The sequence below is a fragment of the Aquimarina addita genome, assembly GCF_039539305.1.
Lineage (GTDB): Bacteria > Bacteroidota > Bacteroidia > Flavobacteriales > Flavobacteriaceae > Aquimarina > Aquimarina addita.
In genome coordinates this window covers 1-57671 of record NZ_BAABCW010000013.1, presented here as the reverse complement: position 1 = coordinate 57671, position 57671 = coordinate 1, and the positions used below count along the sequence as shown (strand labels likewise).

The 57671-nt window shown below is 31.7% G+C and carries 56 protein-coding genes (1 of these 56 running past the window's edge); 13 read left to right on the top strand and 43 right to left on the bottom strand.

Annotation, left to right across the window (positions count from 1 at the left end; all coding sequences use genetic code 11):
• The 3 genes from ABD816_RS15265 to ABD816_RS15255 all read right to left on the bottom strand — a co-directional run.
• On the bottom strand, positions 1-1409 hold the 5' portion of the coding sequence (locus ABD816_RS15265; protein ID WP_344928853.1) for an ABC transporter permease. Its footprint begins 979 nt before the window's first position; the window shows 1409 of its 2388 coding nt (coding positions 1-1409); its start codon is at positions 1407-1409; its stop codon lies off the left edge, out of view.
• 86 nt (positions 1410-1495) lie between these two features.
• Positions 1496-2173 (bottom strand): ABC transporter ATP-binding protein, encoded by a 678-nt coding sequence (locus ABD816_RS15260; protein ID WP_344928851.1) that lies wholly within the window; start codon positions 2171-2173, stop codon positions 1496-1498.
• A 5-nt stretch (positions 2174-2178) separates the two neighbouring features.
• A complete protein-coding gene (locus ABD816_RS15255) occupies positions 2179-3429 on the bottom strand; it encodes an efflux RND transporter periplasmic adaptor subunit (protein ID WP_344928849.1) in 1251 nt (416 codons plus the stop codon).
• A 204-nt stretch (positions 3430-3633) separates the two neighbouring features.
• Here ABD816_RS15255 and ABD816_RS15250 point away from each other — a divergent pair, with 204 nt between their 5' ends.
• Positions 3634-4980, top strand: a complete 1347-nt coding sequence (locus ABD816_RS15250; RefSeq protein ID WP_344928960.1) for a sigma-54-dependent transcriptional regulator — start codon at positions 3634-3636, stop codon at positions 4978-4980.
• Positions 4970-6310 carry a sensor histidine kinase gene (locus tag ABD816_RS15245; RefSeq protein ID WP_344928847.1) on the top strand — a complete coding sequence of 447 codons (1341 nt, stop codon included), beginning with the start codon at positions 4970-4972 and terminating at the stop codon, positions 6308-6310. Before ABD816_RS15250 ends, ABD816_RS15245 begins: the two co-directional genes overlap by 11 nt.
• A gap of 106 nt (positions 6311-6416) precedes the next feature.
• On the opposite strand, the gene ABD816_RS15240 is transcribed toward ABD816_RS15245, so the two are convergent.
• Both ABD816_RS15240 and ABD816_RS15235 read right to left on the bottom strand, forming a co-directional pair.
• Positions 6417-7235, bottom strand: a complete 819-nt coding sequence (locus tag ABD816_RS15240; RefSeq protein ID WP_344928845.1) for an OmpA/MotB family protein — start codon at positions 7233-7235, stop codon at positions 6417-6419.
• Positions 7236-7408: 173 nt separating this feature from the next.
• A complete protein-coding gene (locus tag ABD816_RS15235) occupies positions 7409-7846 on the bottom strand; it encodes a hypothetical protein (protein ID WP_344928844.1) in 438 nt (145 codons plus the stop codon).
• A gap of 227 nt (positions 7847-8073) precedes the next feature.
• Here ABD816_RS15235 and ABD816_RS15230 point away from each other — a divergent pair, with 227 nt between their 5' ends.
• Complete coding sequence (locus ABD816_RS15230; RefSeq protein ID WP_344928842.1) at positions 8074-8430, top strand: hypothetical protein; 357 nt, start codon at positions 8074-8076, stop codon at positions 8428-8430.
• Positions 8431-8487: 57 nt separating this feature from the next.
• Entirely contained in the window at positions 8488-9267 is a 780-nt protein-coding gene (locus ABD816_RS15225) for an SDR family NAD(P)-dependent oxidoreductase (RefSeq protein ID WP_344928841.1), read from the top strand.
• 292 nt (positions 9268-9559) lie between these two features.
• Here the strand turns inward: ABD816_RS15225 and ABD816_RS15220 are convergent, their stop codons facing one another.
• From ABD816_RS15220 to ABD816_RS15180, 9 genes are all read right to left on the bottom strand, one after another.
• Entirely contained in the window at positions 9560-10816 is a 1257-nt protein-coding gene (locus ABD816_RS15220) for a PepSY-associated TM helix domain-containing protein (protein ID WP_344928840.1), read from the bottom strand.
• Between the two features lie 143 nt (positions 10817-10959).
• Positions 10960-13329 carry a TonB-dependent receptor gene (locus ABD816_RS15215; protein ID WP_344928839.1) on the bottom strand — a complete coding sequence of 790 codons (2370 nt, stop codon included), beginning with the start codon at positions 13327-13329 and terminating at the stop codon, positions 10960-10962.
• A gap of 26 nt (positions 13330-13355) precedes the next feature.
• Positions 13356-14408, bottom strand: coding sequence for a transporter family protein (locus tag ABD816_RS15210; RefSeq protein WP_344928838.1), 1053 nt, complete (start codon positions 14406-14408; stop codon positions 13356-13358).
• A 249-nt stretch (positions 14409-14657) separates the two neighbouring features.
• Positions 14658-15053: a hypothetical protein gene (locus ABD816_RS15205; protein ID WP_344928836.1), complete on the bottom strand. Its 396-nt coding sequence runs from the start codon at positions 15051-15053 to the stop codon at positions 14658-14660.
• Positions 15054-15323: 270 nt separating this feature from the next.
• Positions 15324-15929: a SanA/YdcF family protein gene (locus tag ABD816_RS15200; protein ID WP_344928833.1), complete on the bottom strand. Its 606-nt coding sequence runs from the start codon at positions 15927-15929 to the stop codon at positions 15324-15326.
• Positions 15930-16119: 190 nt separating this feature from the next.
• A complete protein-coding gene (locus ABD816_RS15195) occupies positions 16120-16533 on the bottom strand; it encodes a VOC family protein (RefSeq protein WP_344928832.1) in 414 nt (137 codons plus the stop codon).
• A 135-nt stretch (positions 16534-16668) separates the two neighbouring features.
• Positions 16669-17340 (bottom strand): hypothetical protein, encoded by a 672-nt coding sequence (locus ABD816_RS15190; RefSeq protein ID WP_344928831.1) that lies wholly within the window; start codon positions 17338-17340, stop codon positions 16669-16671.
• A 66-nt stretch (positions 17341-17406) separates the two neighbouring features.
• Positions 17407-18597 (bottom strand): enoyl-ACP reductase FabV, encoded by a 1191-nt coding sequence (fabV, locus tag ABD816_RS15185; RefSeq protein WP_344928830.1) that lies wholly within the window; start codon positions 18595-18597, stop codon positions 17407-17409.
• Between the two features lie 210 nt (positions 18598-18807).
• A complete protein-coding gene (locus ABD816_RS15180; RefSeq protein WP_344928827.1) occupies positions 18808-19467 on the bottom strand; it encodes a trimeric intracellular cation channel family protein in 660 nt (219 codons plus the stop codon).
• A 252-nt stretch (positions 19468-19719) separates the two neighbouring features.
• On the opposite strand from ABD816_RS15180, the gene trxB reads away from it, so the two are divergent.
• Positions 19720-20688 (top strand): thioredoxin-disulfide reductase, encoded by a 969-nt coding sequence (trxB, locus tag ABD816_RS15175; protein WP_344928826.1) that lies wholly within the window; start codon positions 19720-19722, stop codon positions 20686-20688.
• A gap of 88 nt (positions 20689-20776) precedes the next feature.
• On the opposite strand, the gene ABD816_RS15170 is transcribed toward trxB, so the two are convergent.
• The 5 genes from ABD816_RS15170 to ABD816_RS15150 form a co-directional block, all read right to left on the bottom strand.
• Positions 20777-21634: a GIN domain-containing protein gene (locus ABD816_RS15170; RefSeq protein WP_344928825.1), complete on the bottom strand. Its 858-nt coding sequence runs from the start codon at positions 21632-21634 to the stop codon at positions 20777-20779.
• A 354-nt stretch (positions 21635-21988) separates the two neighbouring features.
• Positions 21989-22708, bottom strand: coding sequence for a head GIN domain-containing protein (locus tag ABD816_RS15165; protein ID WP_344928823.1), 720 nt, complete (start codon positions 22706-22708; stop codon positions 21989-21991).
• A 95-nt stretch (positions 22709-22803) separates the two neighbouring features.
• Entirely contained in the window at positions 22804-24552 is a 1749-nt protein-coding gene (locus ABD816_RS15160; protein WP_344928821.1) for a PspC domain-containing protein, read from the bottom strand.
• Positions 24536-24889, bottom strand: a complete 354-nt coding sequence (locus ABD816_RS15155; RefSeq protein ID WP_344928819.1) for a PadR family transcriptional regulator — start codon at positions 24887-24889, stop codon at positions 24536-24538. Before ABD816_RS15155 ends, ABD816_RS15160 begins: the two co-directional genes overlap by 17 nt.
• 106 nt (positions 24890-24995) lie before the next feature.
• Complete coding sequence (locus ABD816_RS15150) at positions 24996-25448, bottom strand: DUF4870 domain-containing protein (protein WP_344928817.1); 453 nt, start codon at positions 25446-25448, stop codon at positions 24996-24998.
• A 156-nt stretch (positions 25449-25604) separates the two neighbouring features.
• Here ABD816_RS15150 and ABD816_RS15145 point away from each other — a divergent pair, with 156 nt between their 5' ends.
• Entirely contained in the window at positions 25605-26060 is a 456-nt protein-coding gene (locus ABD816_RS15145) for a DUF4442 domain-containing protein (RefSeq protein ID WP_344928815.1), read from the top strand.
• Positions 26061-26600: 540 nt separating this feature from the next.
• Complete coding sequence (locus ABD816_RS15140; protein WP_344928813.1) at positions 26601-26798, top strand: hypothetical protein; 198 nt, start codon at positions 26601-26603, stop codon at positions 26796-26798.
• A 17-nt stretch (positions 26799-26815) separates the two neighbouring features.
• On the opposite strand, the gene ABD816_RS15135 is transcribed toward ABD816_RS15140, so the two are convergent.
• From ABD816_RS15135 to ABD816_RS15095, 9 genes are all read right to left on the bottom strand, one after another.
• On the bottom strand, positions 26816-27766 hold the full coding sequence (locus ABD816_RS15135; protein ID WP_344928812.1) for a LysR family transcriptional regulator: 951 nt from the start codon (positions 27764-27766) through the stop codon (positions 26816-26818).
• 329 nt (positions 27767-28095) lie between these two features.
• The gene (locus ABD816_RS15130) at positions 28096-28515 is read right to left on the bottom strand and encodes a DUF2141 domain-containing protein (protein ID WP_344928810.1); all 420 of its coding nucleotides are present in this window, start codon (positions 28513-28515) and stop codon (positions 28096-28098) included.
• A gap of 300 nt (positions 28516-28815) precedes the next feature.
• The gene (locus ABD816_RS15125) at positions 28816-29241 is read right to left on the bottom strand and encodes a DUF2141 domain-containing protein (protein WP_344928808.1); all 426 of its coding nucleotides are present in this window, start codon (positions 29239-29241) and stop codon (positions 28816-28818) included.
• A gap of 209 nt (positions 29242-29450) precedes the next feature.
• On the bottom strand, positions 29451-30773 hold the full coding sequence (locus tag ABD816_RS15120) for a DUF58 domain-containing protein (protein WP_344928805.1): 1323 nt from the start codon (positions 30771-30773) through the stop codon (positions 29451-29453).
• An 11-nt stretch (positions 30774-30784) separates the two neighbouring features.
• Entirely contained in the window at positions 30785-31777 is a 993-nt protein-coding gene (locus ABD816_RS15115) for an AAA family ATPase (protein ID WP_344928802.1), read from the bottom strand.
• A 9-nt stretch (positions 31778-31786) separates the two neighbouring features.
• Positions 31787-32971, bottom strand: a complete 1185-nt coding sequence (locus tag ABD816_RS15110) for a DUF4350 domain-containing protein (RefSeq protein WP_344928800.1) — start codon at positions 32969-32971, stop codon at positions 31787-31789.
• Positions 32964-33677, bottom strand: a complete 714-nt coding sequence (locus ABD816_RS15105) for a hypothetical protein (RefSeq protein ID WP_344928798.1) — start codon at positions 33675-33677, stop codon at positions 32964-32966. The genes ABD816_RS15110 and ABD816_RS15105 overlap by 8 nt, the downstream gene beginning before the upstream one ends.
• Positions 33678-33690: 13 nt before the next feature.
• The gene (locus ABD816_RS15100; RefSeq protein ID WP_344928796.1) at positions 33691-34614 is read right to left on the bottom strand and encodes a hypothetical protein; all 924 of its coding nucleotides are present in this window, start codon (positions 34612-34614) and stop codon (positions 33691-33693) included.
• A complete protein-coding gene (locus ABD816_RS15095) occupies positions 34604-35563 on the bottom strand; it encodes a stage II sporulation protein M (protein ID WP_344928795.1) in 960 nt (319 codons plus the stop codon). Before ABD816_RS15095 ends, ABD816_RS15100 begins: the two co-directional genes overlap by 11 nt.
• A gap of 39 nt (positions 35564-35602) precedes the next feature.
• Between ABD816_RS15095 and ABD816_RS15090 the strand changes: the two genes are divergently transcribed.
• Positions 35603-36328, top strand: coding sequence for an RDD family protein (locus ABD816_RS15090; protein WP_344928794.1), 726 nt, complete (start codon positions 35603-35605; stop codon positions 36326-36328).
• A gap of 119 nt (positions 36329-36447) precedes the next feature.
• On the opposite strand, the gene ABD816_RS15085 is transcribed toward ABD816_RS15090, so the two are convergent.
• On the bottom strand, positions 36448-37206 hold the full coding sequence (locus tag ABD816_RS15085; protein ID WP_344928793.1) for a peptidylprolyl isomerase: 759 nt from the start codon (positions 37204-37206) through the stop codon (positions 36448-36450).
• Between the two features lie 38 nt (positions 37207-37244).
• Here ABD816_RS15085 and ABD816_RS15080 point away from each other — a divergent pair, with 38 nt between their 5' ends.
• The 3 genes from ABD816_RS15080 to ABD816_RS15070 all read left to right on the top strand — a co-directional run bounded on the left by ABD816_RS15080 (position 37245) and on the right by ABD816_RS15070 (position 40767).
• Positions 37245-37844, top strand: coding sequence for an NUDIX hydrolase (locus ABD816_RS15080; protein ID WP_344928792.1), 600 nt, complete (start codon positions 37245-37247; stop codon positions 37842-37844).
• Positions 37845-38014: 170 nt separating this feature from the next.
• Positions 38015-38818 (top strand): lysophospholipid acyltransferase family protein, encoded by an 804-nt coding sequence (locus ABD816_RS15075; RefSeq protein ID WP_344928790.1) that lies wholly within the window; start codon positions 38015-38017, stop codon positions 38816-38818.
• A gap of 71 nt (positions 38819-38889) precedes the next feature.
• Positions 38890-40767, top strand: coding sequence for a T9SS type B sorting domain-containing protein (locus tag ABD816_RS15070; RefSeq protein ID WP_344928789.1), 1878 nt, complete (start codon positions 38890-38892; stop codon positions 40765-40767).
• 103 nt (positions 40768-40870) lie between these two features.
• Here ABD816_RS15070 and ABD816_RS15065 read toward each other — a convergent pair whose 3' ends face one another.
• From ABD816_RS15065 to ABD816_RS15005, 13 genes are all read right to left on the bottom strand, one after another.
• Positions 40871-41602, bottom strand: a complete 732-nt coding sequence (locus ABD816_RS15065) for a toxin-antitoxin system YwqK family antitoxin (protein WP_344928787.1) — start codon at positions 41600-41602, stop codon at positions 40871-40873.
• A 104-nt stretch (positions 41603-41706) separates the two neighbouring features.
• A complete protein-coding gene (locus tag ABD816_RS15060) occupies positions 41707-42597 on the bottom strand; it encodes a YHYH protein (protein ID WP_344928785.1) in 891 nt (296 codons plus the stop codon).
• A 205-nt stretch (positions 42598-42802) separates the two neighbouring features.
• Positions 42803-43930 carry a nuclear transport factor 2 family protein gene (locus ABD816_RS15055; protein WP_344928784.1) on the bottom strand — a complete coding sequence of 376 codons (1128 nt, stop codon included), beginning with the start codon at positions 43928-43930 and terminating at the stop codon, positions 42803-42805.
• A 127-nt stretch (positions 43931-44057) separates the two neighbouring features.
• The gene (locus ABD816_RS15050; protein WP_344928782.1) at positions 44058-45095 is read right to left on the bottom strand and encodes a helix-turn-helix domain-containing protein; all 1038 of its coding nucleotides are present in this window, start codon (positions 45093-45095) and stop codon (positions 44058-44060) included.
• A 201-nt stretch (positions 45096-45296) separates the two neighbouring features.
• Positions 45297-45560: a hypothetical protein gene (locus tag ABD816_RS15045; RefSeq protein WP_344928780.1), complete on the bottom strand. Its 264-nt coding sequence runs from the start codon at positions 45558-45560 to the stop codon at positions 45297-45299.
• Between the two features lie 428 nt (positions 45561-45988).
• A complete protein-coding gene (locus tag ABD816_RS15040; protein WP_344928778.1) occupies positions 45989-46744 on the bottom strand; it encodes a LytR/AlgR family response regulator transcription factor in 756 nt (251 codons plus the stop codon).
• 74 nt (positions 46745-46818) lie between these two features.
• Positions 46819-47151 carry a 2TM domain-containing protein gene (locus tag ABD816_RS15035; RefSeq protein ID WP_344928777.1) on the bottom strand — a complete coding sequence of 111 codons (333 nt, stop codon included), beginning with the start codon at positions 47149-47151 and terminating at the stop codon, positions 46819-46821.
• A complete protein-coding gene (locus ABD816_RS15030) occupies positions 47141-47494 on the bottom strand; it encodes a 2TM domain-containing protein (protein WP_344928776.1) in 354 nt (117 codons plus the stop codon). Before ABD816_RS15030 ends, ABD816_RS15035 begins: the two co-directional genes overlap by 11 nt.
• A complete protein-coding gene (locus ABD816_RS15025) occupies positions 47487-48845 on the bottom strand; it encodes a 2TM domain-containing protein (protein WP_344928773.1) in 1359 nt (452 codons plus the stop codon). The genes ABD816_RS15030 and ABD816_RS15025 overlap by 8 nt, the downstream gene beginning before the upstream one ends.
• A gap of 34 nt (positions 48846-48879) precedes the next feature.
• Positions 48880-49500: a hypothetical protein gene (locus ABD816_RS15020; RefSeq protein WP_344928772.1), complete on the bottom strand. Its 621-nt coding sequence runs from the start codon at positions 49498-49500 to the stop codon at positions 48880-48882.
• A gap of 99 nt (positions 49501-49599) precedes the next feature.
• Complete coding sequence (locus tag ABD816_RS15015) at positions 49600-51753, bottom strand: TonB-dependent receptor (RefSeq protein WP_344928771.1); 2154 nt, start codon at positions 51751-51753, stop codon at positions 49600-49602.
• 114 nt (positions 51754-51867) lie between these two features.
• The gene (locus ABD816_RS15010) at positions 51868-52389 is read right to left on the bottom strand and encodes a hypothetical protein (RefSeq protein WP_344928769.1); all 522 of its coding nucleotides are present in this window, start codon (positions 52387-52389) and stop codon (positions 51868-51870) included.
• A gap of 35 nt (positions 52390-52424) precedes the next feature.
• Positions 52425-53354: a DUF7825 domain-containing protein gene (locus ABD816_RS15005; RefSeq protein ID WP_344928767.1), complete on the bottom strand. Its 930-nt coding sequence runs from the start codon at positions 53352-53354 to the stop codon at positions 52425-52427.
• Positions 53355-53938: 584 nt separating this feature from the next.
• Between ABD816_RS15005 and ABD816_RS15000 the strand changes: the two genes are divergently transcribed.
• Together ABD816_RS15000 and ABD816_RS14995 are read left to right on the top strand one after the other, a co-directional pair.
• A complete protein-coding gene (locus tag ABD816_RS15000) occupies positions 53939-54952 on the top strand; it encodes a hypothetical protein (RefSeq protein ID WP_344928764.1) in 1014 nt (337 codons plus the stop codon).
• Between the two features lies 1 nt (position 54953).
• A complete protein-coding gene (locus tag ABD816_RS14995; protein WP_344928763.1) occupies positions 54954-57311 on the top strand; it encodes a hypothetical protein in 2358 nt (785 codons plus the stop codon).
• Positions 57312-57411: 100 nt separating this feature from the next.
• On the opposite strand, the gene ABD816_RS14990 is transcribed toward ABD816_RS14995, so the two are convergent.
• Positions 57412-57561 carry a hypothetical protein gene (locus ABD816_RS14990; protein WP_344928762.1) on the bottom strand — a complete coding sequence of 50 codons (150 nt, stop codon included), beginning with the start codon at positions 57559-57561 and terminating at the stop codon, positions 57412-57414.
• Positions 57562-57671: the final 110 nt, after the last annotated feature.

Genomic DNA, 57671 nt, shown 5'->3' with positions numbered 1-57671 from the left:
TCTAAAATTAGAAGTTGCTCTTTATTAAAACCTAACTCTTGATTACGCATATAATTCATCTGATTATAAATAATAATAGTGCCAATAATTAATGCTATAGATATTGTAAATTGAGTAATAACTAAACTTTTACGTAATAAAACACCTTTAGTTCCTGTAGAGAAATTACCTTTTAATACATTGATAGGTTTAAAAGAAGAGAGAACAAAAGAAGGATATAAACCTGCTACAATTCCTATGGTTAGAGAAAGAAGTAACAGTGTGAAAATATGGAACGGGGTTGAAAAAATACCAGGACTTACTATTTTACCAGCCATGTCATTAAAGAATGGTAACAGGAGGGTGGTTAGTAAGATGGAAACTAAAAAAGCGATCAGACATATAATTATAGACTCACCGATAAATTGTACAGCTAATTGTTGTTTTTCTGCACCTACTACTTTACGTATTCCTACCTCTTTAGCTCGTTCTACAGATCGAGCTGTTGTTAGATTGATAAAATTAATAGAAGCAATGAGTAAAATAAATATAGCAATAATAGAAAAGATATATATATTGGTAATACTTCCACTACCATTTCCTCCTCTGGTTGAGTATAAATAGACATCTTTAAAAGGTTCAATAAACAGGGTAACAAACATTTTATATTCTCTCATTTCATCTCCACTGTTTTTCTCTAAAAAATCTGGAAATTTAGCTTGTAGAAGGTCAGGGTTGGTATTTTCATTCACAAGAATATAAGATGCAGGATCATAATTACCCCAGGCATTATCTAAATCACTATCCTTCTCAAGAACTTGCGTATAGGTAGTTAGAGAAAATATAATATCTGCATTAATATGTGAATTTTCAGGCATATCTTCCATAACTCCAGTCACTGTTGCAATATGACCTTCTTCCATTATTTTTAGTGATTTCCCTATAGGATTTTGATCGCCAAAATATTTCTTTGCAGCGGTTTCTGATAGTACAATACTAAACGGACTCTTTACTACTGTTTTAGGATCACCTTGTATTAGTTTAAAATCAAAAACCCTAAAGAAAGCAGAGTCTACGGCAAATGTAGTAGTCTCTTTAAATTTGATATCATCCTTACGAACTAGCATGCTGACATTCATTATTCTTACAGCAGCTTCAACTTCTGGGAACTGTTTTTCTAAAGTAGGAGCAACAGCCCAAGCAGCTAATGAGGTATCAAAACTATCAGACGGAGTTTTTATATCAGATACGATTCTATAGATTCGATCTTTTTTAGTATGAAATTGATCATAACTGCGCTCAAAATTAACATATAACAGGATCAAAAATCCAGCAGTCATTCCGATCGCTAATCCGATAATATTAATCAAAGAAAACCCTCTGCGTCTCCAAAGATTTCTTAGTGCTATTTTGATATAATTTTTAAACATAATAATTGTTTTTGTGACCCGTCTAATTACTAGATAAATGGTGAGTAGGTGATATTGTTACTTTTTAATTAATTATTGCTATTAGGTTACACTAAAATGTTTTCTGTAACTTTTTTTCCATCAAGCATTCGGATAATACGATGTCCATACTTAGCGTCGTGTTCACTATGAGTTACCATAATGATTGTGGTGCCCTGATCATTTAATTCTGTAAGCATCTGCATTACTTCATTACCATTACTACTATCCAGATTACCGGTAGGTTCATCTGCCAGAATCAATTTTGGTTCATTGATAACAGCTCTTGCTACTGCTACACGCTGCTGTTGTCCACCCGAGAGTTGTTGTGGAAAATGATTACGTCTATGCATTATCTGCATCTTTTCCAGTACAATATCAACTCGTTTTTTTCTTTCAGCTGCTTTAACTCCTGTATAGATAAGGGGTAATTCAACATTTTCAAAAACAGTTAATTCATCAATGAGGTTAAAACTCTGAAAAATAAAACCAATATTATGTTTACGCAGGTTTGCTCTTTTACGCTCATTAAAATCAGTCACATCGATATCATTAAAAATGAAACTACCACCATCAGGATCATCTAATAGCCCTAAAATGTTTAATAATGTTGATTTTCCACAACCAGAGGGTCCCATAATAGCAACAAATTCGCCTTCTTTGATATCAAAAGAAAGTTTGTTTAAGGCAATAGTTTGCACTTCTTCTGTCGCGTAATATTTTTCTAATTCTGTAATCTGTATCATAAGTATTATTCTAAAATTAGTTCTTGTATCTCTTTATAATTATCATAGCTAGAAGTGATTACTTTATCACCAGGTGCTACTCCTTGAAGCACTTCATAATATTCTGTGTTTTGACTTCCTAGCTGAACATCTACTTTATATGCAGATGTTCCGTCTTCACTTACTTTAAAAATCCAATTGCCACCCGTTTGCTGAAAAAATCCTCCTTTTGGTACCAGAATACTCTGTTTCTCATCACTTAATGCAATTCTCATCTGTAAAGATTGCCCTCGCCTGATTCCATCTGGTACTTCTTTTTCAAATTCCATATCCACCTGAAAACGACCGTTGGCAACCTGGGTATACACTTTTTTAATTAGTAACTTATATTCTTTTCCAGCAAGTGTATACATTCCGTACTGGCCTGTATAAATTCTGGAAATATAATATTCATCAATATCTACTCGTACTTTAAAACCACTCAGTACATCAATTTGTCCTAATCGATCTCCTTTATTTTTAGACTCCCCAAATTCTGCATTAAGAGAGGTTAATTGTCCATCAACCGGAGCTCTTACAATAAGGTCTCCTACCTTTTTTCGCATTAATTCTAAAGCACTTTGCGTTCTTGCATACGAGTTTTTTGCCTGACCTAATTCTTGCTTTACCGCGATGGCATCCTCTGTTACTACTTGATTTGCTAATTCGATTCGTTGCTTTTGGTAAGTATAATTATTTTCAGATTCCTCAAACTCCATTCGGGCGATGACTCCTTTTTCGAATAGTTTTTTATTGAGCTTGTATACGCGTTCTGCTTCTATATACGCATTCTCAACGTCCGTTTTTTGATTTAATCGATTAATCGTGTTTTGACGTGCAGCATTTTGTGTCATTTGCATCTGGGTTAATAAGTTATAAACAGATGTCTCCTGATTAATAAGGCTTAGTTCCAGATCTGTATTAGACAAACGAAGAATTGGATCTCCTTTTTTCATGATCGCACCATCTTCTACGAATTTTTCTTCTACTCTACCACCCTCTAGTGCATCCAGATAAATAGTAGTAATTGGAAGTACAACTCCATTAACTGGAATATTTTCCTGAAACGTCCCCTTTTTTATTTCGCTAATAGTAATACGTTCCGAATTTACCTTTAACTTAGAATTTCCGGTTGAGGAAATAAATACAAAGATTAATAATAGTAAAAAGAGTGTGATCCCTATAATAATAGCGATACGTGATGTATTGAATCTCTTTTTCTTAATGGGTACGTCCATAATTATTTTTAGTTTGATAGTTGTATTGTCATTATTGTGCCAAAATCGTAAATGTTTAATAATCAGATTTTTGTGTTTATTGTTGTTTTCTAAAGTGTTCGGTTTTGATACAATTGATGTGCGGTATTGAGACACTTTAGGATGCTATTAAATTAGTATATGATATTTTTTGATCAAGAGGATACTTTTGGTATTATTGTATGGATGCGACTAAAAAATGCCAATATATTAGTAATAGATGATGATACAGATGTGCTAACTGCCATGCGATTATTACTGAAGTCTTCTGTAAAACAAGTAGTTACAGAAAAAAATCCTAACCAAATCCTGTCTTTATTAGGTAGACATTCTTTTGATGTAGTTATTTTGGACATGAATTTTAATGGACTTATCAATACAGGTAATGAAGGAATTTATTGGTTAAAAAAGATAAAAGAGTTGAATGCTAAAGTAGATGTCATCTTAATTACTGCTTATGGAGATATGGATTTAGCAATTAGATCACTTAAGGATGGAGCTTCTGATTTTCTGGTAAAACCTTGGAAAAATGAAAGATTACTTCAGGCGATTCAGGATATACTGGATAAAAAAAGACCTGATATTTCTAAAAAATGGAACCCAAACATTGATGGTACGACCATGGTAGGGGAGAGTACCATTATGGAAGATGTATTTCTTAAAATTAAGAAGGTAGCACCTACAGATGCTAATATTTTAATTCTGGGAGAAAATGGTACAGGAAAGGATTTGATCGCAAGAGCTATTCACGATCATTCATTAAGGAAGAATAAACCTTTTGTAAAGGTGGATGTAGGCGCACTAACAGAGAGTTTATTTGAAAGTGAGTTATTTGGATATAAAAAAGGAGCTTTTACAGGAGCCAGAGAAGACCGTCAGGGTAGATTCGAGGTAGCAGAAGGTGGTACTTTATTTTTAGATGAGATTGGAAATATTAGCTTGCAGCAACAGGCACGATTATTAACGGTACTTCAGAATAGACAAGTAACGCCTCTAGGTGCTAATCAGCCGATCCCTATTGATATTCGTTTAATTTGTGCCACTAATGTTGGTATTTCATCACTTGCAGATGAACGGACTTTTCGTAAAGATTTAATTTATAGAATTAATACTGTAGAAATTATGGTTCCCGCATTAAAGGATCGTGGAGGAGATGTAGTTTTATTAGCAAAACATTTTGTAGAAGTGTATGCAGAAAAGTATATGAAATCAGGGTTAATACTAAACGATGATTTTATAAGTAAATTAAAAACGTATCATTTTCCGGGTAATGTTAGAGAACTTCAATATGCATTAGAGAGAGCAGTTATTATGACAGATGGAGCTACTTTATCAGCAACTGATCTTGTTTTTTCGCCAATTGAAAGAAAAGAAACCACAGTAGAACCCAAAAACCTTAATCTCGAAGCGGTAGAGAAAAATACAATATTAAAAGTAATAGAGAAAAATGGAGGAAATATTTCTAAATCTGCAAAGGAATTAGGAATTACCAGAACTGCCTTATATCGAAGATTGAATAAATATGACCTATAGAAAATATAAAATAGCACTTTTTATTAGGGTCACTGTACTGTTTTTTTGTTTAGTCGCTTTAGCATCTGCCTTTAGTTCCATGTATATATATGGAATCATAGCTGCTGGGGTTGCGACTATTTTTGCATTGAATTATCTCTATACTTACATTATAAAAAGGTTTACCGAAATGGATGACTTTTTTGAGGCGGTAAAATACAGAGATTTTTCACGTTGGTTTAATGAAAAATCAGGCCCTGAAGATTTAAGACAATTGCATAAAGGCTTTAATGAAGTTAATAAAACGATTCAGGAAATTAATTCAAAAAAGGAGACTCAATATATTTATCTTCAGAAAATAGTGGAGATGATCCATACGGGTATTGTAGCTTTTAATATAGAAACAGGAGCTGTTTTATGGATTAATGATACTTTTCAGAAAATATTAAATATACCTACACTACAGAATATTAGCTTTATAAAAAGTAGAAAACCAAAGTTGTATACAGCAATCTTTCAAACTAATCATGTAGAGGGTAATACAATCACCATAGATGTAGATCAAAATAAAATCCAGATACTGATTTCTAGTTCTGTCTTTAAAATTGAAAAAGATGCTTTTAAATTAATTGTACTACAAAATATAGATTCTACACTTAATAAAAATGAATCTGAAGCCTGGAAAAAATTATTGAGTGTAATGACTCATGAGATTATGAATTCTATTGCACCGATTTCATCACTTGCTGAAACGCTTCAATCTAATATACGATTATCTATAGAAAACGGAGAAGAGTATCCTTTAGAAATTAATGACCTCCATACAGGTATAGAAAGTATAAAGCATCGAAGCGAAGGGTTAATGAAATTTGCCAAAACTTATAGAAGCCTTAGTAAAATAACACACCTTAATCTAGGTACAGTAAGTGTAAAAGAACTTTTTGAAAACATTCGACATTTAATGCAACCTTCTTTAGATCGTAAAGATATTTTATTTAATGTAGTAGTTGATGCTTCTTTGGAAATAGAAATTGATAGACATCTTATTGAGCAGGTATTAATTAATTTATTATTGAATGCAATAGAGGCTTGTCAATCTAATACCGAGCCTAAGATTGTATTGTCAGCTCATAAAAGTGTAGAAGGTGATATTTTTATTAAGGTTGCGGATAATGGGAAAGGAATTCCGGATGAAATTGCAGATAAAATTTTTATACCATTTTTTACCACAAAGAAAAATGGTAGTGGTATCGGTTTAAGCCTTAGTAAACAGATTATGTTACTTCACAATGGAACGATTCAAATTCATAGTATTGAAGGTGAAGGAAGTGTACTAAGCTTGGTTTTTTAAAAAACAAACTTGATATTTTATCAATAGTTAAATCAAACAATTGATGTAAAACAAAAAAATCCGATTATTACAATCGGATTTTTTTGTTTTTTAAAGAAGACAGTTTCTAATTTTCTGCATTTTTTTTCATGTTATCTTTTGCCATACTATAGAATTCATCAAAATTAGGATCAATGATAATTCGTGTAGCTGTCTCTATACTTTCAGAACCATATTCACTCTTGCCCACTGCTTCCATATTCTTAGGAGCAACTTGAAAATCATTTTGTAAGACTCTAACTACAGAAGCAGCCTGTCGTGCACTTAGATCCCAATTATCAATAATATTCTTACCATCAAATTTTAGGGCATTGCTATTTCCTTCTACAACAATTTTTAAATGAGGGTTAGCATTTAAGGTAGCTGCAATTTTTCCTAATGTTGCTTTAGCATTATCATTTACCTCATACGTTTTATCGTCTCCAAATAGTGTTGTGTTAGATAATATAATATGTATGGTGCTATTACTAATCTTAATATTATCACCACCAATAGCATTTTTGAAAGCACTAAATACAGCCAGATTAAGAGAATCTGTTTTAGTTATTGCATCATTAATTGCGTTTAATTGTTTGTCTTTGTCCTTTATAATCTCCTGTGTTTTCTGAAGATTGGAAGCTTTTTTATTAGATAACTCTGTAAAATTAGTCATATTAGCCAAAAGTGAAGCATTTGATTCTTTAAGATCATTTACCTGAGCCTCCATAGTGGCAACTTTTGTTTCACTCGACTTTTCATTTTTACGTGAACTTGCTAATTCTCCTTGTGTAGTTTTTAATTCAGATCTAAGTTTATCGATTTCATCTAATAAATCTTTTTTCTTCTGTGCGTGTACCATTGTATTTGTTAAAAATAAAATGGATGCAAATAAAATAATTCTTCTCATTGTTGTAAGCGATTTGTTGCGGTTGCTAAAATAAAACTTTTTTTAAGAATATCAGGATGTCTTAATTTTATGATCAAAGTAATCGTATTTAAAAACGATTACTTCGACTTTATTCTAAAAGAAAGGTAGCTTAATAATATGTTGTGAGGTTTAAACGCGATTGCCTTAGAGCTTTAAGATTCTCCGAGCAACTTTTTTGCATTTTCGATACTGTTATTAATTTTGGTTTTTAATTCATTCACTTCAACTTCTTCTTCCTTTAACATCTCCATTTTAGTGTCAAATACTTCTTTGTTATCTGAAGTAACTTCTTCATTGTGAGGGAATTTTTTACTGAAATCACCCATCCATTCCATCATAAAATCATAGGCTCCTTTTACATCTTCTTGTGCTGCAGCATATTTCTTACCAGTAGCTGTCGTGTCAACTTTAGCTTCTAATTTTTTGATAAGAGAACTCATTTCACCCATTTTAGGCATTACTTCATCGTGTACACCAATTATTTTGGTCATTAATGCATCAAATTCTTTTTCTTCTTTAGGTTGTTCATTACAAGAAAATAAAGAAGTAGTTACCGTAATTATAAGCAGTGATAAAAATATTTTTTTCATTTTATAGATTTTATGTAATATCAAAGGTATTGTTTTTTTTGATTTTACGTTATTGGTATAACGTCATATTAATTTGATGTTTAATCAAAGTTTTAACCTTTTACTGAATAAGTAATTAAAAAAATAATTTTAAAGTCTCTCTTTTAATCAACTATCTTTTTATGATTAGGTAACGTAAACCTTTGGTTGAAAGTATATCTTTATAGTAACTAATTATGCCTGTGAGTATGAAAAAAATATATTTGATTTTGGTTTCTTTATTCTTTGTATCAGCTTGTTCTAATGATGATACAGTTGATTCTAATACTAATATTGAAGTAAATGGTACTTTTACGTATGAGATTCCTGAATGTGATAATAGTGTGAATCCAGAGTTGATTTGTACTAATTTTGTTGAATTTGTAGATGGATCCACAGTCGATATTCTAATAGGCGGTGATATAGTGTATAGAGCGGATTATGAGGTAAATCAGAATATTATTATAATTGAAGGGTTAAACTTTGATGTTTCTTTTCGTATTATTGATATGTTTACATTAGAACGCTTAGAAGAAGATCAACTTTGGTTGAAATCGGAAGAATAATAGGTTAGATATTGGCTAAAAAAGTGATCACTTGTAAAACCTTAATAAGATAATTGTATGAATAAGACAGCATTAATAACAGGAGCTAGTAGTGGAATAGGAAAAGAGTTTGCTTATATCCATGCAGAAAAAGGAGGAAATCTTATTATAGTTGCAAGAAGTGAAGATACATTGAATGAGTTAAAGCAGGAACTGGAAGACAAATATAAGATTCAGGTTTTTGTGATTTCAAAAGATCTTACTGTATCTGCGGCACCTCAGGAAATCTATGAGGAGGTTAAAATGGCTGGTCTAACAGTGGATTATTTAATTAACAATGCAGGTTTTGGTAGTTTGGGTTTGTTCCATAAACAGCAGTTGGCGCAACATATCGGGATGATCCACCTTAATATTGCAGCTCTAACAGAGCTAACATATCATTTTTTGCAGGATTTTATAAAAAGTAATGGAGGAAAAGTACTTAATGTTTCTTCTACTGCTAGTTTGATGCCTGGCCCACTGCAGGCCGTATATTTTGCAACTAAGGCATACGTTACTTCTTTTAGTAATGCCATAGCAGAAGAATTAAAAGAGACTAATGTTACTGTGACCAATCTTATGCCTGGAGCTACAGCAACTCAGTTTGGTGAAGTATCGGGAATGGATAAAACTCCGATGTTTAAGAATACAGCAAGTGCCAGGAGCGTAGCGGAAGATGGATATAATGGAATGATTGCTGGAAAATTGGATGTTACCTCCGGATTAACCTTTGCTCAAAAAGCTATGATTTCTATGATACCCTTAACGCCAAAAAAAATACTGCTTCAGCAAATTAAAAAAATGCAGGAGATTAAATAAAATACTAATCTGTATATTTTGTCTGTTTATTGGGTAAAAAAGTGCTTTTGAATTGTGAAATTTCTTTTGTGGTTCGTATCAAATAGATTTCGGATATTAAATATTCTACTGGTATAACCAAGACGATTAGGATCGGGTATATTTATATCTTGAAAAAAAAGAATGTTTTAGTTTTCTGAATAAGTGAAATTATTCAAAGTTATGATTCTTAACAAATTAGTACTTACTTACTAAATAAGTGCTAAATAAGCTTTAGTAGTTTCTTAAAAATATATAACAAAACTTATTTTCTTCAAATAGAAGCGATTTTACGTTTCTTTCTCCAATATTCAACACCTATTATGATGATCAGACTCCCACCAAACAATGGAAACACTACAGATAATATGATCAGTAACACGACAATTCCATAGCCAACTTTAAAAGAAGCGGGGACTTTAGGTACACCCCATTTTTTTGGCTTTTTTCTTAGCACATAAGAAACAATTGCGGCAATACTCATGACCGTAAGTGCTATAGACGTTAATAACATCAATACCCAGTTCCAGGTACCGAATTCACCTTGATGAAATGCCATAAACCACATTCTTCCTTGCATCAAAATACCCACATCATCCCAGTGATTAGCTAATAGTTGTTTACCAGTATAGGCATCAAAATGAACCTTTTTTTGAGATGCTAAATCCATAGGATTAGTATTTGATACACTATACACTCCATTTGGACCTTTTGGGAATGTGATCGCTACATCACCAGAGAGATTTAAGGATGTAGCTTTTACCATCATTTGATCTAAGGAAATAAAATCTTGTGGTGCCTCAGTAGTATTTGATTGTAATTTTCTGGCATCCCAGGTACTGGGATATCCTGTATTGGTAACTTTTTGTAATGTTTTAAAATTACTCCCAAATACATCAGTCCAGGGTAATCCACCAGCGAGGATCATCATTAATAAGATAGAGACCCAGAACCCAGTAATGGAATGCAAATCTCTGTAAAAAGTCCTTTTGTCAACTCCGGTTCTCGGGATAAAAAAACCTTTTAATTGCCATCCTCGCCCAGGCCACCATACATAGATACCTGTAAGAATCAGTACGATCATCCAGCAGGCGATAAGTTCTACGATTTTGGTACCAAAACCGCCTAAAAGTAATTCTCCGTGTAGTTTTCTCACAGTAAACATTACAGAATCCTTTGGAGTAATGACACCGGATACCTCTCCAGTATAAGGATTGACATATAAACTGCTTTTACCTCCAAATCGTCCCGAAACGAATTCTGTTGCTTGATTGGTAGCTGTAGGAATGATTACAGCATTTGGTTTTTTTGTTGCATGTGTCTTAGCAATTTTCCATTGTTCTTGTAAGGAGATAGGTGTACCCTGAACGATGACTTCTTTGACATCCTTTTGCTTTGGAGCTTCATAATCTGCCTTGAACAAATAGATAATACCAGTTATAGATAGTATTAAAATAAAAGGTAAGGAAACCATTCCTGCTATAAAATGCCATTTCCAAAGCCATTTATTTAGTTTTTGATTCTTTTGCATAAGATATTTATAATTAAAGTCTAGATAAAAAACAATAGTTATCTGAGCATATTTAAAACAAATCAAGATGAAAATGATCCTGAGATTAGGTGTTTTTCACCTTGATTTATGTAATAAAACTGACTTGTCTGTATTGATGTTATTTAAAAACCATAGCGTACACCAAAATGAAAACCTCTGGGGTTTCCTATTGTATAACTATTCTCATCACTGAATGAGTTAAAAGAAGCACGGGCTGCATATAATTCATCAAAAACATTAAGCGCATGTCCCCATATTTCAAAACCTTTGTAACGTATAGCTGCTCTCAAGTTAAAAACACTATGACCGTCATAGGTGGCTGTACTAGTTATAATTTCTTCATATCCATAACCTCCTTCACCTTCATAAGAATCTATTACTTCTTCAACCTGTCCTTCAAAACTTGTATTGTATGATCCTACTAACTCGTGTTCTCCTGTAATACTTAACCCAACACCATTTTCTAACTCATGATTATAAGTAATTAATGTGGTTCCTAAAAGGTTTGGAGCTGTTTCTCTATCTGTATCCGAATAGTCCACACCACTGTCAAAAAACTCAATATATCTATGCTTCGCATAACTTCCATTATGGCCAAGAGTAACACCTTTTATAGGCATAAATCTAATACCATATTCAATTCCGTAAGATTGCGTTTTTCCTGCATTTGTATTAAAGAAATTATCATCTTCATCACGTAATGTAATCAGAGTATTGTTTCCTTCAAGCATATATAAAGCAACATCTAATTGTATTTTTGAAAGAAACGTATAATACCCACCTATTTCATAATTATGATATCGGCTTGGTTTAATTCCTTGTAATTCATTTCTATTGCGATATAAGGTAGAAACCTGTGGTGGTGTGAACCCTTGAGAATAATTAGTGTAAATTCCAGTAGTAGTATTAAAATTATAATTCATCCCTAGTTTAGGAGTGAGATTATGAAACGTATCCACAGAATCATCAACGCCAACTTCTTCTGTAAGATTGTCATAATCATATTCAAAACTATCATAGCGTAAAGCTGCTGTGACTTTTAATTTTTCTACAGGTGATATTTCATACTGAAAAAAACCTGCATAATTAAAAATGCCTGCTTCATAATTCAATATATAATCACCACTGTTTATGCTAAAATCAGTATTTCTTCCGGTTTCTGGGTCTACAATAACATCCAAAGTTTCTGCAACATATGTTTGTGGAGAGTAATCTGCCGTTGCGCCAAAAATTAAAGAGGAATTTTTAAAATCAAAATCCATTTTATGCTGCACTAATCCTACAAAACTTTTGAATTGATTAGAATTAATCTCTCCAGATCCAAAACCTGTTAGCACTCCACCATCCCTGAACTGACTAATTCTATAAGATGGGTTTTGATCCATCTTATTATCTCTAAATACAAAATTAAAAGAGGTTTTATTTTTTTCATTCCAAAACTGATCCACCGTACTTCGTACTCTAAAGGCGAGTGCTTCTCTTTCTGTAAAAGTTTGATCACTTTCGAAATTACCATCAGTATAATCATCTTCGCTTAAGGAACCTGTCATATCAGATCTATATTTTATTGCATCAAAAACAGTGGTCCACTTTGTCTTTTCAGAAAAATCATATACCGTCTTAAAAGTAACTGCGAATTTTTCATAATCACTATGTTCTATAGGTCCATCTGCTCTTTCTACGTAGTGTCCTCCCAGATAAAAACCAAATTTTTCATTGGTTCGATCTGATATTTCTGCCGCATATCGTTTTATACCTAAATCGTTAGTCTGGTAGTCCACACTGCCACTCAGTTTTTCTGTTGGATTTTTAGTAATAAAGTTAAAACTACCTCCAATTGATTCACTACCATATATACTAGAAGCCGGACCTTTTAATACTTCGATCCTACTGTATGAAATGTCATTCATTTCTAATAATGCATTATGGTTGAAAACAGAAGTTGGTCTGATTTGTAGACCATCTTCCAGATACAGGAATAATGCTTTAGTAGAAATAGGAGATCGAACCGACATAAAATGTTGTTCGTTACTAGCAGCTCTGGAGGTAGACATATATACTCCGGGAACTTGATTGACTAACTGATCAATACCAAAGGCTTTGGTTTCTTTTATGGTGAGATCTGATATAATGCTAATCGATCCAGGAACTTCTGAGCGTTTTTGTACTTCTCTACTAGCAGAAGTTACAAGTATTTCCTCTAATGCTACATTATCTTCTATCAGCTTAATAATATTGTCGGCATTATTTAAAATAACCTCTTTGGTTTGATAACCAACAAAACTTATGGTAACCTGATTAGAATTATCTAAGATGATTGTGAAAAATCCATCTGCATCAGTCATAACGCCATTGGATGGATTTTTAGTATCAATAATTGTTGCTCCTGCTACCGAAGTGTTGGTGTGATCTACAACCTTTCCTTTGTATGATTGACCGTAACTTTTTATTCCTAAAAGTAGGATGACAGTGATAATTAGTGTGTTTTTCATAATAATATGGTACTTCTAAAAGTGTTTTAATGGAATGAGTATTGCAATCCGAGTGATAGTGTTTCTTTGTTACGCAGCTGTACTCCGTTCATATTCTGAAATAATGGTAGTGCTGCTTCAAACCCTAGTCTTAGATTTTTTAGACTTCCCTGAAATGCATATAGGTTACAACCGAGCCCTGCATTGGCATATGTCATTCCGGAGTTATCTGTATCTGCTGTAATCACAAGCATGGGATTTAGATCTGGATTAGCACCTTCTATTTTATCTATTGCACCTATTTCTAAACGACCAGAAATGCTTAACCAATCTGTTGCTTTTAGAGCTAGCCAGTTATTACTACTATATGTATTGCCTAGTCTATATTCATTATCATTAGTGCCAGTTCGTAGAGTAGTTTTTAATTGTGAACCAAACGACAAAATATTCCATTGTTTCAGATAGGTTAGTGCGAGTACTGCATCCCAGGTGCCACTACCAATTTGCATTGGATATGGTAATATAGATGCATTAGGAGTAGAGGCAGGAGTTACATCTTCTTCATCAATGCTCCCTGTAGGAATAGATATTCCCACTTGTCCGTGTAACTGTTGTTTATTATGGTTAAAAAACTTATACATTGCAGCAATCTGTGTATCTCCAAACCCTGAAGATGCAGTGCTGAATGTACCTCCCATAGCTGTTATGTGATCCATATCTTGAGATAAGTAATTGACCATAGCCATTAATGTAACTCTATCACTAGGTGCATACATTGCGCCTAGCATATGCATATTCATGGGCATACTTGTTGGAGTTACCATATAGGCATCATTAGTTAGTATAGCATTAGAAAAGGGAACATTTTCACTTCCTCGGTTGAGGTCTTCCATATTCATATACATATAGCGATAGCTAAACATAAATTCTCCTTTACCATGGGTATGATCTCCCATTACGCTGATAGGTGCATGACCGTCAGGTCGTGAGGCAGACCAATTTGTTTCTTTGTTTTTTGAATGTTTGTTTTTTTCTGCGTGTTCCTGAGCAGATATTTGCAATGTTGCCATAATACTTATGGCATATATGATTTTTTTCATTTCTAAGTAAATTTTATTTAATCTGTAGTGTCGAATTCTTTTTCATTCAATCGTAGATAGTTGTAGACACGCTATGTAAGTTGGGATTTTAATAAAACATACATTCAGATTAGAATAGTATTTTTAAAGCGCTCATATCATTTTTATGAGTGCTTTTATGATAAAACAGATGTGTTTATCTGACATATATCATAGAAATACAGTCTACCATGTGTAAACTGATACTTTCTTGTTTTATTAAATTAATACTTACGAGAAATAATTCTCAGGAGGGTATTCAATTTCTTTAGAAATGGCTTGTAGAAGTAGATAATCAGGTTTCCAATGTTGTTTTAATCTAAATAGGGTAGGGTCACTATTATTTATTATAACAATGGTATGTTGAAAAAAGACAGGAATAAATGCTTCAGCTATAATTGCAAAATTATCTGTGGTATCAGTATCAGATGATGAGTTGTTAGTCACCTTCAATTGATTCATTAAATAACATTTACCATTACAATTAAGTTGTGGTCTTTCTTTATTCACACAATATTTTTCTATTATAGTATCTACATTGAGCTGGTAGTACAAAACAGTACTAACCTGAATTGCTGGTCGCAATGCAAAAGCAGTGAAAATAATAATAGAAAAAAAAAGTCTCAAGCCCTTTTGTTTAAATTTTGGCAAAGATATTATATCTTTCCTTATTTAGACGATTTTAGAATAAAATACCTTCGGTATGTAGTTAATTTTTAAGAAAATTATAGAAGAATCACTAAATTTTAATAAGTCCCTGAATATAGATAATAAAAAGTGCGTCTTAATTGAAGATAAAAGAAATGCTTTTTTTTATCTTGATTTTACAATTTAAAATTAATGATGTCGATACATTTATATTTTGAATTCAAAAAAATCATTTATGGTACGATGCTATTAAATGGTTCCGTTGAAAAGTATATCGATTTGCATCTTTACTCTCGCTAAAACTTCTCGTATCCATAATTTAGTAGACATGCTGCCTTTTGCTTTAAACCCAATAGCGTTTATATCTTTTTTTCTTGCAATATATAATGCTCTTTCTAAATGAAACCTTTGAGAGACAATGATAAAAGCGTTTTTAGTTGAGATTTTTTCCAGATTGATAACGGAGTTCCAAGTACGATTTCCATAAGTATCTAAAATTAAATCAGTTTCCTGTACTCCATTTTCTATTAAATCTAATTTGATTAGATCGACCTCGTTTTCCCTATACTTATTGAGAGTATCTGCACTAATAATAATTTTACGAATGATACCATTTGTATATAATCTTGTTATTGAGTTAATTCTGTTTTTGTAATAATTATTAGTGTCTCCATTAGGTAAATATTTAGGAGTGCCCAGAAATAAAGCAAATTCTGTTTGTGGGATTTTAGTATAGTCGCTAAAAATTAAATCTGTAGTTTGATACTCAATCAATTTGTGATTAATTAATATAACGAGTATACTAAGAATAAGTAGCCAACCTATTCTATTTTTATTTCTCCTTAAATTATTCATTACATGGATTGCTTATGTATTGTAATGTATAGATAAAATATGTAATAAATTTGATATCCTTATGAATGATATCATTTTACCTTTATCAAGAGTATATGTTTTATACACCGTGTGGCTGTTACACAACCTAAAAATTATATCCCCATGTGGAAAAGGATAGTTATCTACGGTTATCCGTGTTACCTGTAGTTTATTTTATCAAACCTTTATTGTTTTCATTCGGTTCAATCAAATCCCACATATTTCCATATAAATCCTCAAATACAGCTACAGTTCCGTATTCGAATTCGGTTTTAGGTCTAACAAATTTTATTTCTCGCTCAATCATTTTATTATAATCTCTTTCAAAATCATCGGTAAACAGAAAAAATCCAACTCTACCTCCTGTTTGATTCCCAATACTTTCTTTTTGTTTATCATTAGCAGCTTTAGCTAAAAGTAAACAACATTCTTTTGCGCCTGGTGGTGCAATCATTACCCATCTTTTCTTTTCGTCAATTTTTGTGTCTTCAAGAAGTTTGAAGTCTAATTTTTTGGTATAAAACTCTATTGCTTCATCATATTCTTTTACAACTAAAGCAATATGTGCTATTCTTTGTTTCATTGATTACTTACTTTTTTTTGATTATAGGTAACTTACATATAGAGATGCTCTATTTGTGGGATAACGTATACCTTTATAATCAATTTGAGATTAAGGTGTTTTAATTTTTTTCAAGCATTCAGTAAAGAAGAACGATTATTGATCTTTTAACACGACCCCATGGATTGGGCAATATTTCCAGTTACCTTGCATGTCGGCTTCGTCAGTAGGGCATTTTTTGATAGGCAGTAAGGTTATAAGTGGTAGGTTATAATTAAATTTTCTATCTGAATGATAAATGGTAAAGGAGCCATCTTTATATTCATCAATTAGATTAGTACCTTTTTTATCCTGAATCTTAAAGAAATAGAAATGCATTCCAGCGCCCATTTGACCAAACATTTGTGAGAATAGTGGTTTTATAGCTTCAGAAAGAGATAGAGCATCTGCAGATATCAGATCATTTTCTAGAGGAAGATACGTTTTTCCTGTACTGTCCTCAATAGAGAGGGTGCTTCTCATTACAGCTTCGTCCTCAAATTGCATAGTGCCGTCTATATTAATTTTGGCATTTAATGTGCAGATAAAGACATACTCTTTTAGAGCAGCTGTTAATTGATAAATAATTTCTTCAGGAACCTGAGGATTATCCTGCATTGCAATTTTCCAATAACTTCCAGGGATCCAAAATGACATAGACATGGTACTGTTTTCTTTTTCCCAAACCTGAATTTCTTTAATATAATCTATCAAATTTATTTTTTTACTATCCTGTCCAAAAGATGGGATAGTAAAAAATATCGCAAGTAAAACAATAATTTTTTTCATTAAGGTTCTTTTAATTTTAATCTTTGATAGCTATACTGTATTTCCTTTGACTTTACTACGTATAGATTATTGTAATTCTGGAATTTCTAGCATTTCATCGACGTCTTGATCATAATCAACACCAGGCACTTTAAAACCAAATAAATTAAAAAAATCAGTATGGTATCCTTGTAAATCTCCTATAGAAGGTAATGTTTCTGTAGTTGCATTTTCCCACAATTCTTTAATGGCAGCCTGCACATCTTCCCGCATTTCCCAATCATCAATACGGATTCTGCCTTCTGGATCTGTGTCAATTTGTTTACCGGTATATAATCGCTCTTTAAATAATCGTTGGATTTGTTCTATACATCCTTCATGAATCTCCTTTTCTTTCATGATTTTATACAAAAGAGAAATATATAAAGGAATTACGGGGATAGCAGAACTAGCTTGAGTTACCAGTGCTTTGTTTACAGATACATACGCTTTTCCATTAATATCTTTAAGTGTATCTGTAATTTTAAAGGCTGTTGCTTCCAGATGGTCTTTGGCACGACCAATAGTTCCTTTCCTATACACCGGTTCGGTAAGTTTAGGACCAATGTATGAATAAGCGATTGTCTGAAATTGTGGAGCAAGTAATGCTTCTTTTTTTAACGCATCAATCCATAACTGCCAATCATCTCCTCCCATTACGGTAACGGTATTCTCTATATCATCACCAGTAGCAGGTTCAATAGATATTTCTGAAACCTTTCCAGTATGAAAATCTACCGTTTTATTAGAAAAAGATCTATCAATAGGTTTTAAAACAGATTTATATTTTGTTCCGGTTTCTGGATGTACACGCACTGGAGAAGCTAAACTATAAATGACGAGGTCAATTTGTCCTAAATCTTTTTTTATGAGATCAATAGTTTTTGCTCGGATTTCATTAGAAAAAGCATCACCGTTAATACTTTTTGCATAGAGTCCTGCCTCGTGTGCTTTATTTTCGAAAGCTACGGTGTTGTACCATCCGGCAGAAGCAGGTCTTCCCGGAGTAGGAGGTTTTTCTAAAAACACACCTATGGTAGCTGCCTCAGAACCAAAGGCACTTGTAATTCTTGAAGCAAGCCCAAAACCTGTAGAAGCACCAATCACTAATACTTTTTTAGGGCCATCAATGGCTCCCTTGGTTTTTATATAATTGATCTGGTTTAGTACATTCTGTTCGCATCCCTTTGGATGAGCTGTCAGGCATATAAATCCGCGTGTTCTTGGTTCTATGATCATAGTGTGAATTTGTAATTTCTAAAGTTGCGAACATAATTCAAAAAGTAACTACATGCAAGTAAATTAAATGCTCATTTTATTTAGTTTTATCCTTAAAGATGCTTACCCAGAGGAACAAACAAGTTATTTGATTTAGCTAAAGGAAAGGTATAATAAAAAATGCAAGTGATTAGCTTTCTGTTTAACGTATCTGATACATTATAATAGCGTTTATTCTTTGTTTTGTATATCAAAATAAGGTAGAGAAATTTTATATTTCACTACTATCAATCGTATGACGATGATGAGTGCTATTGTGGATACATAAATAATAGTGATTGGTATTGTGAGTGTGTGCAAGGTCATAAAACAAACACCTCCTGCTATAGAAGCGGTAGCATATATTTCTTTTCTGAAAACTACTGGGATTTCTGTGCATAAAATATCCCGGATAACTCCTCCGAAGCAACCTGTCATAGTTCCTAATGCAATAGAAATTATAGGAAGTAATCCTGCTTGGATTCCTGCTTCAACTCCTGTAATGGTAAAAATACCTAATCCAATAGTGTCAAAAAGGAAAAGAGATTTTTTAAGATAATTTAATTTGTTTCTAAAGATGATAGAAAGGCTCGTAATAACTCCGATAAGGTAAATACTCATTGTATGTTGCATCCAGGAAACAGGAGTATTTCCTATAAGGATGTCTCTTAATGTACCTCCGCCAATTGCAGTTACAAAGGCAATAATAAAGATTCCAAAAACATCAAATTTTTTATTCATAGCACTTAAAGCACCAGAAACAGCAAAAGCTATAGTCCCTAAAATATCGAGTAAATTAAAAAAGGTCATTTTTATTAAAATATTTTCAAAAATAGATAAAATTAGAGACATTAGAACATTATAAGCGATGTCTAAATTATACACAGAAACCTTTTAGTTAGTATGAGAAATGGATACTATTTTTAATAGTTTTAATTTTTATTTAATGATTGTTAATTAATTTTGAATGTGAAGTCGTTATTCTTCTAAAGGATGGATTGTGGGGTATTACGTACATCTATAGGTTAATAACAATTCTTAATAACTTTTATGTAAGTTTTATCTTCATTTTGCTACTTTTACACTAGATAAAACGAAAAGATTATGTCTGATACAATAGAAAGAATAAAGTGCCTGATTATAGGTTCAGGTCCTGCAGGGTATACTGCGGCAATATATGCAGCAAGAGCTGATCTTAAACCTGTTATGTATACAGGTATGGAGCCTGGAGGTCAATTAACAACAACGACAGAGGTAGATAATTTTCCTGGGTACCCAGAAGGAATTGATGGTCCTACAATGATGGTGCAATTACAACAACAAGCAGAGCGTTTTGGTACAGAAGTTCGTATTGGGATGGTTACTGCTGTAGATTTTAATACAGAAAAGGGAGGAATCCATAAAGTGACTGTTGATAATAGTACACAAATCGAAGCGGAGAGTGTCATTATTTCTACTGGAGCTACTGCAAAATATCTGGGGATACCAAGTGAACAACGTTTACGAGGAGGAGGAGTTTCTGCCTGTGCAGTATGTGATGGCTTTTTTTATAAGGGGCAGGATGTTGCTATTGTTGGAGCAGGAGATACTGCTGCAGAAGAAGCAACTTACTTAGCTAATATTTGTTCATCAGTAACTATGTTAGTAAGAAAAGATTATATGAGAGCTTCAAAAGCAATGCAGCACCGAGTAGAAAATACTTCAAATATTAGAGTAATGTATAATACAGAAGTAGATGAGGTGTTAGGAGAGCAGGTTGTAGAAGGATTACGGATGGTAAATAATCAAACAGGTGAAAAAGAAGAAATCTCAATCACAGGTATCTTTATTGCCATCGGTCATACTCCTAATACAAGTGTTTTTAAAGGGCAGATAGATATGGACGAAACCGGATATATTATTACCAAGGCAAAAACGACCCATACTAACATCCCCGGAGTATTTGCATCTGGTGATGTACAGGATAAAGATTACAGACAAGCGATTACTGCTGCAGGTACAGGTTGTATGGCTGCTCTGGATGCAGAAAGGTATCTGGCAACAATAGAGACAAGTGCAGAAGTTTCTGCATAAATATTAGCATTTTATATACAAAAGAAACTCGTCAAATTTTTAAATTTGACGAGTTTCTTTTTTTGTTTCAAAATCAGTACCTAAAAATTTATAGTTTTAATCTGCTGGGAGTATATTCTATATTTTTCTTATAAAGAATAGCTTCGTGTAAGAAACTCGTTATGCTAATTATAGGTTCCCCTAGTAAGTAAATTTCAGTTTGATCTATAGCGCTAATGTCAATTTCATTTTTAACCAATACATAACAATCACTCTTCTTTTCTGCTACAATAGAGGCTTTATCAATAGTTAATTTTTCACCATAAAAGTCTACGTCATTATCTGCTCTGATTAATGCAGATTTTACATCTCCTTCTAGTTTAGCGTATCCATTTTGATACAAATCTATTTTTAAACTATCTGTTGTAATTATTCCTTTCAATTCAGAATTCTCATTTACCTGATAGAATGTGTTTTTTGAATTTACGTGGAGTTCTGCATTAGATTTTCCGTGTAAGATACTGGTCACTTTATCCGCATTTATAGATAAGAATACTTCTGTATTATCGTGTGCTTCCACTCTAATATTTGAGGATTTAAGTGCTGATATGGATTTAGCGGTAACTTTATCATAAAAAGCGATTCTTTGTAAATCAGAAGCGTAAGAAATTGTAATGTGCAACGCTTTAGATCGCCTTATATCTTTCTCTGATTTTATTTTTAAAACACCGTCAACTACCTCTGCAATAATAAATTCCATTAGGTTGCTATCTGTCTCTATATTTATCATATGATCACTATCTTGATCAATGGATATTTCAAAATTATCGTATACTTCGATAGTATGAAAAGTATCTGTCATTTTAACCTCAGAGGTTACAATCTTATTTCCATTTATTTTTTCTTTTTGAGCGGATATATTCAGAGATATGAAGAGTAAAAATAAAGAAAAGAATAAAGTTCTCATTTGTTATATAGTTTTAGTAGCAATACGATGTTTTCAACCCCAAACTATCTATGGTAAAACAATATATTGAAAATAGTTTGTTCAATCTGCGTAAAGATTGTGATAGCTAATCTTATTTTTTCCAATATGTCAGGACTACCCTTTTTGAAATTTTAGAAAGAAATAGATTAAAAGTTTACAAATATAAGGATACTAATTAAAGTTGATAACTAACAATAAGAATAAAAAAACTGCCAGAAAAGTTTTAATACCTACACACTAAACAAACTATGATAGGTAATAAAAACAGATTTTCTGGCAGTATTGGTTGTTGGATTATGTGGTAAGGTTGATTAAATAACTACTGATAATGAATTACCTTCTTTTAACAACCCCACCAGAATTGTCATTTTCTGAAACAGAAGCAGGATTTCCGTAATATAATACGTGACCACCACTGGTAGCGTTTCCTGTGAATTTATTTTTAGCATGAATTTTAATAGATGCACCACTGGTTGCCTTTGCTTTTGATACCATACTTAATAAATTATCGGCACTGGTATTAGCACCGCTGGTCGCTTTTGCATTATGATTATTTACTTTTCCTGATAACTCCAGTATTGCACCGCTAGTAGCAGATGAGGTTAATGTTTCTGCTTTTACATCAAGGTGTATGTTAGCACCACTTGTTGCATTAATAGAAAGATTTTTTTGAACTATTGATTCTAGTGATGTTATTTCTGACCCACTTGTAGCCGCTATTTTGTTTAGAATATCGTAGGATACGTATACAGTCTTTTTGTCGGCTTGATATATGTTTTTATTAGCTGTAATATGTAATACTTCTTCTTTAACATATACTTCTATGTGCGAATGAAGGTTTTCATTTGCTTCTACAACTACTTTCTTGTCCTTTTTGCTTGTTAATACAACATCTAAGCCGTTACTGGATTTGATTGTATTAAAATTTTTATTTATAGTTTTCTCTCTTGTGGTAACTTCTCCTTCTCCTTTGATTCCATCAAAAGTGAAGTTACAAGAATAGCATAGAGCAGAAAGACTAAGAGTGACTAAAAATTTAATGAGTGTTGTCATGATACAGTGATTTAATTTGTTAATTAATACGCCTACTCAGATTCTATTTTACAATTTAAAAAAGAGAGGGAGTAAAAGCTGTTTTTGATTGATTGTTAATTATCGGCTTTTATTTTTATTCCGTTTTCGTCTATTTTAATATCTATTTCTTCATTTTTGATACGTACTCCTTCTTCATCTATTTTGAGATGAGCATCTTCATCATCATCGTATATATTAATATGTATAGTATCTTCTTCCTCTTCAGAATCCTTGTATTCCCATTCATCTTGTGGGCAGGTATTGCAAATAAATTCGCCATTTATCAACTGTACATAATGCCCTTCTTTATCGTGGAGGCTTAGATATTCGCTACTTTTCCAGGAATTGTTAAAGTGGGATGTGTTTTCATCCGCCATTATGGTCATTCCTTCTGGGATCGATAGTGTAATTTCTATTTCCTGATCATTATACTTATTTTTAATATCTGTTGTGGCGTATTTGTTTAATAGTAAAGAATTACCTTTTACTTCATACATGTATTGTATTGCAGAAGCTCTCTCTTTTGCATTGCTATAACTGTTTCCTTCTGCCATTTTGTTGATACTAATTGTTGCAATACTGTCTTCTTTATTTTCAGTGATGAAAATTTCAATATCCTTAATTAGTAATATCTTATTATCATTTTCGTCCCTTTTAATTCTGAAATTGTTTCCCTGAAAGGAGCGATGAGAATGTTGGTTATTTCCAATCATCTTGATGTTAAGAGTGTCTGATGAGTTAACCCTTAATGTTGTAGGGTCTTCTGTAACTATTGCGTCATAAGCTTCTTGGGTAGCTCCATTAATGAGTAAAATGATAGCACCAATTATTGATAATACCCATATTGATAATAAACTAAGTTTACCAGTGGTTCCAATAGATTTTAGATTGTTGAATGTTATTTTTAATCCGAGATACAGAAAGAAGAAGTTGGGAATTCCCAACAGGAAAAACAACAAAAGTGAAACTAGCCATAATGGTACATTTGGATGATTTATAGCATCAATATAATCTGTTATCGGTGTTTCTATGAATCCAAAAGTTCCAAAGGTAAATAGTCCGATAAAAAGAGCTATTAAGGTCATTCCTGATAGGATAATTATAAAGGCTCCGATTATTTTTGTAAAAATCTTTAATAGTGTAAGAGATACACTACCTAGTGTGTCAAAAAAATTGCTGGATCCGCTTTTTATTTTAGTACCATACTTCTTGTAATCTACATCTTTTACTTTATCTGCAACATCATTAAATCCTTCTTTAATTTTTTTTTCAATAGTATTAATATTGATTGCTTCCCCCTTCATAGCGAGAAAGTCGGCGGTTGTTTTTGCTTCTGGAACAAAGATCCAGAAAGCAATATATATTAATATAAATGCCCCACTGGAGAATATAGTAAGTAGAATCCAGGTAAGTCTAATCCAAATAGGATCAAGACCAAGATAATGTCCTAAGCCAGAGCTAACACCACCTACATAAGAATTAGTAGTATCTCTAAATAATTGTTTAGTTTTATTAGTATAGTTTTCTGAAGCTGTGGCTTCGTCTTCAAAAATTTCTTCATCAATTCTATAGTCTTCAGGTTGTCCCATAATAGCGATTACCTCTTCGACCTCTTTAATGCCAATAACTTCTTTTTCGTCTTTTATTTTTTCACTGAAAATTTCTGCTATACGTGCCTCTATATCTGCAATGATCTCATCGCTTCCCTGAGAATCGGTAAATGAACGTTTTATTGCTTTAAGATACCGCTGCAATTTTAAGTAAGCATCTTCATCGATATGAAAAAATATACCTGCTAGGTTTATATTAACTGTCTTGTTCATTTTTGTTTGTTTTTTGTTTAGTGACCAGGGTTACTGCATTGTGTAATTCGTCCCAGGTAGTATTTAATTCTGAAAGGAATATTTTTCCGGTTTCTGTGAGTCCGTAATATTTACGTGGTGGACCGGATGTAGATTCTTCCCATCGATAACTAAGTAGTCCTGCATTTTTAAGCCGGGTGAGTAAAGGATAAATAGTACCTTCTACCACAAGCATTTTAGCATCTTTGAGGGTTCCTAGGATTTCCGCAACATAAGCGTCATCATCTCTAAGAATTGAAAGGATGCAATATTCCAGAACACCTTTGCGCATTTGCGCTTTTGTGTTTTCGATCTTCATACAATTAGAATTTTTAAAAAAGTTAAACTGTTCGTTTTTTTAATCTGACTATAACGTACAGATTGCTGATTGATGATGAAATTGATGATTGATGAATTCATTTTGATTATTTAATAAATCTAATAGTTAGTGGATATTTATATAGTTCACCTTTATTAGCTTTTAAAGATGCGATGATGATAAAAACAATTTCTAAAAAGAAACCAATAAGACTTATAATCCCGATAAAAGAGGCTCCTATTAATGTTCTAAAACCTCCTCCACTAGAGAAATTAATATTTAGACCATTATTACTTAATAAATCAAAGTTGCCTGCATCTCCCAAAATATTGAATATAAAAAATGGAAAAGAAATTGTTCCCAGAATAATAGTGTATAATAGAATACTTAATTGAAAATTGATAGCCTCTTTTCCATGGGTATCAATAAATTCTGATTTTACCTTATTGGTCGTCCATAAGAGAATGGGGATGATGTAGTTTCCAAAAGGAATAAAATATTTAGAGAATATGCTTAAATGCATAAAGGTTGCGATATTATTATGATTATTTGTTGTCATTTTCAAAAAGTATATAATAGTTGCTTATGCAAATATATGTTTAAAAAAAGGTATTATGCAAAACATAGTACTGTTTTTTAACATTTATTTATGTTTTAAGTTTGTTTTGTATGTCCATACTTTTTCAATACATTAGACAAATCAAACTCATATATAATGATGCTAACACCAGGAAAACTCAATGCCTTCACTATGTTTAAGTTGCCATCTGCATGGCTATGCGGAGTAAGGGTACGTGCTATCAGTAATACTAGTTGTACAGTCAGTGTAAAACATAGATGGATGAATCAGAATCCATTCAACTCTATGTTTTGGGCGGTACAGGGAATGGCAGCAGAACTAGCTACAGGCGCTATGATGATTGGTCAAATTAAAGATAGTGGTAAAAAAATATCTATGTTAGTAGCCAATAATAATGCTTCATTTACTAAAAAGGCGACAGGTAGAATTACATTTGTATGTAATGATGGGCATCTGATTAAAGATGCTCTTGATAAAACGATTGCAACTGGAGAAGGACAAACCTTTTGGATGAAATCAATAGGTACTAATAAAGAAGGTGTAGTTGTATCTACATTTAATTTTGAATGGACGGTAAGATTAAAAAAGTAATATAGGTCTGCTTATTTTAAATCTACTGTAGAAAACGGATCTATATAGATAGCTATCAACGTAATCTTCAATTTTTTAAATGAAGGAGGAGGTAAGCTTAATCTGAATTAAGACATTTTCTTTGCTTACGTAATGATAGTTTAATTTTTTTAGAGCGTTACTATTAGGCTTATTTACCTCTATGGTACATCTTTTATTTTCAATTTTTATTTTTTAACAGCATTTTTATAAATATCGAATTTATTAGTGTAGAGTATCTAGGTATACTATATTATCTCGTGATTGATACAAAAGATTCGTTAAGAGTCAAAGTTGTTATGGCACAATAAAAAGATAAAAAAGAGTTGAGAAAAGGCAGTAAATTAGGCTACTTGAGAGATGTCGGCAAAAAAGATAACAATTTTTAACTAAGTTAAATAAGGGTTAAAGTACCGATTAAATATATATTTTAACTATATTAGATTAAACAACTTTAAAAACGTAAGATTATTCCTACCATTATTAGTAATAAACCTAACAATTCTAAACACCTATTAATTTATGGCTAGAGCAATGTTTGATTACACCAAAACGGTACTTAAAAAAGTTAGTTTTGATGTTAATCTTTTTACAAAGGAAGTAATTAAAGCACTAAATAGATTACTACCGCATGAGATTGAAGAATTAAAACTTTGGATTCAATCGTTAACTTTACATCAACCGGAGTTATTACCGTGTTTAATTTATTTAAAAAAATGAAATAGAAAAGCGACTTTTTAGTCGCTTTTTATTTTGGATACAGGACTTATAATCTGAACATTTTGAAATGTAATTGCTCCCTTAATGACGCCAGCTATGGTGCTGTGCAGAGCTTCAATTATTTGCATCTTTAGTTCGCTTTTATTAAAAATTAGGCTTACTTCTCTTGCCGGAGAGGGTTCATTAAAATAATGGAGGTTACTTTTTTCTTTATCACTAATATCCTGCGTATGAAGATAGGGTAGCAGTGTCATTCCCAATCCTTCGTTAGCCAATTTTACTAATGTTTCAAAGCTTCCACTCTCTAACTGAAAATGATCTTCTTCATAGCTTTTTCTAGTTTTGCATAAGTTAATAATACTATCTTTAAAGCAATGCCCATCTTCTAATAATAACATATCATCAATATCTAAATCTGTGATATCAATTTTATTCTTTTGGCTCAAGCGATGACTTTGAGGAATGTACCCCACAAAAGGTTCATAATATAATACACGCTCTTTTATACTTTCGTTTTGTAACGGTGTTGCTGCAATTGCGGCATCTAGATGTCCATCATGTAACCGTTCTATAATCGCTTCTGTATTTAGTTCTTCAATTTTTAATTTAACTTTTGGATATTTTTTAATAAAATTATTGAGAAACATTGGTAATAAAGTTGGCATCACTGTGGGGATCACACCCAATTTAAATTCACCACCGATAAACCCTTTTTGTTGATCAACAATATCCTGAATACGTTCACTTTCATTTACAATGTTTCGAGCTTGTTGCACCAGCCTTTTTCCTATTTCTGTTAATTCTATAGGTTTTTTACCTCTGTCAAAAATCAGAATATCTAATTCATCTTCTAATTTCTGAATTTGCATACTTAAAGTAGGCTGTGTAACAAATGTCTTTTGAGCAGCTTTTGTGAAATTTTGATGTTCTGCAACAGCTAATACATAGCGTAATTGTGTTATGGTCATATTCTTTATTTAGGAACACAAAAATAGAAAAGCTATTGATGAAATTTATTAAGAATATGCTAAAAATTTATTTTATCTATTGTATTATTGAGGGAATTAATCTTTTCACATCTATGGTCAGATGATATTTTATTAAATAGAACCAGCCCGGAGAACCAAAAGATGTATTAATTATTTGATGTAATCATTAGAATTCCTCGAGGATCTGTTTAGAGTGTAGTGTATAGAATCAGGATATAGAAGTCTTGTTTCCTGATTCTAATAGCGTAGCGGTCTTATTTTTGATACCTCATATCCTTGGATTGAGGTAATTCATTTGAAAAGTTATATTACAGTCTAATCTCTATTGCTAATTCTTCTGTGCTTATTTCAAATTTAGCATCACTCCATACAGGTGGCCCATAGCTCATGTTATTATTAGAAACGCCGTAGCTTTCTGTAGGCATCCCGTTAACATCAAAATCCATTCTTTTGTTATCATTGCGGTCATGTATACAGGTAATCCCATAAACTCCGGCAGGGACATTAGTAAATGTAATTTTAGCGATACCATTTGTAATTTCACTTTTACGTCTTTGTATAGGTGATGGTGTCATAAAGGTAGTCTCATCATAAAGAGAAAAAAGCACGTGTCCATCTGATCCTGAGACATTAGGTACGGTAACAGTTATTGTAGCTTTATCACTTTTTTGAGCATTAGTAGTGAGATTGATTAGAGTAAGGGCAAAAAATAAGAGTAAAGTTTTCATACGTTTGATTTTATTAGTTTTTTTTGATAAATCAAATATCTAATAAAAGTTAAGGGTATTTTAATCTTTAATTCTCAACTGTAGAAAAAATAGGATGAATTGTAAATTACATACTATGGGTTTGTTTAAATAAAAAGGTTTGCTTTAAGAATGGAGCTATAAGTTTAAAATAAAAAAAATTTGATAGTATATCTGTTGACAATTATGAACTAAGCTACTCATTAATCTTTGTTATTAATGAGACTAAAAAAAGTCCTGTTATAAAATAGCAGGACTTTTGATCTCTTATGTAGGTATGTCTTATAGGTTTATCTCAAGTTCAATATTTTCTGATCCTACACTGAATTTAGCATTGTTCCAGGTAGATGAACCATTTTGACTTCTATTATTAGAAGCTCCTGTTTTTTCTTTTGGAGTTCCATCTTCTTTTTTGTCTATAATCACATTGTTATTAGCATCTTCATAACACAAAATGGCATAATCACCAGGTTTAACGTTACTGAATATTACAACGGATTTTCCGTTAACAACTTTAGCTCTTGCAGATTGTAAAGCTTCTTTTTTGTCAAAGTTACTTTGTGTATATAGCATAAAGCGTACTTTGGCATCAGACTCCTTTGCATTAGTTGCAGTAACTGTAATTGAAACGCCATCAAAATCATCACTTTGAGCTTGTATAGAGGTGCCAAAGACGATGAGTAAAAAAAATAAAAATAGTTTTTTCATAGGAATTAATATTTAGGGGTTATTTTAAACAGGTTAAGTATTTTATCTGTTAATCTACATTCTTCTTCTAAGCCTTTATTCGGTATTTATTGACGATTATTACTGTAATTTAAGTAGCTTATTTTATAGAGCAATATACAACAAAGAAAATAATTTATGCAATGGGCATTATAAACTACAATTTTAGAGGTTGAATACCTGATAGTATTTTATAACAGGCCTCTTGCTTTGATCTCCAGATATTTGTTTATGGTATTTACTGTTAAGTCTTCTGGAGCTGTCAATATAGAATGGATACCGTGTTTATTTAATTCATTAACAATCATCTTTTTTTCATAAACGAACTTTTCTGCAATTGTCTTTTCAAAAATTTGTCTGGTAGAAACTGCCGGTTGTTCCAGAATATGCTGTAATTCTGTGTTTTCAAAAAATATAATAACTAACAAGTGTGTTTTTGCAATTGCTTGTAGATATCTTAGCTGCCTATGTAATGCATCCAGTGTTTCAAAATTAGTATATAGTAATAATAAACTCCTATGAGAAATACTACGTTTGACATCAATATATAGTCTTGCAAAGTCAGATTCTGCAAAATCTGTATTTATATTATATAATGTTTCCAGAATCAGATTCATCTGGCTCTTTCTTCTTTGCGCAACGACTGTATTTTCTACTTTGCGCGAAAATGTAAACATGCCTGCTTTGTCTTGTTTTTTTATGGCAATGTTAGAGATTACAAGTGTAGCATTAATAGCATAATCTAATAAGCTCAATTCTTTAAATGGCATTTTCATCACCCTTCCTGTATCGATCACAGAATAAATAGGTTGAGATTTTTCGTCCTGATATTGATTAACCATTAAATGGTTACTCTTAGCAGTTGCTTTCCAATTGATATTGCGGATATCATCACCAGCTACATATTCTTTGATCTGTTCAAATTCTAGTGTATGGCCGATACGTCTTATCTTTTTAAGTCCATAGAGTTTTAATTTATTAGTAAAAGCGATGAACTCATATTTTTTTAGTTGTAAAAAAGATGGATAGTTAGGAACGGAAACCTCTGTAGAAAATTGTTGTCTTCTGGCAATTAAACCAATAGGGGAGGAGGTAAAAATGTTTAGATTCCCAAAATGAAATTCTCCTCGTTCTGTAGGTCTTACAGTATAATTGATTTTCTTTTTTTGTGAAGCTTTTAGAGTAGTCGCTATCTGAAAGTCTCGATATTGAAACTGGATTGGTAGTTCATCAATAATATGTACTTTACTTCTAAACTGGTACCTGTTAGTAATTATGATTTCTATATTGTTTTCATCACCATTAGATAGTTTTTCGGGTAAGACTCTGGTCGCTTGTGTTCCTAATTTATTTATATATAATAGTAAAATGTCAAAAATAAAAACAACAATGAGGATCAATAAGAATAATTTAGCGATCCCGAATACATTATTGAAGAAAAAGGAAATAACAAACAGTGTCGCTATTGAGAAAAATGCGATAAAAAACAGGTTTTTGATATATATACTTTTCAAAAAAGCTTTCACTATCTGGGAATTTCTATAGTTTCTATTATTTGCACTACTGCTTTGTCTGCAGTAAATCCTTCCATCTCACGTTCTGGTGTTAATATAATGCGATGCCTTAGTACAGAAGTAGCTATTTTTTTGATATCATCAGGAGTTACAAAATCACGACCATTGATAGCTGCTAAAGCTTTTGAGGCATTCATAATAGCGATTGATGCTCTTGGAGATGCTCCCAGATATAGATTTCCATTGTTACGTGTGTTAGTAACTATAGAGGCTATATATTTTAATAGATTATCTTCGATTAGTATACTTTTAATAATATCCTGATATTCGGCAATTTGTTGTGCATTAAGAATAGGCTCAATCATTTCTGTAGCCACTGTATTTTTTCTTTGATGATGACCTTCCAGAATTTTCACTTCTTCCTCTACAGAAGGATAGCCTACATTTATTTTAAAAAGAAATCTATCTAACTGTGCTTCAGGAAGCGCATAGGTACCTTCTTGTTCGATAGGGTTTTGGGTTGCAAATACTAAAAAAGGTGCTTGCATCTTATTTTGAATTCCATCAATTGTGATTTGACGTTCTGCCATAACCTCAAACATTGCTGCTTGTGTTTTTGCAGGAGCCCGGTTAATTTCATCAATCAATACAATATTAGAAAATATGGGGCCTTTTTTAAATTCGAACTCTGAAGTCTTTACATTAAAAATAGAAGTTCCCAGAATATCACTAGGCATCAAATCCGGTGTAAACTGAATCCTGCTAAAGTTAACGTTCAGAGTTTTAGCCAATAACTTAGCAGTTACTGTTTTTGCTACTCCGGGTACTCCTTCAATCAATGAATGACCATCTGCAAGAATCGATATGATCAAAAGTTCAATCATATCTTGCTGACCAATGATTATCTTGCTTAATTCATCTTTAATCTGTTGTACAGCTTCCTGAAGATTTTTTAGGTCGATTCTGTTATTAAATTCTATTGGATGCTCATTATTTTCTTCCATAATCTATATCTATAATGTAAATGCTTCTATTTTTTTATTTAAGGTAATCAAGTCTGCCTCACTATGTGTAGTCTTTTCTTTGAGCTGGCGTATATAATTGATCAGTTCTTCGGTTTCTTGTAATGAATGGTTGCTTTTTACTGCCAGTTTTTCAATAAACTGAGGATTTAATTCGTTAGTATTGAGGTAATAGGTGCTTCGTGTTCTTTCCAGGAAGTAATTGATCTTTTTTGATATAATATTACTGTAATCTTTATATTGGAAATAAAGGTCTCCAATAGTTTTGGTAAATTCTATAGACGAGTTTTCCAGAGGTTCTATGACTGGTATAATACGCTGCTCTCTTTTTCCTCTAAAAATAACAAAAAGTAGTAATCCGATTATTAAAACATAGTATGCCCATTGTAAGGATACTTGATTTAATATAAACCGCATAGGTGAATCAATAATTTGTCGCCCGTCTTTTAGATAATCATCCCAATAAATCATAGAATTATCCTTGATAAATGATAGAGATGTCGCTGCATATACTTCATTGCCATCTAGCATATAATAATTAGAAAAAGCTTCAGGTAAAGTATTTAGATACAAACTGCCTGCTCCCTTTTTTATTTTTATAAAATTTACTTGATTTAATGCTTCTTCTTCATTCTTATAATAACTCAAAACGGTGGTGCTCGTGGTATCAAAACTTTTAAAAACAGTTTTGTATATACCTTTTTTAAAAGAAGGTATAGTATCCAGTGATATAGATTTTGTAAAGAAAGTAGGGGTGATTTCTTCTTCAGTGAATTGATATTCAGTTTCCGTTTCAATATTTAGTGAGTCCCTAAAGACAGATCCGTATCTTGTACCAGCAATGAATACCGAGTTTCCTTGTTCAACAAACGTTATTAGTTTTTCATAGGATCGTTTGTCAAAATCAAATCCTGAATTAATGAATAGATATACAGAATTTTGATAATCCAGAGAGTCATTTAAGAATTCATATGGGTTTTTGGAAATTTTTGTTATTTCCTTGTCTTCCTGGTCCTTTAATTCTTCATATAAGATATACCCACCAAACGGAATTGTAGCAGCAGATGTATAACTGGTATCCCAGTTTATAGGTTGTGGCCTTAACAACTCTGTACTTATTATAACTATTAAGGCAAAACCTAATAGGATGAGTATATTTCTAGATCTTTTATCCAATATTTTTAATTTTTATACTCAACTGATCGAACGACTCTTTGGCGTTAGTATATCCTTGCTCATTTAATTCAAATTCTCCATACCAGATATAATCATATAAGTATGATATTCTATTAAAATTTTGTCTAATCGATACATCATCAATTTCTCTTTTATAGTCGGTATTTGTTTTTTCAAAATGATAGGTAATTAAATTTTTAATTGATAATTCTTGTAGCGCTTTTAAATACATATACCGTATTGCTAATCTATAATTTTTTTCTTGTAGTGCATTTTTAATTAATTCGTTTAGATCAATCGTATCTATATGTTCTTCTGTACTATGAATAGGAGCTACCAGTGTATTCTTTTTTCTGAAAAATGATACGGCATCTTTACCAATTAATAATTTGATTAAGAAATAAATAGTAGCAGAAATTAAGATAATATAAATGATCATCTCTATTAGTTTAGCAAATCCAGGATGAACATCTATACCAAAAATGTTGTGAAGTCCTTGTAATAGCCATAAAATTCCGCGTGCAAGAAAGTTCTGTGCTTCACCTTCTGTAGTATGGTAATTAAATTCATTACCACTATATTTTTCATTTAGATTAGTAGAAAAATCCTGTATTACGATTTCACTGGCATCAATATCCACAGTCAATGAATCTTGTTGTGCGAGGATAGGGAAATGTATGAAAGCTATACTTATAAAGTATAGCAAATAAAAGTATTTTTTAATCACCTGAACCAATTTGATTTATTCTTTCCTGAGTATAAATATTATATTTTCCTTCATGTAGAGAAAAATACAAAATTCCATTAATGAATTGAGATAAAGATTGTGAATACGTAAAAATAACTAAAAAAATACAGGTACTTATAATATATATGATTTTAGCTACAGCAGATTCACCAATATTAATGTTAGTATCGACTAAATGAAAAGAATATACACCAATTAGAATTCCAGGAACAAGCATAAATTGTAATAACAGAATTCCGACTAAAAACCCAAGAACTAAATTAACTAAGACACTCTTCCAGAAGCTACCTACTACCAGATTCCAGCCTTCTCCAAAAGCATTAGAGGCATTCTTATTTTCATTTAACATAACCATAAATGAAACACCAAACCATGCAGTGACAGCAAAACCAACGATCAGATTGGCGAAAAACCCTATAAGCGGAATGATTCCGATAATCATGTTTACGATAGAGACTCCAATATAAATGACAACAAGTAGAAGAATAAAAACAATTATTTTACCAATATTTTTATTCACTACTGCCCAAACTTGCTTTTTATCAGTGATAATTTTTCGTTCTTTATTATAAGTTATCAAATAAGCAGAAGCGAGGCTGTAATTAAGTGCTGCAACGGCAATAAATATTACAAAAAAGAGTAAAAAACCAAATCCTATGTACATCAATGATTCATCTTCTGTTGTATTACTTAATCCTGAACTGGCATTAGCCATACCAATAAATCCTGTAACTAAAAGATAGCTTACTCCAAGTAACAGAAATATAAAAATACCATTGTAACTAATAAAGATGTTTGTGAAACTTTTTAAATTATATTTAAAAAAATCGAAGTAAGTTGATATAATACCGCCTAGATCTCTTCGTTGTTTTAGTTCTATATATTTATTTTGCATGCGTTTTATTTAAATATATTGGGTATAAGATATAATAAAAAATGATCAATGCCAGTGAACTAAAAATAATAAACATGGCTAGCCAAACGGGCATATTAGAGTATCTGGTGATAAACCCTTCGATAAATCCTGCAACAATAAAGAAAGGGATCGTGCTAATCACAATTTTTAGACCGTCTTTAGCACCTTTCATAAACGAGACTCTTCTGGAAAATGTTTTTGGAAATAATATACTATTTCCCATTACTAACCCTGCACAACCTGCGATTACAATTACAGATATTTCTATGGTGCCGTGTAACCAGACAGATTTTGAAGCTTCAAATAGTAATCCTTTTGTGTAAAAGAACGTCATAAAAGCACCTAGCATTACACCATTACTAAATAAAATATATCCTGTCCCTATAGATGTAATTACTCCAAAGGCATATGCCAGCAAAGCAACTCTGATATTATTTATAGTTATACCTAGAAAAGAGCCAACCATACTCCCGCTTTTATAAATTGCTGTAGGATCTCCCTGATCGATGTTGTTTAAAGTCTCATTAACATAAGAATCCCCAAGAATTAACCGCAAAAATGAAGCATCATTTATTGCAGAGATGATACCGATACAGCAAGCAACTCCAAACAGAATAAAGGTATATAATAAGGTTTTATGATATTGATAAAAGAATAAAGGAAATTCTGTTTTCCAAAATTCAATAATTCTATTCTTGTTTTCTTTTTTATTAATATATATTTTCTGATGTGCCTGAGAGGCGATAGAGTTTAAATATAATAAAGTTTTGCTATCAGGGTAATACGTTTGTGCGTAAGCAAGGTCATTAGTGAGTTGGATATAGTAATCCGCAAGATCATCTGGGTTTATTCTGAAATTTTCTGTAATTGCTTGTTCAAAAGCTACCCATTTTTCCTTATTTTGCTTCACAAAAGCTGCTTCTCGCATCTATTAATTTTTTTGATAAAGATAATCACTTACTTGTAAATGGCAAATTTAGCAATCAATACTGCACAAAATGTAAATCTGGCTTATAAAACGGTTAGCATAGGAGAAAGGATGTTAGCCTTTTTTATTGACTTTTTTCTTATTTGGTTATATGTTTATATTGTGAGTATTATCACAGAAGCACTAGGTTATGTTTTTAGTGATGCATGGACTGTTTTTGGTCTGCAATCCTTACTTTTCTTACCAGTCATGTTTTATTCACTGGTGATGCACATGATTTTTAATGGAAGAACGGTAGGTAAAATGTTATTAAAGATTCGTGTTGTAAAAGTAGATGGTTTACCGGTACATTGGAGTAATTATTTAATTCGTTGGACATTACGTTTAGTTGATATCTGGATGTTTATGGGATCTATTGGAATTTTGAGTATTTTATTTTCTGAAAAACATCAGCGATTAGGAGATGCGGCAGCGGGAACTGTAGTTATCACAACTAAACAAAAAGTAAAGATATCTCATACAATTCTTGAAGAGGTCGAGGATCTTTATCAACCTTCATTTCTTACGGTTTCTAAACTAACGGATAAAGACGTTAGGATTATTAAAGAAACTTATCTGATAGCAAAAAAAACAAATGATTTTAGAACACTTACGATGTTACGAAACAGAGTTGAAGAAGTGTTAGAAATAAAATCCGACTTATACGATCGACAATTTATAGATACAATTTTAAAAGATTATAGTTATTATACACAAACCATTTAATTTGTGATCTGTTTGATTCAAACTGTGTATTGGTCTTGGGCAGAATAAGGATTGTGTATATAAAGCAGTCTTTTTTTCTAATAGTTTGTATCTTTATAAACAGGTAGTTTGTTGAGTATTTACTTGAGGACGAATGCTTTAATGAATATATTCTGTTTAGGCCATTCGCTGCCATCTACAGGAACATTTGATATTTTATCTGCCACATTCATTCCTTTAACTACTTTGCCAAAAATAGTATGTTCACCATCCAGATGGTAGGCTCCTTTTTTAGCCACTACAATAAAAAATTCATAGGGATTAGAACGATTAGATGGATTGTCCACCCATTGTTTAGATAAAGCAACTGCACCCCGCGTATGTTTTAGTCCTGTTATGGGTTCTTGTGGTAATGTATAATCACCAATTTCAAAACGTTTTTGAGCCATTTCGTTACGATCACTATTTCCACCTTGAATAACAAAACCTTTGGCTACTCTGTAAAAAAAAGTTTCATCAAAATAATTTTGTTTAACTAAGTATATAAAGTTGGCACGATGTAAGGGAGATTGCTCATATAATTGTATGTCAATATCACCATATCTTGTAGTGATCCGCACGAGAGTCTCTGGGTTTTCTTTTCCATATTGAAGCAAAAATTCTCTGGCATTTTCATTTGATAATTGAAATGGTTTTAGAAGTGTATCAGTTGCGGAACTCTTCTTTCCTGTTTCTGATTTTGAGGGAGATATATTCTTTTTTTCGCTTGTTTTTTTCACTAAAACACTATCTTCATTTTTTGTAATTTTCTGTTTATTTTTTTTAGATTGTGTATCTTCACAACTAGAAATAATAAAAATACTGATTACACTATATATTAATACTTTGGTAAATGACATTTGAAACATTTAAAAATTTAATTCCAAAAATAAAGAAAATGTCAATACCAGGAGAGTCTTCTCATTTTATAATGGCACCTGAGATTAGAAAAAGAGCATTAGACACGATTAAGATTTCTGAGCAATATCCCAGAAATGCAGCGGTTATGATGTTATGCTATCCAAAGAATGAAGAAACGCATATTGCTTTGATTTTAAGACCAGTATATGAAGGTGTGCATTCTGGTCAAATTGCGCTGCCAGGCGGAAAAGTGGAAACATTTGATGATACTTATCAAACAGCAGCTCTAAGAGAAACCTGGGAAGAAATAGGAATTACCAAGGAAAAAATTGAGGTGATCAAAAAGCTAACAAAAGTATATGTACCACCATCTAATTTTTGGGTACATCCTTTTCTTGGTATATCTAAAGGAGTACTTGATTTTATATTACAAGAAGAAGAAGTAGCAAAGGTAATAGAGGTGCCATTAAAGGAATTATTAAACGAAAAGAATGTAACTTCAAAAAAATTATCAACATCATATGCTGCAAATATAGAAGTACCATCCTTTCAGTTAGGCGGTTATACAGTTTGGGGAGCAACTGCCATGATGCTTAGTGAACTTAAAGTGTTTTTAAAGGAGGCTATGGATGTATGATTTTGTATATTGGCAATCTATTTTTTCATGAAAATGACCTAATATCTTAGGCGATATTGACTTTACCAGACTAATATTTAGCAGTGTAAATAGATTCTGATAGAATAAAAAACTGAATAGTAATTATCCGGCATTTATAGTGTACGGAGGAATAGTAAACTAAATTATTTATGGGATTGTTTAAGAGAAATCCTTTTGGACATACACTAATTTTTAAAAAATGGCTTATTCGTATTATGGGAGGGTTAACCCATAGGCGTTATCGCGGGTTCAATGAGTTAAAAATTGAGGGAAGCGAGATTTTTAAAGATCTTCCTGACAATAATGTATTATTTGTTTCTAATCACCAGACCTATTTTGCGGATGTTGTGGCTATGTTTCATGTATTTAATGCAAGTTTGAGTGGGAGAGTAGATTCAATTAAGAATGTAGGCTATTTGTGGAACCCTAAGCTTAACTTGTACTATGTAGCAGCAAAAGAGACTATGAATGCTGGTTTTTTAGCTAAATTACTTTCATATGCGGGAGCGATTACAGTAGAAAGAACATGGAGATCCAAAGGAGAAGATATCAATAGACAGGTTAAAATGAGTGATATTACTAATATTTCCAGAGCTCTGGATGATGGTTGGGTTATCACTTTTCCACAAGGAACGACTAAACCTTTTAAACCAATTCGAAAAGGTACTGCTCATATTATTAAAAAATATAAGCCCATTGTGATCCCTATAGTCATAGACGGATTTAGAAGATCTTTTGATAAAAAAGGAGTGGTTATTAAAAAGAAAGGAATTCTACAGTCTATGGTGATTAAAAAAGCACTAGACATTGATTACGATAATGATACTATAGCTGAAATTGTCGAGAAATTAGAATATGCAATCGAGCAACATCCATCATTTCTAAAGGTTATTCCGCAGGATGTACTGGAAGCGGAAGAAGAACTAAACGAAAAAAGACGTTGGGAGTATTAAGAGGTTTTGAATTGATATAATATATTCAGTTCATATAGATAATGGTAATCTAAAATCATATTTTAAAAATTATGAGAATACGCAGGATTACTGGAATATTAACTTGTATCTTTTTTTGCATTTTTTATACAAAAGCAAGAGCTCAATTAGGGTTTTGTAGTGGAAATAAAGGAGCGCCTATTTTTATGGAAACTTTTGGAACTGGTACTGTGGATGGACCAGCATTGCCAGCCGGAAGGACAACATATCAATATGTAAGTGGTAGACCTTTTGACGGGCAATATACTATTTCCAGTTTCACTGATTATTTCGAATGGCATAATACCCCAGATCATACCCCAGGTGATGTAGATGGCCGAAGTCTTATTTTTAATGCGGATTTTACCGCAGGCGAATTTTATAAAAGAACGGTAACTGGTCTTTGCGAAAATACCTCCTATGAATTTTCTTCTTGGTTAATAAATTTATTACCTGATTTTTCAGGCTGTGCTCCGGAAATTCCGGTAGTAGTAAATTTTCAAATTTGGGATAATACAGATACCGTGCTATTAGCTTCTGGTGATACAGGAGTGATCGCTTCTACTTCTTCTGCATTGTGGCGACAATACGGACTTGTATTTCAAACCGTTTCCGGACAAAGTTCTGTGATTCTAAAAATGATTAATAATAGTGAAGGTGGATGTGGTAATGATCTGGCAATTGATGATATTACCTTTAGGACTTGTGGGGATGCTATTACAATTACAGATACACAAAATGATGATGCAAAAATTATTTGTGAAGAAGATATACCTGTCCAATTGCAGTTAATGGCAACTCCGGATTTTTCAATTTACTCATCTCATGCCTATCAGTGGCAACAAAGCACGGATGGAATTAATTGGGTAAATATAACCGGAGAGAACTCATCGATATATTCAACTCCATTGATAACAAATTCAATCTCTTATAGAGTTAACGTTGCAGAAGATGCAATTAATCTGAATAATACTTCTTGTAGTTCATTGTCAGAAATTTTTGAGATACTAATTGTAGAGAAACCAGACCCTCCTATTAGCAATGGAAATGAAATAAGGTGTGAAAATGTTTCACCATTTATTTTTGTAGAAGTTCCTGAGGATGTAACTGTTAATTGGTATGATAGCGCCATTGGAGGCAATTTGATTGCTTCTAATACTGTTGGCTATTCCAGTGCTGTATCAGGAACATTTTATGCTGAAGCTTCCTCTGCTCTCGTAGCTTGTGTATCTGACTCGAGAACCCCAGTTTCGTTAGAATTATTAGCTGCACCTGTTGTAAATGACGAGCAGCTTGTTTTTTGCGAGGGTACTTCAATTGTACTGGATGCAACTATTGCTGATGCCTCTTATGTATGGAGTACGGGTGAGACTATCCAGAAAATTGAGGCAAATACAGCAGGTTCCTATACCGTGGAGATTACTAATAGTAATGGGTGTTCTAATATTAAAACGATCACGCTTGCATCTATTCTAACTCCTCAGATTGAAAATATAATAGAAGAAAACAATATGATAACTGTGATCACTACTACTGCCGGTGATTATGAATATTCTCTGGATGGAATAACATATCAGAGTAGTAATACATTCCAGAATTTATCAGGAGGTGTCTATACTTTTTATGTTAGGGGACCATATGATTGTGGCGAGGATTCAAAGTCATTTCTTTTTTTAGAATACCCTCAGTATTTTACACCTAATGAGGATGGCTTTCATGACTATTGGCACATTGTAGGTATAGAAAATTACCCATTAGCTTCTACATTTATTTATGATCGATATGGTAAATTGTTGAAACAAATGTCAGCGAATGATCGGGGATGGGATGGAACTTATCAAGGGAGACAAGTAACCTCTTCAGAATATTGGTTTCATGTGGATTTAAAGGATGGAAACATCGTTCGAGGTCATTTTTCATTAATTAGATAGGTATTTATAAGTAAATTGATGTATTTATAAATTATAACATATGCCCTCAGGTCAGACAAAGTGTTAAATTTGGGTGTATCTTTCTTTTTCTACAAAAGTTAGATTAATTCCTATTTTCCGTTTGTTTTTTTGTATATCCTATAATAACTGGTTTTTGTTTTTTGACATTATAGCATAACGAAGCTCTATTTAGACCATAGGTCTTACCATTTTTAATTTCATTATTAATATGTAGTTTTCCAGAGGCTCTCCAGGCCTTTTGAATACCTTCACGTTTTCCGTTTTTATAATTAAAAACACTAAAAGGTGAACCATCTGCATACCACTTTTTTTGAGTTCCTTCCATTTTGCCATCGTGATACCAGTAATCTGATTTTAAAATTCCGCTTTTCCAGTATATATTATGTTTTCCAGTTACACGATTGTATTTATATTGTTTGGTTTCAAAAATATTTCCGTTATCGTAAAAACTATGATAAGCTCCGTGCCGCTTTCCTTTATGAACAGAAATATATGCAGTCATTTTAACTCTGGGATGATACTTTTTTAAAATACCCGAAAATTGTTGATTTTTAAAATAAAAAAGACCATTTTTAATTGAGAAATCATGATCTGATGCAGTTATGGTATCTTTTGGAATTTTAGAAATATCAATAGAATAATCGAATTTTTGTTCTGATGGTGTTTTTATGTTTATATTCTCTTTTATAGTGCTTGTTTCATTGTTAACATTATTACAGGAGTAAAATGTGGTTAACACACAAAAAATAATGCTGATAGAATAAATATGGTGTTTGATCAGCGTAGAATGTATTATATATTTATAATAAATCATAATGCATTTAATGATTTTTTTTGCTTGTTAAAGCTTATGCATATTAAGAAAAGTATCTATGTTTGATAGCATCACAGATACTTTTCTATCAAGTTAATTAGCATTTAGTTTCCAGAACTAATCCCGGGAGTACCGTGATAGGCACCTGATTTTAAAACATACCAACCAGAATCTAAGTAATTCTCATTGCTACAGTGGTAATGATAAATCTCATCTGGAAATTCTGTTGTAGCTCCTGTGTGGCCACCGTTTTCATCTAAATCATCAGGATAAGAACCATCTTCTTCCTGTCGTCCGTAAATAGGGAAGCCATCTCTTAAGAAACCAATCAATTTGGAATCGTTTATGGTAGGGTAGGTGCTTCCATCATTCTCTTCATAAATACTTAGTTGTGCAGCTGTATGATAATGATAATCAGTATTTGGTCCGGGATGCGCACCTGCTGCGTCAAATGTGCTCATAGCAACTACACCAAGTACATCTCTACCTTCAAAATTATTGTAAATAGGAACTCCATTTAACGCTAAACCGATTACTCCAAGATCAGTCTCTTCTTTATTTTCAGCTTCTGATGGTGTTGTAGGAATTTCCATGGTATAATCAAAAGCAGTCATTAATGTGTTCATATTATTTTGATAAGTAATAATGGCATTGCCATCATCATCAGTACTGATCAATCTTCCTAATTCATCATCATTATAATAAATATCATTAGTAATTAGATATGTAGGGAACGGCTCATATAATTCGTGTGCTTGATTTTCTATATCCCAGTATGGGGTTTTATGATCAGGTAAACCAGTACTTGTTATAGTGATTAATTCATCCTCTACAGTTACCGTAACACCATTATCTGAGTAAAATGCATCCTGAACAACTGAAGAGATATCTACAGTTACTTCTTCCATCGAATCATCATCAGAGTCGCTTTCATCAGAATCACTACAGCTAAATAAGAACAGTGATATTGATAATATCGTTAAAAACTTTTTCATTTTGAAATTTTTAAATTAGTAATATTGTTATGTGTTAAAATTAAAAATTTTAAAATCATACATTCATTATTGATGCGTGCTTTCAGTGAGTTGTAACGAGTATTCAGTGAGTGAAAGGTATTCTGAGTTTAATTTTTGCTCTGGTATTTTCAATAGAATTGCTAACCACTCATTTTGGTAACTTAAATCCTAACTATACATTTCCTTATTTGTGATGCTTTTTTTGATTGTCTAGCTGTTCTATTATTTTTAATACAACATCTTTAGATGATAAATAATTCTGTCCGGTTATCAGATTTCCTTGTACCGCTACCTGAGAAGTATTTCTTTTTGAAAATTCAAAAATACCGCCTCTTTCTTCTATAGTTTTTTGAATTAAAAAAGGCCAATGTTTAAAATATGCTGCTTCTTCATTTTCAAATGAATCGGGATATCCATTCACTATTTTATTGATGTAAAGGTATTTTCCATCTTTAGTTTTTAAATTTACAATTCCTGCTGTTCCATGGCATACAGAAGATATAATCCCATTATATTTTTCGTAAATTGTCATTGATATTTTTTGAATATCTTTATTTTCAGGGACGCCATACATTGCACTCCCACCTCCAATATAGTGAACAGCTTTATAGTTTTCTGCCTTTATTTCTGTTGGTTTTTTTGTGTTTTTTAATCCATACATCAAGTCTTGATTGTATACATACTTCTTTTGTAATGGATCGGATGTATTTATATAAGCTAAAGGGATGCTTCCTCCTTTTGGGCTGACAAAATCCACGGTATAGCCTGCTTTTTTAAAAGTGTCATATGCATTCACTATTTCAGAGAAGCTATTACCTGTAGGAATATCAGATTTGCCGTAGAATGATGCATTTGATACTATAAACAGTACTTTGTCTCCTGTTTGATTACTTTCTTCACTACCGGCAGATTTGCTAATAATTTTCCAATTGTTTTCAATTTTTTTTAATAGAAATAAATCAACATATCTTAAACCGCTCTCGGGGATAATAATTTCTGCTTTTGCGGTAGCAATTCCGGCAAAATTATCGATCGATATAATGTTTCCTATCCTTCCGGTAAATTCTCCTTCTTTTTTATTTTTATACCAGCCTATATATTCTTTGGCAGGGACAATCCAGAGTGTTTTGTTTTTATTTTCTAAATAAAGATTAGCATTAGAATAAAATGCTTTTTCAATCAGTGCAGATTGGTTATAAGAAGTACCATGTATATAATTCATAATTGTGCTTTTTATTTGAGATTCTTCACTTTGTGTAAAAACTAAAGTATTCCATAATAAGAAGCTGATTAATAAAAGAAAATGTCTCATAAGTAATTTATCATTGTTTATTAGAACTAATTTAAACAACAAGTATACTTAGGGTTTTCTATAAAATCAGTCAAGAATTATACTATAAAACTCCTGATGTATATATCAGGAGTTTGAAAACAGGATTTTATTTTTGTATGTATTTAGCTGGTGTAGTATTGGTTACCTTCTTAAATGCAGTATAAAATGTACTATTAGAGTTAAACCCGCTTTTTTCAGCAATTATATCAATTTTAAGATTGGTATTTGTCATTAAGAGATGTTTAGCTTCTTCTATTCTATACTCGTTTATAAATTGCGAAAAGCTTTTATTTAAATTATCATTAAGCAGTTGTGATAATAATTGGGGACGTATATTTATTTTTTTAGCAAATATGGATAAGGTAAGATTAGGGTTTTTATACAATTCTTCTTTAGTTAAGGTGAACTCAATTTTTTCTAAAAGTCTGTTCGCTTCATTTTCTTCAATTTTAATATTAGCATATTTTTCTTTCTTGACTGATACTATAAAGTCTTGTTTTCTTTTACGAAAAAGAAGTAATCCTGATAAGTAAAACACAAAGGAGAAAGAAAACGCACCTAAAATATAAGAAGTATAACTCGAAGTGAAATAAGTAAACCAAATGATAAATACACCAAAAAAGACACTTATCAGCCAAACTTCATTATAATTCAATTTTTCTTTTGGCGTTATAAGTTTTTTTAAAGTACCTCTCACGAAAAACAATGATACTATAATATATACGAACCATTGATAATTAATTATTCTAATAAAATAGTGATGCCAAAGCGCTACATTTTTCTGGTATGGATATAGAACACCAACTCCAAAAATAGTGATTGTTAAGACAGTCATCTGAATGTAAAATGACCTGTTAGACTGATCCGATCCCTCAATTTTAGACCTACTATAAAAGTATAAAAATGGTCCAATAAAAAAGCAAGCAGATAATCCAATCTGCAAATAAATTTTTGAAAGTTCTGGGTTAAAATAAAAGAATAATGATTTCCAAACTCGAATGCTTAATACGGCTAATAATCCTCCTAAAAAATAATTGGATTTATTTGTAGGCTTGCAGAAAAATAAAAAGTAAATGCTTAGTATAATACTATTAAAAGCTCCTAATGCACTAAAGAAGAATATTAACTTGTTATCTAAATTCAATTTGTTTTGTATTTTAATCTGTTACTAACACTTGAACTATTATCAGTCTGAGATTAAAAATACATTTAATTTCTAAATACTTAATCAAAACTTTTTTATCTTATTTTTTTAAATAGCGCCACCCTAGTATAGTTGATCAATTTAATAAAAAAGCGCTATTTTATAATTTTGCACTGAGTCGATTCTTATTGCTTGTTATTTTTATTTTTCTTTCCCGAATTTATTATTAAAATCTCCCAGACGATTTTCTTTGTTATCATATTCTGCCCATAAGAGGATATCTCTCCAATCTGTTTTGGCTTGTTTTATATGTTTTTCTAATTGTACAATATCTTTATTTCCTAAATAAATGATTGCTCTTATGATGCGATTATTTCTAAAAGACTCATGCGATATGATTAACTTTTGAAGTTCAGAAAAAGCTTTATGGTAATTTTGTCCAAAATCTGATTGTAAGCGGTCCATAATATCTGATGGATAAAATTTAGATTTATAGATGCCTGGTTAATGTTAGGATCAGTCATAAGGCTTTTATTGTTTATTTTGATTATCGTACCATAACCTATAGTATGACTCCCTTCACTGAACTTAAATTTCATATTAATATATAAACGTTTAGTAAAGTATTTGGTACTTAAAATCTCAATTTTAGCAAATACTGTTTCTCCAGGGAGTACAAAATCAGTTCCGATATAAGTCTGTTGACCGGAAGTTAAATATTCCGGATAATTTTCAAATTCAATATGAGGTCTATAACCGGAGGTGACATACTCTTTTCTTCCACCTTTTTCCGTAGCTTGAAACCTTAATTCTGCTATAAAATCTGATTTCTTCATTATTCAACACTCAATCTTATCACTAAATCACCCGAGACATTTATTTTAAAAACAGTGTTATTCTAACCATTCCTTAAAATCTTTAACCCGTTCTCGTGCGACAATAATTTCTTGCTCATTAAAATGATTTAATTTTATTTGTAATCTCGAATTAGTATAAGAAATGATATCTTCAATTGCATTGATATTGATGAAAAATTTACGACTTACTCGGTAAAATTGTTGAGGGTTTAGTTCATCCTCCAGTGCTTCTAATGTATTATCAATAAGATAGTTTCTATTCTCTTTTGTATGCAGATAAGTACCCTTATTTTCAGAATAAAAACATTCTATTTCTTCTACTGAGAAAATTTTAAGATGTTGTCCCACTCTAGCAGTAAACCGTTTTTTATAAGTCCTGTCTATCGGGTTCACCAACAATTTTTTAATATCTTCAAAATCTACCTGAATCTGTTGTTTAGCAGGTTGTTGTTTTTTATACTTCTGTATAGCTGCCTCCAGTTCTTCATCATCAATCGGTTTCAGGAGATAATCAATACTATTAAGCTTAAATGCTTTTAAGGCATATTCATCATAAGCTGTGGTAAAAATTATAGCACTTTTAATAGTAACTGTATCAAATATTTCGAATGACAGCCCATCACTTAATTGAATATCCAAAAAGATCAAATCAGGGTGTTCATTTTTACTAAACCATTCAATGGATTCAGTGACAGAATGTAACATAGTGTCAACTTTAATATCTAATTCTTCAAGCATTCTTTTTAGTCTCCTTGCTGAAGGTTTTTCGTCCTCTATAATTAATACATTCATTTTCTTAGCTTCAATGTTTTAATTTCTGTTTTCTGATTTACTATTTTGTACTCAATATTTTTGTGTGTTTTCATTTACTCCCATAATTCTTTATCCTCATCATCTTCCATATATTTTCTGATTTTACGTTCTTCCCAGTCTTTATCAAATATTGGATTAATTTTAAAGGCTTTTATAGCATGAAAGGCAACACCGATTCCCCAGCCAATGGCTGTCCAGGAGAACCAAAGATTTTCCCATTGATTGGTATAATAATTTAATCCAGCTAATAATCCAACTATGCTAATATAAATGAATACATGGTTGTAAAATTTCTTTAATTCATGAATACGTGCTTTAGCATATTCATATCTTTTTTGTTCTTCAAAATCTTTCATAATAGTAGTTTTGTACTTTTTAGAAATCATCCTTATTCATGAATTCTTCTATCTTGCGTTTTTCCCAATCTTCGCTAAAAATTGTTGTATTAAACCACCTGCTGATAATCTTTTTTCTTTTGAATACCCATAAACCGTGACATAATAACCCTATTCCCCAAAATAAAGGTGTTATAAGTATATTCATATCCACCCAGTTTTTAAAACCTTCATCTCCAAAATTAGCGCTAAGCATTCCTTCAGCTTTAATTCTGAAAAAAATGATGATGCAATTAATAATAATATAAACGGTAAGATGAGAGTAGAACCTTTTTTCTTGTTCAACTTGCTTTTTAGCTTTTTCGTAAGCTTTTCTTTTTTTATGATCATTCATAATTTTTTCTTTTAGAAGCCTCCATATATTTTTTTATTTTTCTCTTTTCCCAATCTTTTCCAAATATAGGGTGATGATCAAATGCTTCTATATAATTAAAAAGCAAACCAATTCCCCATCCTCCAATTGGAAATAAAACCCAAGGAAAGTCAAATGATGTTCTGTAGTTAATAAATATTAAAAAAGGAATTACAATACAAAAGGTGATTAAGTTGATATAGAATTCCTTTATTTTCTTAACACGTTCTTTTGCACGTTTGTATTTGAGATCTTTTGTGATTTCTATGGTTGCTGATGCGTTCATATTGATCGCTGTTACTTTTTTTGTTAATATTGGGAGCTTTGCTATAAAGGCAGTATCTGTTTTATAAACAGAAAATTCCTTTTTAGTCAGTAATTCATATCGTTGTTTTACATTTCCTAAGCCCACACCGCTACTTTGCTTCACTATCTTTTTTGGCTGTAAGTTATTTTCGACCATAAGAAAACCATTATCTTCATAGATTTTAATGTGTAATGGTTGATTAGGCATCACGATATTATGTTTTACACTATTTTCTAATAAAATCTGAAGTGAAAGTGGTACTACTTTTGCCTCTGGATTTGTAGAATGCTCTGGGATGTCAAAAATGATACTATCTTCAAACCTTAGTTTTAATAATGTCATATAGGTCTTAGCAAATCTTAATTCTTCATCTACTGTGATTAATTCCTTTGCTTTTTGCTCGAGCACATATCGATACACTTTTGATAATGAAGTGGTAAACTTCTGAGCCATTTTAGGATTTTCTTCAATAAGAGAAGTCAATACATTAAGACTATTAAATAAAAAATGTGGATCTAATTGATTTTTTAGCGCTGCAAATTTAGCAGAAGCCGTTCCTGCAATGATTTTTTGCTCCGTAACTTTATTTTCTTGTAGCGCTTTATAAAAATACATCGCATGAAAGAATAAAGAAATTATAGTCGTAAACAATAGTGGGAAGAGATAGTTTTTTACAGATTGATCTGATAAAAATTCTGTTACCGTTTGTTGTTCAAGAATGACTACTTGTGTTATGAAGTTACAGATAGCGAAACCAACAATGGTTATAAAAATGGAACCACCGGCACCAACAAAGACTCTTTTTAATCCTTTATTTTTCCATTCAAATTTATAGTTGATAAGCCTAAAATATAGTGTATTGATATAGGTTAAGGAAAATGAATACATAAAATTAATTCCCCACCATGTTACTGTTGTTATTTTTTCAAAATTAAATCCGTTGCTCATTAAAGAAAAGATTGCAATGACAAAGGATACAAGCAATGAAACTGTAACAACAAACTTTATATCTTTTAGGGTTTTCATACGGTGATTTAATGTTACTGGTGCAGTAGCAGTATTATTGACAATTTTTTTGAACTCTGGCTATCTGATCTTTTCCCCATTGAGGATAAAAAGGTATATCAGAGGATTCTTTTTCAAAATACAATATAGCTTTTTCTATTTCAGGACAAAAGGCTTTAGGATCTTTACCCCAAAATTTTGCTGCTCCCATTTGCCATTCAGCGTGATATAAAATAGCTCTGGGATTTTCTGGTTCTATAGCTTTTGCTTTTTGATATAAGGCTTCCACCTTTGGAGAATGTGTCATTCCGTATGCTTGCCCATCATAAATTACATAAGCTGAGTTTAACATGGCTTCCATAATTGTTATTTCTGCATTATTTTTAGAAAATGTTTTTGCTTCATTTAAGTAGTTTTGTGCTTGCTCTAATCTCGATAAGATTTCTTTTCCATCCTTGCTATTAAAAGTTTTTACTATATGTACTTGAGCAGCGCAATAATAAGGTAACCAATTTTCTTTTTCGGCTTTAGCGATCCGCTCAAAAAGATTAGCGGCTTCATCGGTTTTTTGGTTTTTCCAAAATTCAAAAGCTTTAGTCATTCCTTTTTCATAATTCGTTTGTGCTTGTGTTGTTGTAATTACTAAAAAAGCTAGTACGGTAATAATCATTTTCATAATTTCTATAGTTTTAATTTGATGGTATAAAATTCGGTGGATTTATAGTGTTTTTCTAATTTCTGTGACTGAGTTGTAGGTTTAATAGGATGAGTTGTATTATAAATTGTCTAATTGATTATCCGTTTTGTCATCACTGATCGTCCAGAAGAATCCTACAATAAAAAAGCGATCTGCAGCAGGTCTTATGGTTTGTCGGTCAAAGTTTCCTGTAGCATTAGGAGTATTAGCATATTGATAGTTAAATATATTATCTGTACCTAATACATTGGATACTGAGAAAAAGAGAACTTTTTGTGGACTTATTAGATATGCCCAATTCATATTTAATGCCTGATAAGCTTTTGTCTTTTTATCCATAAATGTCGTTGTGTTTGGATCATCATAGGGTCGTCCGGATGCAAAATTATAGGTGGCACCCACCATGGATTTCCAATCTTTGATCCAATATTTACTTACAAAAGATATATTGTGGGCTGTGGCAAAATTAGGGGTTGCACTTTCTGTAAAATTTTGATAATCTCGCTCCGTATCCAGATATGAATAGCTAGTCCAGTATTCCAGATTTTTAATTGATGTATTGTCTCGCCAATAGAGATCTAAACCAGTTGCATACCCATCACCAGAACTCATATAGTCGCTATCAAACATTGGCATACTTGTATTATATTTTACCAACTGATCATATTTTTTGTAATATGCTTCAGCTCTTAACGTTCTGCCTTTATGCTGAAATAGATAGTTAAAGAGGTAATGAGATGATTTTTTTGGATCTAAGAGAGTGGTATATTTAAGAATTTCTTGTTGTGGTGTCTGATAGAAATCACCATAAGCAAAGGATACCTGAGATGTTTCTGAAGTTTTATACGCCAGAGAAACTCGTGGAGCTATTTTTGTAGATTCCAATAATTGGTTATGTGTTCCCCGAACACCAATTTTCATTGCCAGTTTCTTATTAAAAAATATGCTGCTTTCTGCAAATGTAGCTGTACTATTATTTTGATAGGATGTATGAAACGTTTCAAAGTCAGGACTGTCTACATCTTCAGTAAAATCACCGAGAAATTGTTCTACTCCAAAACTTAGTTTAAAACGGTTGCTGAATCGCTTTCTTACCTTTACTTTTAGATGGACACTGTTATCCATATCATCTACATCTGTTTCTGAAATAATAATATCACTATCATCATTAGCAATACTAGCTCCTGTATTAATTGACCAGTCATTTCCTAAATCTCCTTTATAAGAAGCATTCATATATAGATTTCTATTGGTCAGTTCAAAATTGAATCCCTCTGGTGTATTAATATCTTCTTGTATCAATTGAAAATTGGTGTAATTCAGCCCTCCGTATACCTTAAGTAATCCATTTTTAAACTGATGTCTGTAAACAGCCTCTCCGGATAAAGATTCAAAGGGCTTAATCCAATCCACACGTTGAGAGATTATTTCCTGATAAGGTTTTAGATTTGAATAAAAGGCATTGATACTTAGTGAATTATTTTTCCATTTTTGGGTATTTCCCATTCCAAGGCCTACATTAATTACCTGAAACTCTGTTTTTTCCTGATCAGGTTGGTCAATTGTATTTAATAACAATACACTTGATAAAGCATCTCCATATTCTGCAGAATAACCACCAGTAGAAAACGTAGTCCCTTTAAAGAGAAAAGGAGAAAAACGACCTCTTGTCGGAATATTATTAGCAGTCGCATTATACGGTTGAAAAACACGGAGTCCATCAATATATACATTGGCTTCATCGGCATCACCACCTCGTACAAAAAGCCTTCCGTCTTCTGCTACGGTAGATGTACCTGGTAGTGTTTGAAAAGCTCCTATATAATCTCCGGCAGCTCCAGCCGTTGTGACAATATCGAGCGGTTTTAGCACTGATGCTTCACTATTATCACCAGCCGCAAAAGAACCAGCATTAAGCATTACACTTCCCAAAGAATTGACATCTTCTCTTAGTTTTATTTCTAATGCCTTCATAGTGGCGACATCGGCGGTCAGTGTAAAATTTTCAAAAGAAAGAAAAGAAATAATGAGTGTTTGTTGTTCTGTTTCCTCTGTATAGAATATGAATGCTCCAGTATCATTAGATGAGGATCCATCATACGTGCCATCTAGATAAACATTTGCTCCTGCAATTGGAATGCCGGAAGCATCCTTAATATTTCCGGAAATCTTAGTTTGTGCATAAAAAAAAGCTGTTGTGAATACTAAAATTGTTGATAGTAATGATCTCATGTATTTATAAATTTGATTGATATTTCAAAAATCTTATAAATACAGGTGTGGTAAAATTCAATTATACCGAACTGTGGAATTGGGAGGTTGAAATGTTATGAATAACAATCAGGTTTAATTAGATGTTGTTATTTTGCTCAATCTATATTTCATTTCCTCATTTATTTCAAGGTTTTCTGATTGTGTAAATTCTTTTATTAAGTCTATTGATGCTTTTGTATTAATTGCAAGTAACGCATGACTAAACCATTTTGCAATTACTCCATCTTCTGAATATGTGTATTGTAAATAATCAAAATTTGATGTCAATGCTATTTTAATATAGTTGACTGAAGATGGATACTTAAGCTTGTCCTGAAGGTGCTTAATTAAGGTTTGATGACTTTTATGATATGGAGAAATTATTAGTTTATTAAATTCTTTTTCGAGATCTATCCTTTCATAACAAAGCCAATACATAGTCACAGCTGCAGTGATGGCTTTTTCTGATTTAGAATTCAGCGCACTATTCATAAAGCCTTGCACATACTTTTTATTACTTATAATATTGCTGAGTTCTTTTGTAAGTAAGTTATCTCTTTTGATTATCCAATACTCATTTTCGAGCATAAACAATATAACTTCCTCATGGGTCATCTATCTTATATTTGTATAAATCAAATTTATAAATTTTATGATTCGTATAAACTCATTATTTTTTTTGATTCTTTTTTAACAGCATTTATTTGTGTCATAGCTTCCAGTTTTGCAATAATATTTTTAGGAATAGGATTATTTACAACTTGTAGTACTTCATAATAATAATGAAGCATTTTACTAAAACCTTTAGGTAAATTTTGAAGATTTATTTGAACTAAACTTGCTTCAATTACCTGATATAAAACATCAATATGTTCACTTTGCATCTGTAACAAACGATCAAACTGTTCTATAATTCGGGCCATGGGGATAGGATTTTCATCGTTTGTAATTATTTTAGTAGAAGTTGCTGTAAATTCTTTGATATCGAGATATTTAGTGTCTATAAGTAAGGATAACCAATCAAATGCGCCAGCACGGATAGGCGTTTTGTTGCAAAATAAACTTAATGTAAGAAAGAGATAACCTGCTTTATTAAGAGGTAATAGATGTGCTACACTATATTTTACTGCTTCTAAAATAGATTTTGTTTCACTAGCTTCTATATCTGAAAGATAAGCGAATGTGTTCAGAATTAGGTTGAGGTATATAGGTTCCTGTAAATATCCACCTCTATAAAACCAATGACTGGTATCTGCAATAATGAACTCTCTATTATATAAAATATGATCCAGATATTTGTTTTGAGAAAAATCTATCTCCTCAATTCCTTTTTGTATAAAGCTTTGCTTTAGAATAGCCCAGCTGTATTTTCTATCATCAGAATATCCTCGTCTTACAGACCATTCCCAACGTATGGGGAGTTTTGACCAGTTTCGTTTTTTTTGATTTGATATAATGGCGTCAATCGATTTACTCGGATTTTTTAGCGCATACGCCGTTAACCAGATATCCTTAAGTTTTTTTATTTCTTTTGGATTAAAGCTTGCCCCAGATACAACAAGGAACCTCTTTTTCTTCAAAAGATTCGTTGTAATGTGATAAAAATATATCACTTTTATCATTTTCTATTGTAACTGCAGAAGGCTGTTTATATTGATAAGTGATATCCATGAATACTTTGATTTTATTTCTTTTGTTGAATTTAAAATAATATGTGATGAGTAAAAAAAAAATACTTCTATTGTTAGGTTCTAAACATAAAGGAATATTAGTTTTTTAAATATGATCCTAAAATAAGCAAATCAATAAAAAACTAAGAGTTTTTTTTCTGAAAACCCCTTAGTTACCTGATTTTTATTGTAAAGTCAATTAAATAAAAAGAATACGATGTTATTTTCTTTTTTTAGTTTTTAAGGCTAATTAACTGTTTTAAAAGTGTTATTTTTCAAACAGATATGGATTCAGTTATGCTTAGTGTTATTATTAGAAAAATAGTGTATGTGTGGAACGAAGCATTAATTGATCATCAAAAAACTATGGTTTTGAACATTGTTTTAAGTCAGGAATCCATGTAGTCTTACTAGTGTATACTTTTTATAGTGATGAATATCAACGTAGCATATATATGATACAATTAAAAAAAAAATTTTACAAAATTAGTAGTATGCTAATTTTATTTGTTTCCATGATTTCATGTGATGATTCTATTCAAAAAGAAATCAGTTTTTATCATTGGAAAACTAATTTTGCACTTAATGAAGAGGAGAGATCAATTCTTAAAAACGTAAATGCCTCTAAGTTATATATTAAGTTTTTTGATGTTTCCTGGGTAGCGGAAGATAATAGAGCATACCCCAAAGCTACCATACAATTTACTGAAACAGATATGACAGGTATACAAGATATTGTTCCTGTTATCTTTATTACAAATAATGTATTCGAAAAAGTAAATACTCCAGAGGATATTAAGCACTTAAGTAGTAATGTGTCAGAAAAAATTAAACGTATTTATGCCACACACCTCAATGGTCAATTTTCTATAAAAGAAATACAGTTTGATTGTGACTGGACAGTGGGAACTAAGGAAGCGTATTTTGATTTTATTAATCAGATTAAAGCCTCTAAAGCTTTTATGGAACTAAAAAACCCATTAATTACAGCTACCATAAGGCTGCATCAGATCAAGTATAAAAATAAAACAGGTGTACCTCCTGTAGATCGTGGAGTGATTATGTTTTATAATACGGGAACAGTTTTTAAATTAGAGGAACAAAATTCGATACTATCAGTGGCAGAAGTAGAGAAGTATATTGATACCTTAGGTGAGTATCCATTAGTATACGATGTAGCATTTCCGACATTTTCTTGGGCAGTAGTTTTTAGAAATAATTCTTTTTTAGGATTGATTAATGATGTGACGGAAAAAGATCTGATGCAAAATTTCACATCTAAAAATGGATTCTATGAACCTAACCAAGCTACATTCTTAAAAACGACATTCCTTTCTGAAGGGGATAAAATTCGCTTAGAACAACCTTCAGAAAAAGATTTAGAGATGTTAGCAAAAAAAGTAAGAGATGCCTCCTCTCAGGAAACATATAAGGTAATCTATTACCATATAAATTCTGAATTAGTAACCTTATTAGGAAGCGATTCTTTAAATAAAATAGCTAAGTAATATGAGTAATCAACTTTTAATCAGTACAACTCGTAATAAGAAACGATTTCATTATCTTTTTATTAAAATCATCTCGTGTATAAGTTATGTGTTTTTACTCACAGGAGTTTATGGATACAACAGTATAGATTCTCCTCTATATTGTGGAGGTGGAGATTGGATTTATGAAGATGAATATTTTAAGATTTTGGATAGTAAAATATTGACAGATCCTACCTTATCGTCTTTCTTATATTGTCCGGAGTATCTTTTTTGTGATAAAGAAAAGGAAGAAATAACAGATAGAAACATTACAGAGTGGGAGGAATATTTTACCAATAGTTTTACCGCTAAAGAACTAAAATCATTAATATATACATCAACAGTGGTGGATATTAAAGAAATTATCTCAGGAAAAAATACACAATACAAAGATCGTTTTAAAAAGATTGGTTCAGATAAAAGGAATATTTTTTTGAACTATTTATTATTTGCAAAAAGAAATCAACGAGTACAATCTGGAAAAGAAACCTATAATTCTTGGTATCAGGGTGAAAGTGAAAATCCTGATGCTCTCGATAAAGAAGAATTGTTAGTAGAAGCTTTTGAGTTATATGCTAAGGAGAAGGATCGTTTTATTAAAAATAGATACGCATTTCAGATCATACGTCTATGTCATTATCTGGGAAAAAATGAAGAAGCTTTAAAAGTTTTTGATTCATACCTGGTTGATGATAAAAAATCCAATTATATTTTTTATCGCTCATTAGAGCAGAAAGCAGGTGTTTTATATAATCTAAAAGAATTTGAAAAGAGTATCTCCTCTTTTTTAGAAGTATATAAAGAATTGCCAGACAGACGAGAAACCTGTGCATCCAGTATACGACTATTATTGTCAAAAACAGAAAAATCAAATGCGATAAGCTATCACCTGCAAAAAGAAAATCAGGAAGTATTTCGTTTTTTTAATACTTTTTATAATAGTAGTAGTGAACTTGTGGAAGCAGAACGCTTAGCTAATATGAATCCGGATTCTTCATATTTAGAATTGATAATAATGAGAATTGCAGAACAACTACAGCACGATCTTTTTATTATAAAATCTACAATCGTATCAGACCACTATGATTACCTTACTAACAATAGATTTGATACTAAATATATAAATAGACTAGAAACTATCGTAAGCAATCAATTAAACATAAATACGACAAAAAACATGGATTTGTGGAAAATTCATAAGGGATTTCTTAGTATATATCAAGGAGAAATGCAAAGTGCAAGAGCGATTTTAGCTGAAATTTCAGAGCAGTCCAGATATTTTGCTCAGGCACAGCGGTTAGTGTTTATTTCTAAAGTATTAACAATCAATGAGCAGATTGATCGAAATGAACTAAATCAATTATATATTGAAACGCAAAAAAACAAGCATATTGATAATAATTGTTATGATTTTTTTATAAACCATGTAGCATTGGTATATAAAAGTAATCAAAACGAAATTCTTGCAATATTGATGTCACAAGAAAAAAGTAATTTAGTACAACGACATTATGTATTAGAAAAATCGATCGAAGCTTTTCAGCAGTTTCTGGATATTCCTGATAAAACTGATTTCGAAAATCATATCTTATCATTACTACCTCCTAAAAATCCTCAGGATTATATATACGAGATGAGAGGAACTATGTTTTTTCGTTCTAATCAGTTAGAACAAGCCATCGCCCAGTATCAATCTATAGAAAAGCAAAGCGATTATTATGATGATGGAATAAGGAGCATGATTTTTTCTGGAGCGATACGAGAGTTTTTTGATGTACCATTTGAAGAACAAAACGATCTTATAGCTCAAAAGTATTCCCATTTTTTTACTGGAAAAGTAATTACAGATGAATATCATCACGATAATAAATTACTGCTTGCTAAAACGTTACTCAAAATAGAAGCAGCAGCACAAAGGAATCCTGATAAAGCGGGCGAATATTATTATATGCTGGGTAATGCATGGTATAATTTGAGCGAACGTGGATGGTTCCCCGGTGCATTAAATTATATATATAATGATGAGCGTTATGAGCTTTTCTATTATGATACTCAACTAGATCAATTAGATGATTATAGCAGTATGCAGCATGCTGATGCCTATTATAAATTGGCACAAAACACTAGTAGTAATGAAGAAATCAAGGCAAAATCAACATTTATGCTTGCAAAAATTCATCCCTGTTACAATATATATGGAGATTATAACGATCAACATCTCGAATTCTGCGGTGATCATTCTTCTTATTTTGAAATCTTATCAAAACAATATGCAGATACTCAATTTATGAAAGAAGTTATAAAAGAATGTTCTTACTACAGACATTATTTGAATTGAATTAAGAGTATAAATAATTTAACGTTTCAACCTTTAAAGCCACTTCAAAACTAGTTTTGAAGTGGCTTTAATGTATACTGTTTTCAGGGTATTTAAGAGCCTACTTTTTTGTGCCTGCAATTAATCCTTCATTAAGTAAAATAAAATCATTATTTTTTGCCTTTTTAGAAAGTGCAAGTCCTCTTTTTGCTACTTCAATAGCCTCTGTGGACATACCTAAATCTTTAAGAATTAGTATAATACTCCCCATTTTTAAGACAGCTATTTAAATTGTAAATTTAAAACTGTACATATGAAAAAATCGAGAAGAAAATTTAGTTCTGCATTCAAAGCAAAGGTTGCTTTGGAAGCTATCAAAGA

Coding starts and splice junctions, on each gene's coding strand:
- ABD816_RS15260 (WP_344928851.1), bottom strand. CDS start 2,173: ATGATACAGATTACAGAATTAGAAAAATATTACGCGACAGAAGAAGTG.
- ABD816_RS15255 (WP_344928849.1), bottom strand. CDS start 3,429: ATGGACGTACCCATTAAGAAAAAGAGATTCAATACATCACGTATCGCT.
- ABD816_RS15250 (WP_344928960.1), top strand. CDS start 3,634: ATGCGACTAAAAAATGCCAATATATTAGTAATAGATGATGATACAGAT.
- ABD816_RS15245 (WP_344928847.1), top strand. CDS start 4,970: ATGACCTATAGAAAATATAAAATAGCACTTTTTATTAGGGTCACTGTA.
- ABD816_RS15240 (WP_344928845.1), bottom strand. CDS start 7,235: ATGAGAAGAATTATTTTATTTGCATCCATTTTATTTTTAACAAATACA.
- ABD816_RS15235 (WP_344928844.1), bottom strand. CDS start 7,846: ATGAAAAAAATATTTTTATCACTGCTTATAATTACGGTAACTACTTCT.
- ABD816_RS15230 (WP_344928842.1), top strand. CDS start 8,074: ATGAAAAAAATATATTTGATTTTGGTTTCTTTATTCTTTGTATCAGCT.
- ABD816_RS15225 (WP_344928841.1), top strand. CDS start 8,488: ATGAATAAGACAGCATTAATAACAGGAGCTAGTAGTGGAATAGGAAAA.
- ABD816_RS15220 (WP_344928840.1), bottom strand. CDS start 10,816: ATGCAAAAGAATCAAAAACTAAATAAATGGCTTTGGAAATGGCATTTT.
- ABD816_RS15215 (WP_344928839.1), bottom strand. CDS start 13,329: ATGAAAAACACACTAATTATCACTGTCATCCTACTTTTAGGAATAAAA.
- ABD816_RS15210 (WP_344928838.1), bottom strand. CDS start 14,408: ATGAAAAAAATCATATATGCCATAAGTATTATGGCAACATTGCAAATA.
- ABD816_RS15200 (WP_344928833.1), bottom strand. CDS start 15,929: ATGAATAATTTAAGGAGAAATAAAAATAGAATAGGTTGGCTACTTATT.
- ABD816_RS15195 (WP_344928832.1), bottom strand. CDS start 16,533: ATGAAACAAAGAATAGCACATATTGCTTTAGTTGTAAAAGAATATGAT.
- ABD816_RS15190 (WP_344928831.1), bottom strand. CDS start 17,340: ATGAAAAAAATTATTGTTTTACTTGCGATATTTTTTACTATCCCATCT.
- fabV (WP_344928830.1), bottom strand. CDS start 18,597: ATGATCATAGAACCAAGAACACGCGGATTTATATGCCTGACAGCTCAT.
- ABD816_RS15180 (WP_344928827.1), bottom strand. CDS start 19,467: ATGTCTCTAATTTTATCTATTTTTGAAAATATTTTAATAAAAATGACC.
- trxB (WP_344928826.1), top strand. CDS start 19,720: ATGTCTGATACAATAGAAAGAATAAAGTGCCTGATTATAGGTTCAGGT.
- ABD816_RS15170 (WP_344928825.1), bottom strand. CDS start 21,634: ATGAGAACTTTATTCTTTTCTTTATTTTTACTCTTCATATCTCTGAAT.
- ABD816_RS15165 (WP_344928823.1), bottom strand. CDS start 22,708: ATGACAACACTCATTAAATTTTTAGTCACTCTTAGTCTTTCTGCTCTA.
- ABD816_RS15160 (WP_344928821.1), bottom strand. CDS start 24,552: ATGAACAAGACAGTTAATATAAACCTAGCAGGTATATTTTTTCATATC.
- ABD816_RS15155 (WP_344928819.1), bottom strand. CDS start 24,889: ATGAAGATCGAAAACACAAAAGCGCAAATGCGCAAAGGTGTTCTGGAA.
- ABD816_RS15150 (WP_344928817.1), bottom strand. CDS start 25,448: ATGACAACAAATAATCATAATAATATCGCAACCTTTATGCATTTAAGC.
- ABD816_RS15145 (WP_344928815.1), top strand. CDS start 25,605: ATGATGCTAACACCAGGAAAACTCAATGCCTTCACTATGTTTAAGTTG.
- ABD816_RS15140 (WP_344928813.1), top strand. CDS start 26,601: ATGGCTAGAGCAATGTTTGATTACACCAAAACGGTACTTAAAAAAGTT.
- ABD816_RS15135 (WP_344928812.1), bottom strand. CDS start 27,766: ATGACCATAACACAATTACGCTATGTATTAGCTGTTGCAGAACATCAA.
- ABD816_RS15130 (WP_344928810.1), bottom strand. CDS start 28,515: ATGAAAACTTTACTCTTATTTTTTGCCCTTACTCTAATCAATCTCACT.
- ABD816_RS15125 (WP_344928808.1), bottom strand. CDS start 29,241: ATGAAAAAACTATTTTTATTTTTTTTACTCATCGTCTTTGGCACCTCT.
- ABD816_RS15115 (WP_344928802.1), bottom strand. CDS start 31,777: ATGGAAGAAAATAATGAGCATCCAATAGAATTTAATAACAGAATCGAC.
- ABD816_RS15100 (WP_344928796.1), bottom strand. CDS start 34,614: ATGCAAAATAAATATATAGAACTAAAACAACGAAGAGATCTAGGCGGT.
- ABD816_RS15095 (WP_344928795.1), bottom strand. CDS start 35,563: ATGCGAGAAGCAGCTTTTGTGAAGCAAAATAAGGAAAAATGGGTAGCT.
- ABD816_RS15090 (WP_344928794.1), top strand. CDS start 35,603: ATGGCAAATTTAGCAATCAATACTGCACAAAATGTAAATCTGGCTTAT.
- ABD816_RS15085 (WP_344928793.1), bottom strand. CDS start 37,206: ATGTCATTTACCAAAGTATTAATATATAGTGTAATCAGTATTTTTATT.
- ABD816_RS15080 (WP_344928792.1), top strand. CDS start 37,245: ATGTCAATACCAGGAGAGTCTTCTCATTTTATAATGGCACCTGAGATT.
- ABD816_RS15075 (WP_344928790.1), top strand. CDS start 38,015: ATGGGATTGTTTAAGAGAAATCCTTTTGGACATACACTAATTTTTAAA.
- ABD816_RS15070 (WP_344928789.1), top strand. CDS start 38,890: ATGAGAATACGCAGGATTACTGGAATATTAACTTGTATCTTTTTTTGC.
- ABD816_RS15065 (WP_344928787.1), bottom strand. CDS start 41,602: ATGATTTATTATAAATATATAATACATTCTACGCTGATCAAACACCAT.
- ABD816_RS15060 (WP_344928785.1), bottom strand. CDS start 42,597: ATGAAAAAGTTTTTAACGATATTATCAATATCACTGTTCTTATTTAGC.
- ABD816_RS15055 (WP_344928784.1), bottom strand. CDS start 43,930: ATGAGACATTTTCTTTTATTAATCAGCTTCTTATTATGGAATACTTTA.
- ABD816_RS15045 (WP_344928780.1), bottom strand. CDS start 45,560: ATGGACCGCTTACAATCAGATTTTGGACAAAATTACCATAAAGCTTTT.
- ABD816_RS15040 (WP_344928778.1), bottom strand. CDS start 46,744: ATGAATGTATTAATTATAGAGGACGAAAAACCTTCAGCAAGGAGACTA.
- ABD816_RS15035 (WP_344928777.1), bottom strand. CDS start 47,151: ATGATTTCTAAAAAGTACAAAACTACTATTATGAAAGATTTTGAAGAA.
- ABD816_RS15030 (WP_344928776.1), bottom strand. CDS start 47,494: ATGAATGATCATAAAAAAAGAAAAGCTTACGAAAAAGCTAAAAAGCAA.
- ABD816_RS15025 (WP_344928773.1), bottom strand. CDS start 48,845: ATGAAAACCCTAAAAGATATAAAGTTTGTTGTTACAGTTTCATTGCTT.
- ABD816_RS15020 (WP_344928772.1), bottom strand. CDS start 49,500: ATGAAAATGATTATTACCGTACTAGCTTTTTTAGTAATTACAACAACA.
- ABD816_RS15015 (WP_344928771.1), bottom strand. CDS start 51,753: ATGAGATCATTACTATCAACAATTTTAGTATTCACAACAGCTTTTTTT.
- ABD816_RS15010 (WP_344928769.1), bottom strand. CDS start 52,389: ATGACCCATGAGGAAGTTATATTGTTTATGCTCGAAAATGAGTATTGG.
- ABD816_RS15000 (WP_344928764.1), top strand. CDS start 53,939: ATGCTAATTTTATTTGTTTCCATGATTTCATGTGATGATTCTATTCAA.
- ABD816_RS14995 (WP_344928763.1), top strand. CDS start 54,954: ATGAGTAATCAACTTTTAATCAGTACAACTCGTAATAAGAAACGATTT.
- ABD816_RS14990 (WP_344928762.1), bottom strand. CDS start 57,561: ATGGGGAGTATTATACTAATTCTTAAAGATTTAGGTATGTCCACAGAG.